Annotated in this window: 53 protein-coding genes, 1 pseudogene and 2 riboswitches (2 of these 56 only partly in view); of the genes and pseudogenes, 16 read left to right on the top strand and 38 right to left on the bottom strand. The window is 54.9% G+C overall.

The features are described from left to right. From Q3F21_RS03165 to Q3F21_RS03190, 6 genes are all read right to left on the bottom strand, one after another. A protein-coding gene (locus tag Q3F21_RS03165) for a sulfite oxidase-like oxidoreductase (protein WP_340250016.1) crosses the window boundary here: on the bottom strand, positions 1-407 show its 5' portion. The gene continues 256 nt to the left of window position 1, outside the view; only the first 407 of its 663 coding nucleotides appear in the window; its start codon is at positions 405-407; its stop codon lies beyond the left edge, outside the window. A 58-nt stretch (positions 408-465) separates the two neighbouring features. After that, complete coding sequence (locus Q3F21_RS03170) at positions 466-1,383, bottom strand: ABC transporter permease (protein WP_340250017.1); 918 nt, start codon at positions 1,381-1,383, stop codon at positions 466-468. After that, positions 1,370-2,440 (bottom strand): ABC transporter permease, encoded by a 1,071-nt coding sequence (locus Q3F21_RS03175; RefSeq protein WP_340250018.1) that lies wholly within the window; start codon positions 2,438-2,440, stop codon positions 1,370-1,372. Before Q3F21_RS03175 ends, Q3F21_RS03170 begins: the two co-directional genes overlap by 14 nt. Continuing rightward, entirely contained in the window at positions 2,415-3,944 is a 1,530-nt protein-coding gene (locus Q3F21_RS03180; protein ID WP_340250019.1) for an ABC transporter ATP-binding protein, read from the bottom strand. Before Q3F21_RS03180 ends, Q3F21_RS03175 begins: the two co-directional genes overlap by 26 nt. A gap of 83 nt (positions 3,945-4,027) precedes the next feature. Then, positions 4,028-5,059, bottom strand: a complete 1,032-nt coding sequence (locus Q3F21_RS03185) for a BMP family lipoprotein (RefSeq protein ID WP_340250020.1) — start codon at positions 5,057-5,059, stop codon at positions 4,028-4,030. 205 nt (positions 5,060-5,264) lie between these two features. Next, positions 5,265-5,379: riboswitch (SAM riboswitch) on the bottom strand. Between the two features lie 89 nt (positions 5,380-5,468). Continuing rightward, entirely contained in the window at positions 5,469-6,941 is a 1,473-nt protein-coding gene (locus tag Q3F21_RS03190; protein WP_340250021.1) for a methyl-accepting chemotaxis protein, read from the bottom strand. Between the two features lie 298 nt (positions 6,942-7,239). Between Q3F21_RS03190 and Q3F21_RS03195 the strand changes: the two genes are divergently transcribed. After that, a complete protein-coding gene (locus Q3F21_RS03195; RefSeq protein WP_340250022.1) occupies positions 7,240-7,686 on the top strand; it encodes a DUF3298 and DUF4163 domain-containing protein in 447 nt (148 codons plus the stop codon). Between the two features lie 108 nt (positions 7,687-7,794). On the opposite strand, the gene Q3F21_RS03200 is transcribed toward Q3F21_RS03195, so the two are convergent. Next, positions 7,795-9,234, bottom strand: a complete 1,440-nt coding sequence (locus tag Q3F21_RS03200) for an NAD(P)/FAD-dependent oxidoreductase (protein WP_340250090.1) — start codon at positions 9,232-9,234, stop codon at positions 7,795-7,797. A 53-nt stretch (positions 9,235-9,287) separates the two neighbouring features. Next, positions 9,288-9,387: riboswitch (purine riboswitch) on the bottom strand. A 200-nt stretch (positions 9,388-9,587) separates the two neighbouring features. On the opposite strand from Q3F21_RS03200, the gene Q3F21_RS03205 reads away from it, so the two are divergent. Continuing rightward, positions 9,588-9,719: a hypothetical protein gene (locus tag Q3F21_RS03205; protein ID WP_340250023.1), complete on the top strand. Its 132-nt coding sequence runs from the start codon at positions 9,588-9,590 to the stop codon at positions 9,717-9,719. 205 nt (positions 9,720-9,924) lie between these two features. On the opposite strand, the gene Q3F21_RS03210 is transcribed toward Q3F21_RS03205, so the two are convergent. Next, on the bottom strand, positions 9,925-11,352 hold the full coding sequence (locus tag Q3F21_RS03210) for an amino acid carrier protein (RefSeq protein ID WP_340250024.1): 1,428 nt from the start codon (positions 11,350-11,352) through the stop codon (positions 9,925-9,927). Between the two features lie 195 nt (positions 11,353-11,547). On the opposite strand from Q3F21_RS03210, the gene Q3F21_RS03215 reads away from it, so the two are divergent. The 3 genes from Q3F21_RS03215 to Q3F21_RS03225 all read left to right on the top strand — a co-directional run bounded on the left by Q3F21_RS03215 (position 11,548) and on the right by Q3F21_RS03225 (position 14,545). Further along, a complete protein-coding gene (locus Q3F21_RS03215) occupies positions 11,548-12,726 on the top strand; it encodes an amino acid deaminase/aldolase (RefSeq protein WP_340250025.1) in 1,179 nt (392 codons plus the stop codon). Further along, positions 12,723-14,057, top strand: coding sequence for a D-arabinono-1,4-lactone oxidase (locus Q3F21_RS03220; RefSeq protein WP_340250026.1), 1,335 nt, complete (start codon positions 12,723-12,725; stop codon positions 14,055-14,057). The genes Q3F21_RS03215 and Q3F21_RS03220 overlap by 4 nt, the downstream gene beginning before the upstream one ends. 101 nt (positions 14,058-14,158) lie before the next feature. Further along, positions 14,159-14,545, top strand: a complete 387-nt coding sequence (locus tag Q3F21_RS03225) for an OsmC family protein (RefSeq protein WP_340250027.1) — start codon at positions 14,159-14,161, stop codon at positions 14,543-14,545. Positions 14,546-14,664: 119 nt separating this feature from the next. Here Q3F21_RS03225 and Q3F21_RS03230 read toward each other — a convergent pair whose 3' ends face one another. Beyond that, a complete protein-coding gene (locus Q3F21_RS03230) occupies positions 14,665-16,008 on the bottom strand; it encodes a nucleobase:cation symporter-2 family protein (protein WP_340250028.1) in 1,344 nt (447 codons plus the stop codon). A gap of 225 nt (positions 16,009-16,233) precedes the next feature. Here Q3F21_RS03230 and Q3F21_RS03235 point away from each other — a divergent pair, with 225 nt between their 5' ends. Continuing rightward, complete coding sequence (locus Q3F21_RS03235; RefSeq protein WP_340250029.1) at positions 16,234-17,208, top strand: Rieske 2Fe-2S domain-containing protein; 975 nt, start codon at positions 16,234-16,236, stop codon at positions 17,206-17,208. A 593-nt stretch (positions 17,209-17,801) separates the two neighbouring features. Here Q3F21_RS03235 and Q3F21_RS03240 read toward each other — a convergent pair. The 7 genes from Q3F21_RS03240 to Q3F21_RS03270 all read right to left on the bottom strand — a co-directional run bounded on the left by Q3F21_RS03240 (position 17,802) and on the right by Q3F21_RS03270 (position 25,767). Beyond that, positions 17,802-18,743 carry an aminopeptidase gene (locus Q3F21_RS03240; RefSeq protein WP_340250030.1) on the bottom strand — a complete coding sequence of 314 codons (942 nt, stop codon included), beginning with the start codon at positions 18,741-18,743 and terminating at the stop codon, positions 17,802-17,804. 17 nt (positions 18,744-18,760) lie between these two features. Continuing rightward, positions 18,761-19,438, bottom strand: coding sequence for an AroM family protein (locus Q3F21_RS03245; protein WP_340250031.1), 678 nt, complete (start codon positions 19,436-19,438; stop codon positions 18,761-18,763). A gap of 55 nt (positions 19,439-19,493) precedes the next feature. After that, entirely contained in the window at positions 19,494-20,426 is a 933-nt protein-coding gene (locus Q3F21_RS03250) for a DUF1177 domain-containing protein (protein WP_340250032.1), read from the bottom strand. A gap of 39 nt (positions 20,427-20,465) precedes the next feature. Then, entirely contained in the window at positions 20,466-21,521 is a 1,056-nt protein-coding gene (locus Q3F21_RS03255) for a DUF917 domain-containing protein (RefSeq protein ID WP_340250033.1), read from the bottom strand. Between the two features lie 11 nt (positions 21,522-21,532). Continuing rightward, positions 21,533-23,146 (bottom strand): OPT/YSL family transporter, encoded by a 1,614-nt coding sequence (locus Q3F21_RS03260; RefSeq protein WP_340250034.1) that lies wholly within the window; start codon positions 23,144-23,146, stop codon positions 21,533-21,535. Positions 23,147-23,165: 19 nt separating this feature from the next. Then, on the bottom strand, positions 23,166-23,915 hold the full coding sequence (locus Q3F21_RS03265) for an IclR family transcriptional regulator (RefSeq protein WP_340250035.1): 750 nt from the start codon (positions 23,913-23,915) through the stop codon (positions 23,166-23,168). A 298-nt stretch (positions 23,916-24,213) separates the two neighbouring features. After that, positions 24,214-25,767: a PucR family transcriptional regulator gene (locus tag Q3F21_RS03270; protein WP_340250036.1), complete on the bottom strand. Its 1,554-nt coding sequence runs from the start codon at positions 25,765-25,767 to the stop codon at positions 24,214-24,216. Positions 25,768-26,065: 298 nt separating this feature from the next. On the opposite strand from Q3F21_RS03270, the gene Q3F21_RS03275 reads away from it, so the two are divergent. Together Q3F21_RS03275 and Q3F21_RS03280 are read left to right on the top strand one after the other, a co-directional pair. After that, positions 26,066-27,337, top strand: a complete 1,272-nt coding sequence (locus Q3F21_RS03275; RefSeq protein WP_425341206.1) for a haloacid dehalogenase-like hydrolase — start codon at positions 26,066-26,068, stop codon at positions 27,335-27,337. A 621-nt stretch (positions 27,338-27,958) separates the two neighbouring features. Continuing rightward, on the top strand, positions 27,959-28,261 hold the full coding sequence (locus tag Q3F21_RS03280; protein WP_340250038.1) for a hypothetical protein: 303 nt from the start codon (positions 27,959-27,961) through the stop codon (positions 28,259-28,261). Between the two features lie 556 nt (positions 28,262-28,817). On the opposite strand, the gene mdh is transcribed toward Q3F21_RS03280, so the two are convergent. From mdh to eutL, 15 genes are all read right to left on the bottom strand, one after another. After that, positions 28,818-29,756 (bottom strand): malate dehydrogenase, encoded by a 939-nt coding sequence (gene mdh / locus Q3F21_RS03285; protein ID WP_340250039.1) that lies wholly within the window; start codon positions 29,754-29,756, stop codon positions 28,818-28,820. Positions 29,757-29,835: 79 nt separating this feature from the next. Continuing rightward, entirely contained in the window at positions 29,836-30,849 is a 1,014-nt protein-coding gene (eutC, locus tag Q3F21_RS03290; protein WP_340250040.1) for an ethanolamine ammonia-lyase subunit EutC, read from the bottom strand. Positions 30,850-30,868: 19 nt separating this feature from the next. Then, entirely contained in the window at positions 30,869-32,230 is a 1,362-nt protein-coding gene (locus Q3F21_RS03295; protein ID WP_340250041.1) for an ethanolamine ammonia-lyase subunit EutB, read from the bottom strand. Between the two features lie 2 nt (positions 32,231-32,232). Beyond that, positions 32,233-33,705, bottom strand: coding sequence for an ethanolamine ammonia-lyase reactivating factor EutA (locus Q3F21_RS03300; protein WP_340250042.1), 1,473 nt, complete (start codon positions 33,703-33,705; stop codon positions 32,233-32,235). A gap of 167 nt (positions 33,706-33,872) precedes the next feature. Continuing rightward, positions 33,873-34,463 (bottom strand): ANTAR domain-containing response regulator, encoded by a 591-nt coding sequence (locus Q3F21_RS03305; RefSeq protein ID WP_340250043.1) that lies wholly within the window; start codon positions 34,461-34,463, stop codon positions 33,873-33,875. After that, a complete protein-coding gene (locus tag Q3F21_RS03310; protein ID WP_340250044.1) occupies positions 34,435-35,898 on the bottom strand; it encodes a sensor histidine kinase in 1,464 nt (487 codons plus the stop codon). Before Q3F21_RS03310 ends, Q3F21_RS03305 begins: the two co-directional genes overlap by 29 nt. Before the next feature lie 95 nt (positions 35,899-35,993). Further along, positions 35,994-36,437, bottom strand: coding sequence for a EutP/PduV family microcompartment system protein (locus Q3F21_RS03315; RefSeq protein WP_340250045.1), 444 nt, complete (start codon positions 36,435-36,437; stop codon positions 35,994-35,996). Beyond that, the gene (gene eutS / locus Q3F21_RS03320) at positions 36,434-36,775 is read right to left on the bottom strand and encodes an ethanolamine utilization microcompartment protein EutS (RefSeq protein ID WP_003388593.1); all 342 of its coding nucleotides are present in this window, start codon (positions 36,773-36,775) and stop codon (positions 36,434-36,436) included. The genes Q3F21_RS03315 and eutS overlap by 4 nt, the downstream gene beginning before the upstream one ends. A gap of 3 nt (positions 36,776-36,778) precedes the next feature. Further along, positions 36,779-37,066: a EutN/CcmL family microcompartment protein gene (locus Q3F21_RS03325; RefSeq protein WP_340250046.1), complete on the bottom strand. Its 288-nt coding sequence runs from the start codon at positions 37,064-37,066 to the stop codon at positions 36,779-36,781. Positions 37,067-37,070: 4 nt separating this feature from the next. After that, positions 37,071-37,889 carry a hypothetical protein gene (locus Q3F21_RS03330; protein WP_340250047.1) on the bottom strand — a complete coding sequence of 273 codons (819 nt, stop codon included), beginning with the start codon at positions 37,887-37,889 and terminating at the stop codon, positions 37,071-37,073. Between the two features lie 6 nt (positions 37,890-37,895). After that, the gene (pduL, locus tag Q3F21_RS03335) at positions 37,896-38,675 is read right to left on the bottom strand and encodes a phosphate propanoyltransferase (RefSeq protein ID WP_340250048.1); all 780 of its coding nucleotides are present in this window, start codon (positions 38,673-38,675) and stop codon (positions 37,896-37,898) included. Between the two features lie 6 nt (positions 38,676-38,681). Next, positions 38,682-38,969 (bottom strand): ethanolamine utilization microcompartment protein EutM, encoded by a 288-nt coding sequence (eutM, locus tag Q3F21_RS03340; protein WP_003388597.1) that lies wholly within the window; start codon positions 38,967-38,969, stop codon positions 38,682-38,684. Between the two features lie 62 nt (positions 38,970-39,031). Then, positions 39,032-40,525, bottom strand: coding sequence for an acetaldehyde dehydrogenase (acetylating) (locus Q3F21_RS03345; protein ID WP_340250049.1), 1,494 nt, complete (start codon positions 40,523-40,525; stop codon positions 39,032-39,034). Next, on the bottom strand, positions 40,522-41,025 hold the full coding sequence (locus Q3F21_RS03350; protein ID WP_340250050.1) for a BMC domain-containing protein: 504 nt from the start codon (positions 41,023-41,025) through the stop codon (positions 40,522-40,524). Before Q3F21_RS03350 ends, Q3F21_RS03345 begins: the two co-directional genes overlap by 4 nt. Before the next feature lie 17 nt (positions 41,026-41,042). Beyond that, complete coding sequence (eutL, locus tag Q3F21_RS03355; protein WP_340250051.1) at positions 41,043-41,693, bottom strand: ethanolamine utilization microcompartment protein EutL; 651 nt, start codon at positions 41,691-41,693, stop codon at positions 41,043-41,045. A 513-nt stretch (positions 41,694-42,206) separates the two neighbouring features. Here eutL and Q3F21_RS03360 point away from each other — a divergent pair. The 3 genes from Q3F21_RS03360 to Q3F21_RS03370 all read left to right on the top strand — a co-directional run bounded on the left by Q3F21_RS03360 (position 42,207) and on the right by Q3F21_RS03370 (position 45,141). Then, positions 42,207-42,773, top strand: a complete 567-nt coding sequence (locus Q3F21_RS03360) for a sigma-70 family RNA polymerase sigma factor (protein WP_340250052.1) — start codon at positions 42,207-42,209, stop codon at positions 42,771-42,773. A gap of 2 nt (positions 42,774-42,775) precedes the next feature. Beyond that, positions 42,776-43,528, top strand: coding sequence for an anti-sigma factor domain-containing protein (locus Q3F21_RS03365; RefSeq protein WP_340250053.1), 753 nt, complete (start codon positions 42,776-42,778; stop codon positions 43,526-43,528). 98 nt (positions 43,529-43,626) lie between these two features. Next, positions 43,627-45,141, top strand: a complete 1,515-nt coding sequence (locus tag Q3F21_RS03370; RefSeq protein WP_340250054.1) for a stalk domain-containing protein — start codon at positions 43,627-43,629, stop codon at positions 45,139-45,141. 80 nt (positions 45,142-45,221) lie between these two features. Here the strand turns inward: Q3F21_RS03370 and Q3F21_RS03375 are convergent, their stop codons facing one another. Continuing rightward, entirely contained in the window at positions 45,222-46,130 is a 909-nt protein-coding gene (locus Q3F21_RS03375) for a LysR family transcriptional regulator (RefSeq protein WP_340250055.1), read from the bottom strand. A gap of 210 nt (positions 46,131-46,340) precedes the next feature. Between Q3F21_RS03375 and Q3F21_RS03380 the strand changes: the two genes are divergently transcribed. Next, the gene (locus Q3F21_RS03380; protein WP_340250056.1) at positions 46,341-47,408 is read left to right on the top strand and encodes a YeiH family protein; all 1,068 of its coding nucleotides are present in this window, start codon (positions 46,341-46,343) and stop codon (positions 47,406-47,408) included. Positions 47,409-47,627: 219 nt separating this feature from the next. Further along, positions 47,628-48,414: pseudogene (locus Q3F21_RS27385) on the top strand (malate dehydrogenase). A 56-nt stretch (positions 48,415-48,470) separates the two neighbouring features. Here the strand turns inward: Q3F21_RS27385 and Q3F21_RS03395 are convergent. Both Q3F21_RS03395 and Q3F21_RS03400 read right to left on the bottom strand, forming a co-directional pair. Beyond that, positions 48,471-48,806 (bottom strand): PepSY domain-containing protein, encoded by a 336-nt coding sequence (locus Q3F21_RS03395; RefSeq protein WP_340250059.1) that lies wholly within the window; start codon positions 48,804-48,806, stop codon positions 48,471-48,473. A 59-nt stretch (positions 48,807-48,865) separates the two neighbouring features. Continuing rightward, the gene (locus tag Q3F21_RS03400; protein WP_340250060.1) at positions 48,866-49,945 is read right to left on the bottom strand and encodes a Gfo/Idh/MocA family protein; all 1,080 of its coding nucleotides are present in this window, start codon (positions 49,943-49,945) and stop codon (positions 48,866-48,868) included. 112 nt (positions 49,946-50,057) lie between these two features. On the opposite strand from Q3F21_RS03400, the gene Q3F21_RS03405 reads away from it, so the two are divergent. Further along, complete coding sequence (locus Q3F21_RS03405; protein ID WP_340250061.1) at positions 50,058-50,756, top strand: ABC transporter ATP-binding protein; 699 nt, start codon at positions 50,058-50,060, stop codon at positions 50,754-50,756. 6 nt (positions 50,757-50,762) lie between these two features. After that, positions 50,763-51,965 (top strand): ABC transporter permease, encoded by a 1,203-nt coding sequence (locus tag Q3F21_RS03410; RefSeq protein WP_340250062.1) that lies wholly within the window; start codon positions 50,763-50,765, stop codon positions 51,963-51,965. Here Q3F21_RS03410 and Q3F21_RS03415 read toward each other — a convergent pair. Continuing rightward, the gene (locus tag Q3F21_RS03415) at positions 51,962-52,867 is read right to left on the bottom strand and encodes a LysR family transcriptional regulator (protein WP_340250063.1); all 906 of its coding nucleotides are present in this window, start codon (positions 52,865-52,867) and stop codon (positions 51,962-51,964) included. The genes Q3F21_RS03410 and Q3F21_RS03415 overlap by 4 nt on opposite strands. A gap of 189 nt (positions 52,868-53,056) precedes the next feature. On the opposite strand from Q3F21_RS03415, the gene Q3F21_RS03420 reads away from it, so the two are divergent. Next, entirely contained in the window at positions 53,057-54,334 is a 1,278-nt protein-coding gene (locus Q3F21_RS03420; protein ID WP_340250064.1) for a Glu/Leu/Phe/Val family dehydrogenase, read from the top strand. Positions 54,335-54,437: 103 nt separating this feature from the next. Here Q3F21_RS03420 and Q3F21_RS03425 read toward each other — a convergent pair whose 3' ends face one another. The 3 genes from Q3F21_RS03425 to Q3F21_RS03435 form a co-directional block, all read right to left on the bottom strand. Further along, positions 54,438-55,934, bottom strand: coding sequence for a DEAD/DEAH box helicase (locus tag Q3F21_RS03425; protein ID WP_340250065.1), 1,497 nt, complete (start codon positions 55,932-55,934; stop codon positions 54,438-54,440). Between the two features lie 117 nt (positions 55,935-56,051). Next, on the bottom strand, positions 56,052-56,249 hold the full coding sequence (gene cspD / locus Q3F21_RS03430) for a cold-shock protein CspD (protein WP_003388620.1): 198 nt from the start codon (positions 56,247-56,249) through the stop codon (positions 56,052-56,054). A 201-nt stretch (positions 56,250-56,450) separates the two neighbouring features. Continuing rightward, positions 56,451-56,855: the 3' portion of a transporter substrate-binding domain-containing protein gene (locus Q3F21_RS03435; protein WP_425341207.1), read on the bottom strand. It continues 378 nt past the right edge of the window; 405 of the gene's 783 nt are visible here — the last part of the coding sequence; its start codon lies beyond the right edge, outside the window; the stop codon is at positions 56,451-56,453.

Below are 56,855 nucleotides of genomic sequence, written 5' to 3' on the forward strand. Positions count from 1 at the left end.
ACGTCATTCCGATCCAGATCGGACAAAGCCAGGTTGGCCGTATATCCGTGGTCGCCGTGCAGCATGACGTACTCGCCCTTCGGCACGATGCCCGCAGCTTTCAAAAAGTCGCAAAACCGGACGCCTTCAAATCGGTTGTCAAAGCGGGACCACCGGGTCACGCAATGAATGTCGCACGTCAGTACACTTTGCCGCATGGCCCGGATTTCCTCGTATCCAAGCGTCACTTCCCGCTCCACTTCCCCAAACACCCGAAGCGTCCATGTCTGCAGATCGTAGACCGGAACCTCCCCTTCGTGCAGGATCGGAAATCTCTCCGTCAGCACCTGACCCGGCGGCAGCCTTATTGCCAAAGCAGGGTCTACGGCCGGCACCTTCATCCGTTTAATTCGATCTGCCTTGTTCATCCGAGCCTCTCCCCTTTATGTCGTAGATGAAAATGTTCATACTCCGCTCCGCTATCAGCTATCGCGTGCTTTGCTGGCTGGAATTAGCCGACGAAGCGCCCTTGTCCTTCAGGAAAAACATCGCCGCGATCGTCAGAGCATACGGCAGCATGGCGGTAAACTGCGTCGGCAGCGAAAAGCCTTGCAGACGAATACTCAAGGCGTCCATCAAGCCAAACAGGAAGCTGGAGGCGACGATGCCGAGCGGATGGGCTTGCCCCAGCATCATCGCCACCAGTGCGATAAAGCCGCGCCCTGCCGTCATGCCTTCCGTAAACATCGTAACCTGTCCGAGCGACAGCTGGGCTCCCGCCATCCCGCACAGCACGCCGCACATGACGATGGCCAGCACCTGCAGACGAGTCGCTTTCAGCCCCAGGCTTCGGGCTGCGGTCGTGTTCATGCCGACAGCCAGCACGCGAAAGCCGGTAACGGTCCGGGTGAAGAAAAGATGCAGCAGAACCGCAGCCAAAAAGGCGAGGTAAACCAGCGGAGAATGCCCGGAAAATATATCACCCATCACGGGAATATCCTTGATCAGCGGGATTTGCCACTGCGGCAGCCCAGCCATGTCCTTGTCGTAAAAAGCGCCTTTTACATCAAAGATGGCGCGCAGGGCAAACGTGGTCAGCCCCAGCCCGAGGAAGTTGATCGCGACACCGACGACGATCTCATTGGCCCGCAGGCCGATCGTCATATACGCAAACAACAGCGAAAACAGTACGGTCACGAGAGCCGCAAACAGCAAAGCCAGCAGCAGGCTCCCGGTAAAGTGGTTGCCGACGATGGCGGAAAATGCGCCAACCAGGATCAGCCCCTCCAGACCGACGTTGAAGATACCGACGCGCGAGCAGAGCGCCCCGCCCAGAGCGGCAAGCAAAATCGGCGTCACCATGCGGATGGTGGAACTGACGAGGGACCAGTCAAACAGCTCCATGAGATTCCCTCCTCTTGTTGTTGCGATTTTTCCACCAGTCATAACTGAATTTAGCTGATATAAACAAAATTAAAACTGCTTGAATCACACTGGCCAGCTCCAACGGCACATCCGTATTCCGTTCCACGCCCATGGCACCGGTCTGCAGTGCCGCGAGCAGCAAGGAAGTAAACACGACGCCAATCGGGTGGGAATTCGCCAGCAAGGTCGCCATCAGCCCGGTCCAGGCGAAGTTCGGGAGCGTCAGGGCGCCTTCCACATACCGATAGTGCGAGCCCAATACCTCGACAGTTCCGGCCAATCCGGCCAGTCCGCCACTGAAAAACATGCCTGTGAGCATGACCCGTACTCTGTTCACCCCGCCATACCGGGAAAAGAACGGGTTTTGCCCGAGCATTTTCACCTCGTACCCGAACGGGGTAAAGCGGATGACGAAAAAGATCAAAAGAGCGGCGGCCAAGGCAAACAGAAAGCCGGCATGGACGCTCATCCCGGCGAACAGCTTGGGCAGCCAGACGCTTTTTTCCAGCATCGGGGTCTGGGCCATGGCAGCCGATCCGGTTTTGTCCTGGAACGGCTCGCTGACGAGGTAGCCAGCAAACAAGACGGCCACATAGTTCAGCAGCAGAGAGGAAATCAGCAATTGAATCCGGAAGCGCGCCTCCAAATACCCGGCAAAAAGCGACCACAGCCCGCCGGCAAGCACGCCGGCGAGAAGGGCGGCAACCATTTTGACGAATCCCGGCGCAGGTAAATACAGCGCCACCAATGTCGCGCTGATCGCTCCCGTCACCATCTGCCCCTCGGCCCCCAGGTTAAAAACCCCGGCTCGGAAAGCGAGCGACAAGCCCAATCCGATCAGCATGATCGGCGTGGCCCGGGCCAGAGTGGAAGTAAGGAAATAAAAGCTGCCAAACGCTCCTTTCCACATCTCTTGATACGTACCGATAATCGACTCGCCCACAGCGGCGATGACAAGCGCGCCTGTCAACAGGCCGATGATCACTGCCAGCAGCGGCTGAACCAACGATTTACATAGCTGCTTGACTGCTGCCATATACGCTTCCTCCTGCCATCAACACGCTGATTTTCTCCTCCGTCGCTTCCGAACGCATCAGCTCCCCGGCGATCCTCCCTTTGTACATCACCAGAATCCGGTCGGACAGCGCCAAAATTTCCGTCAATTCAGACGAGACGAGCAGAATGCCGTCTCCGTTGTTTCGCTTTTCCAGCAGAGCCTGATGGATGTATTCCATCGCTCCGATGTCAACGCCGCGGGTAGGCTCGGCCGCGATCAGCAGCGGTGTATTCTGTCCCAGTTCCCTGGCGACGATCAGCTTTTGCAGATTGCCTCCGGAAAGATTTCCTGCCTGCTCTTTCAAATGAAGCGAGCCTGTCTTGATCGCGAACCGCTCGACCCACTCTTCCACGACACGGCGGAATTTGCTTCGCAAAACGATGCCGCGGCGGGTGTACGCCGGCTTTCGCTGATAGCCCATCAGCGCGTTTTCCTCGACGCTTTCCAGTTTTGCTGTTCCCCACAGGTAGCGGTCTTCGGGAATGTGGGCCAATCCCGCCTCGCGAATCGCCGCCACCGACTGGCCGGTCACGTCCTTTTCTCCCAGGTAGATCTTCCCTTCCGCGACGGTCCGAAGCCCGGTCAATGCCTCCAAAAGCTCCGATTGCCCGTTGCCGGAAACCCCGGCGATCCCGACGATCTCCCCATGATGAACGGTAAACGTCACATTGTCCACAACCGTTTGCTTTTCCCGGACGCTCAGGCCTTGCACCCCCAAAAGCGGCTTTCCTTCCAGACTGACCCGGTCGCTGAGCTGCTGCAGCTCGCGGCCGACCATCAGGCGAGCGAGATCGTCGGCATTGGTCTCGCTTCGGGAAACCGTACCGGTCACGCGCCCTCCGCGCAGGACTGTGATGCGATCCGCTGCCTCCATGACCTCCTGGAGCTTGTGCGTGATCAAAATGACGCTTTTGCCGCTTTCGGCCAAATGGCGGATCGTCTGCAGCAGTTCCTTTACCTCCAGCGGCGTGAGCACCGCCGTCGGCTCGTCCAGCACGATAATATCCGCGCCCTGATACAGCACCTTGAGGATTTCCACACGCTGCTGCTCCCCTACGGAGCAGCTGGATACCTTGGCGTTCTCGTCGATCGGTATCCGGTAGCGTTCGCTGAGCGAGCGGACGGCACTTGCCGCTTCCTTTCGCTGAAACAGCCCGTTGCGCTTCGGCTCGTAGCCGATCACGATATTTTCCGCAACGGTGAAGTCGGCAAACAGCATGAAGTGCTGGTGAACCATGCCAATCCCGTGGCGGATCGCGTCTTCCGGTCCGCGAAAGACGACCGGCTTGCCATTTACTGCGATTTCTCCTGCAGTGGGCTGCTCCATTCCGTACAGCATTCGCATCAGCGTCGTTTTTCCTGCCCCGTTTTCTCCGACGATCGCATGGACTTCCCCTTCTTTCAACGTAAACGAGACGTTGTCATTGGCGGTAAAATTGCCGTAACGCTTGGTCATGCCCCGCATTTCCAGTCGGTTCGCCACTTTCTTCCCTCCCTCTTTTTTCCTCCCAGTAGAGCAGGAAACCGACTACGCTCGGGTAGCCGGTTTTCGAATCAGCGCTTTCGTTATTGTTTCAGCGGGTCCGTAACGGTCCTCGTCCCTGCAACGATCTCATCCTTGATCGCTTTCACTTTGCTGACGACCTCTTCTCCAATGAACGCGTTCAGCGGCGTTTTGCTGTCGTGTGTTACGTAGGTTACGCCGACGCCGTTCTCTTTCAGTCCGTAGGCGACTACGCCCGGCTTCAGGCTGCCGTCCACAAAGGCCTTCACCGTTTCGTACACGGCGGAGTCCGTTCCCTTCGGCTGAGACAGGACGATGTGCTCAGGATCGATGCTGGTGCGGTCAACGTCCTGGCCGGAGGTGTAGAAGCCTTTTTCCTTAGCTGCCTCAAACACCCCAAGATCTCCTACAGCTGCTGCGCCATAGATAAAGTCCGCCCCTTTTGAAGCCTGCAGCAGCGCCAGTTCCTTCGCTTTTGCCGGGTCGCTGAAGCTGCCGACGTAGTTGATCTGCACTTCCGCGTTCGGATTGGTTGCCTTCAGACCTTCCTGGAAACCGACTGTCCATTTCTTCAGGATCGGAATGTCCATCGCCGCGACGATCCCCACCTTGCTGCTTTTGGTTGCCAGGCCGGCAGCCGCTCCGACCAGGTAAGCAGCCTCTTGCTCGCGGAACATCACGCTGCGGACGTTGGGCAAATCGACTTGCGTATCGATGATGGCAAAGGTGCGGTCAGGATTTTCTGTCGCTACCTTTTTCAGCGCATCCTCCGCTTCAAAGGAAGACGTGATGATCAAATCGTATTGTTCTGCCACTGCCACACGGATATTCTCCTCGATGGCTCCGTGGTCTGTGGACTCAATCGTCTTGACGTCCACTCCGAATTCCTGAGCGGCTTTTTTCGCTCCATCGTCCATCTGCTGGAAGAACGGGTTTACCCCGATTTTCTCCGGAAGCACCAGCGCGATCCGCTTTTTCGCCGTCTCCTGTCCGCCTGTCTGGGCTTGTCCCTTGTCTTCGGGAGCGCTGCTGCTTGTCGAGCACCCGGCAGTCAGTAAAGCAAATGTCGTTACTGCCAAAAGCAATTTTTTCATGGTGTCCTCTCTCCTATCGCAATTCCGAACAGTAATATTCGTTTTTGTAATAATTACTTGATGAAAAAAGCATTTAACTTAGTAAATAACCCTTTAAACACGAATCATATTATATTTAAAAATCATAATGTTCGTCAAAAACCCCCCTTTGAACAAAGAAAAAACTCTTCCCGGAGGAAGAGTTTGCCGTATATCGCCAACCTCTTCCTCATCTCTCAGAACCCAAACAGGTTCTGTAGGAATTGGCACCTTTCTGTGCACGTGTGCACAGTGGTTGCCGGGCTTCATCGGGCCAGTCCCTCCGCCGCTCTTGATAAGGTAAGGTGAAACTATTTAATTGATAATGAATTCATTCTAGCAGATCAAATGAAAAAAGCAATTGTTTTTTCTGTAATTTCAAACATTGCGATTATCGCTGAAACGATTTCTGCAGCTTCGTGGACAAGGCGTTCAGCTCGCCCAGCTCCTCGGTGATCTCCCGCACCTTTTGATGCTGGTTTTCTGCCGTAGCAAACAATTCCTCCAGGTTGGCGACAGACTCCTCGGTAACAGCCGTAATCGTAGACATCTCGGCCGCCACTTCCCCGGAGCGCATTTTCACGCGATCCATGCTCGTGCGGACATGCTCAACCGCCTCCAGGAACGCTTCCATGCCTGCCCGGACTGTCTCGATGGAGGCGACTGTCTCCACCGCCAGCTCCTGTCCTTTTGCTACCGACACTTCGCCTGTGCTCATGTGCTTCACGGCATTTTCGCTCTCATGATGCAGCGACTGCAATATTTCGGCGATCTCCTGCGTGGCTGTCGCGCTTTGCTCAGCCAGCTTGCGCACCTCGTCCGCCACCACAGCGAAGCCTCGCCCATGCTCTCCCGCCCGCGCCGATTCGATCGCCGCATTCAGTGCGAGAAGGTTCGTCTGCGTGGCGATTTGGTTGATCGTCTGGACGATTTCCTCGACCTTGTTGGCCTGCTTGTTCAGCTGGCGGATCGTCGCAGACGCCACATTGACCGCCTGGACGATTTGCTCCATCTGCCGGGAAAGCTCGTTCATCATGCCGATGCTGCCTGCCAGACGGCGGCTGTTTTGATCCGCTTCTACCTTCATGACACTAGCTTGTTCGTTGACAGTGACAATTTCCTGGTCGATCGACTGCACTTCTTCCTCGATCTTCACAGTGGAATTGGCCTGAGACTCCATTCCGGTCGCCACTTCCTTAAAGGCGATCATCATTTCATCCGTGTTGCGTCTGGTCGTCTCGGCATGCTCATGGACATGCACGGAGGTACGCTCCACTTGCTCCGTTACCATTTTGATATTCTGCAGCAATTCTTCAAGGCGCTGCTCCTTGTCTTCGGCTTCCCTTCTCGCGCTGTCCGCTTTTGCCAGCGACGCTTGTCCAGCCAGACAGAGATAGGTGAGTCCCGCGATCATCAGGACGAAAGCGACGATACGCAGCAGCAGATTGACTTCGGAAAAATCGCCGTCAAACAGCTGGTAAGAGCCGGTGTAAAACCCGATTAACGTCGCGGCAATCTGCATCGCGCCAGCCGATACGATCAGCTTCCAGTCGAGATAGGCCGCCAAAAAGCCGAGCACGATGAACGCGAGAAAAGAGATCTCTTGAAGCGGGGTATAGTGGTCAAATGCGATAGAATAATAGAGGAATCCAATTCCGACCAAATACCGGATCAAGTAGCTGTCCTTGCGAATGAAGTACAGCGGCGAAACGATCAGCGTTGCCAGCAATCCAGCGGAGGTGACCTTCCAGAAATTCACGTCCATCTGGTACGCGATCCAACCGGCGATCCAGAGATGATTCCATAAAATAAAAATCATAAAGCCTTCCTTGTTCGTCAAGGTGTTGCGAACCAACTGAAACATATGTACCCCCTCGTGCCTGTCGTACTTGCATAATACTCTTGATGCCATTATAGACTGAGAAAAGACCCAGCGACTACGAATAATGTTAAAAAGTGTGAAAAAAGTTCCATCATTCGTCTGGTACCAAAGATGCATCCCTCGTCTTTTTCGATTCACTGCGCTGACCAATAGAGCGGCTCCCGAATAGGCTGATGACTGGAACTGGCCGGCCTCGCCAATCGCAAAGCCGAACAGCAGATCAAACGCTGCCTTGTTCCACATCGTTCAGGACCTGATACGCGAGCAAAAGAAGGTGCAAGTGGCAGGGCAAACAGAGATGCTAGGGAACTACGAGATCAAGAGCAATGAGCGCGGCATTTTCAGCGTGACGCTGAGCAACTACGCCTACACGGCCCCGATGGCTCATGGCATGACCTTTGTAAAATCCCTTACGGCAGATGTCCAGACAGGGAAGATATACCCGCTTCGCGATTTGTTTAAACCTGGCAGCGCCTACGTTCGCGTTCTCTCGGAAAACATCAGGCAGCAGATCAGGCGGCGGCAAATCCCGACCTTGGGCCCATTCGGCTCGATCAAGCCGGATCAGGACTACTACCTTGCCGACAAAGCGCTGGTTGTCTATTTTCAGCTGTATGAAATTGTCCCGTACTACGTTGGATTTCCGATGTTCCCGATCCCCGTCTCCGATCTGGAGTCGGTTGCAAGCGAGCAAGGGCCGCTTGCCATCATGGCCACCAATTCCTGACCGCCTGCTCTGCATGCCCCCGCCGTCTCCGCGATTTGCAAAAAAGCAGGTGCCCCGCTGTCTGCCTGAGACTTTGGAGCACCTGCTGTTTCATTTTATATGACCGCATTACTGCAACGTCTTTTTGATGATATTGCGCGCGATCCATACACCCGCTGCCCCGGCCTGTGCCAGTCCGCGGGTAATGCCCGCACCGTCGCCGCCGCAGTACAGTCCTTTGATTTCCGTCTCGAACTCCTCGTTCAGCTTGGGACGGGCCGAGTAGAATTTCGCCTCCACGCCGTAGAACAGCGTGTGCTCGGAAGCGATTCCCGGCGTTACCTTGTCCAGCGCCTCCACCATTTCGATCAGGCTTTTCATCGTATTGTACGGCAGAACCAGGCCCAAATCTCCGGGAACGGCTTCCTTGAGCGTCGGCTCCAGAAAACCTTCGCGGATGCGGGACTCGGTGGAACGGCGCCCGCGCAAAATGTCTCCGTACTTCTGGACGATGACGCCGCCATTGGAGAGATCGTTGGCCCGTTTGCAAATTTCGCGCGCGTATTCATTCGGCTTGTCAAACGGCTCGGTAAATTTGTGCGAGACGAGCAGGGCAAAGTTGGTATTCTGCGAGCCCAGCGCAGGGTCCTTGTAAGAGTGGCCGTTTGCCGCCATGACGCCGCTGTGGTTTTCCACGACCACGTGGCCGGACGGATTGCTGCAGAAAGTGCGGACTCTTGTGCCGACCGAGGTGTTGAAGATGAACTTCCCTTCATACAGATGCTCATTGATCTCCCGCATCACGACGTCGGAGGTCTCGACGCGCACCCCGACATCTACCTGGTTGTTGTACATCTTCAGACGGCGCTTTTTCAAAATCCCTGTGAGCCAGGCGGAACCGTCGCGGCCCGGTCCGATCATCACGTTGTCGCTGAAGTATTCCTCGCCGTTTTTCAGCACCACGCCTTGCATGCGGTGACCGTCGGCTTCCTTCACCGTCAGGATGTCTTCTACCTCGGTCTTGAACATCATGTCGATGCGCTCTTTCAAGTATTCAAAGATGGACTTGAGAATCTCCAGGTTTTGCTCCGTGCCCAGGTGGCGCACCTCGGCCCGCAGCAGCTTCAGTCCTGCCGCGTATCCGCGCTGCTCGATGCTTTTGATCGTTTCGGTCGTCGGGTCGGTAATCGTCGTCGTCGCTCCGTGCTTCAGGTTGATGGCATCCACGTATTTGATCAAATCCAGCACCTGGGATGGAGCCAAGTAGTCGGTCATCCAGCCGCCGAATTCGGTGGTGATGTTAAATTTGCCGTCGCTGTACGCACCGGCTCCGCCAAACCCGGCAGTGATCGAACAGGCCGGCAGACAGCCCGCGAAATCCTTCTTCCCTGCCGGCGGTGGGCAAAGCTTGATTTTCTCCTCCAGAATCGGACAGCGGCGCGAGTAAATATCATGGCCTTTATCGATCAACAGGACTTTTGCTTTTGGCGCTTTCAGCGTCAGCTCATAAGCGGCGAAGATTCCCGCTGGTCCGGCGCCTACTACAATGACATCGTATTTGTTGTTCATATTATTCATGTTCATATCCTCCTCGCAATAAAAAAACCCAACACGCGAACGGGTATAGCGATACACCCATTCGTAGTTAGGAATTTACGGTTCCTTGTAGAGACCCTCAAACCTTATTTCTGAGGATATACGAATCTGTCGGATTTTCATTTTTCAACATTTGTATTCGCAACAATTTGCATGATATCGCAGATGATGAATCATGTCAATCAGTTGGATGATTTTTATTCGTCTTTTTTTGATTTTGGGCGGAAATACAGTAAGAGATCAGTCGTCTGACAACGTAAACACGAACATTAAATCCGAATATTCGTGGTTTGAAAAAAACTGTCGTTCCGGCTTTGGTGGAGGAGATGAAACAGGAGAAAAACGCTCCAGGTTCGGTGGGACACCTGCTGGGGGTTAGACTGGCCGACTTCATTCCAAAAGTGGAACCGCGTCCAAAAGCAGCTTATTCAGGGGGGCATCTCAGAGTTGGACGCTAAAGGCATGTTCCACTTTTGGAATGAAGTCTGGGTTGGCGTCCCAAAGACCTTTCGCGTTTTTCTCCTGTTTCATCTCTACAGCTGTTGGTTTTTTACTGGCCGTTTTTAGCTAATCCAGGAAGATTGCCAATACCCACATTCATATATGAAAAAAGAGTGGTCCCCTGTTTAAAGGACCACTCCTGCCCATCGCTTTCAACCAATGTTATGACACTGCTTTTTTCTCGCGCGCTTCCTCTGGCCAGCACTCGACCTTCGCGAGGCCTGGGATGGCGCTTGCGTGGAATACCGGGTTCTTGCCTGCTTTCTTTTGTTTCGCATAATCCTTCAGGGCGGCAAATGCGACTTTTCCCAGCACGGCGACGGCAAACAGGTTGAGGAGTGCCATCAAGGCCATGAAGAGGTCGGCGAGATCCCAGACAATGCTGATTTTGGCTACCGATCCGAACATTACCATGCCCACTACCAGCAGGCGGTAAATCGTCAGCCACTTCTTGTCCGACTTGATAAATTCGATGTTGGTTTCGCCGTAGTAGTAGTTGCCCACCACCGAGCTGAATGCAAACAGGAAGACGATCAGGGCGACAAACGAGCTTGCCCAGCCGCCTACGTGCGAGCTGAGCGCGGCCTGGGTGAGGGCGATTCCGTCCAGCCCTTCTGTCGTATACATGCCGGAGAGCAGAACGATAAACGCGGTAGCGCTGCAAACGAGCAAGGTGTCGACAAAAACGCCCAGGGCCTGAATGAGCCCTTGCTTGACCGGGTGGGTTACATCTGCTGTAGCCGCGGCATTGGCTGCACTCCCCATCCCCGCTTCGTTGGAAAACAGTCCGCGCTTGATTCCCTGCATGATCGCGGCCCCGAGACCGCCTCCCACCACCTGCTCCATGCCAAATGCCGACTTGACGATCAGCGCCAGCACGCCAGGCAGCTGTCCGATGTTGGTCACAACGACGAAGAGCGCAACCAGCACATAGGCCCCAGCCATGAAGGGAACGAGGAATTCGGCTACCTTCGCAACCCGCTTGACACCGCCGAAAATGATAATGCCAGTTACTACAGAAAGGATGACTCCCATCAGCGTGCGGTTAACGCCATAGGCTGTCTGAAACGCCTGCGTGATCGTATTGGCCTGCACGGCGTTAAACACAAAACCGAAACAGAGCGTGATCAGGATGGCGAACAGCACGCCCATCCAGCGCTTTTTCAACCCTTGCTCCATGTAGTAGGCCGGGCCGCCGCGAAAGCCGCTCGCGTCCTTCACCTTGTAGATTTGAGCCAATGTGCTTTCCACGAACGCGGAAGCAGAACCGATCAGGGCGATCAGCCACATCCAGAAAACAGCCCCAGGCCCCCCGACAGAGATCGCCATGGCTACACCGGCCAGGTTTCCGGTCCCGACCCGCGACGCGGTACTGATGCAAAAAGCCTGGAAGGAGGAAATGCTGCCTTTTTTCTTTCCTGTCCCCTTCGCTCCTTCGCCCAGAAGCCGGAACATTTCTCCTGCCATTCGAAATTGTACGAATTTTGATTGAAAAGTAAAATAAATACCTAAGATGATAAGCACAGCGATGAGAATTTTCGACCACAGGAAATCATTGAAAACTGCTACGAGATTCTCCAAAAAAGCCATAAATGCACGAGCACCCCCAGTTGTCTATATATCGATAAATTATACGTCAGTTAGTTTATCACAAAATGTTCAAAAAGAAGTGTGCCAAATTTTCTATTTTGTGCTTATCGAGTAAAATACAAATAATTCAGGAATAAACGGAATATTTGTACTATGATGAGTGAAAGCAGCGTATTGCGGGAGGGTGGCTGTTCCATGCGCGATTACCGCTACTATCAATCCATATTTACAGGAATCCCCAAGCCTTTGGCCTTTGTCGACCTGGATCTCCTTGGGATCAATGCCCAGCAGATTCGCTTGCGAAGTCAGGGAAAATCGATTCGCATTGCCAGCAAATCGATTCGCAGCGTCGCGCTTCTGAAGCATTTGCTGGAGCTTGACGACTGCTTTCAGGGGATCATGTGCTATTCGGCGCCGGAGGCCCTCCATTTGACCAACCACGGTCTGGATGACCTGCTGCTCGGATACCCGGTATGGGAGCCGGTCTGGCTGGAGAAGCTGGCTGGCGCCGTCCGGGACGGACATACGATTACATTCATGGTGGATGCGGTCGAGCATGTCGACCACCTGGAAAAGTTCGCTCGTCAAATGAGGGTACGGCTGCCTGTATGTCTCGACGCCGACATGTCCACCGACATCCTCGGACTCCACTTCGGCGTCTGGCGTTCATCTGTGCGGTCAATCGAACAGGCTCTCTACGTCCTGCGCCGCATCGCCGCCTCCGATCACCTGCACGTAGCGGGCTTGATGGGCTACGAAGCCCAGATTGCCGGCGTGGGCGACCGCGTCCCGAAAAGCCTTTTCAAAAACATCCTGGTGCGGATGCTCAAGCATGTATCCAGACGCGAGATTCGCGACCGACGCGCCTTGCTCCTGGAAATCGTCCGGCAGATGGGGATATCCCTCCGCTTTTTTAACGGCGGCGGAACCGGAAGCCTGCATTGGACAGGAAAAGAGGCCGCGATTACCGAGGTAACGGCTGGTTCCGGCTTCTTTGCTCCCGCCCTTTTCGACAACTACATCGATTTTCGCTCCCAGCCGGCGGTCGGCTACGCTGTCGAGATCGTTCGCAAGCCTGTACCCGGTGTTTTCACCTGCGCCGGAGGCGGTTTCGTCGCCTCGGGTGCAGCCGGGAGGGACAAACTGCCCAAGCCTTACTTGCCGAAAGGTGCTTCTCTTTTGCCAAACGAAGGGGCTGGCGAGGTGCAGACACCGGTTCGCTACCGGGGAAATGAGACTTTGAAGCTGGGCGATCCGATCTTCTTCCGCCATGCCAAGGCCGGCGAGCTTTGCGAGCACTTTTCCCGGCTCTACTGCGTGTCGGATGGGCGTATCCTGAAAGAAGTGACGACCTACAGGGGGGATGGCTTATGACAGTCGTGAGCAAAGCGGGAATGCAGTGGAAAAACTGGGCGGGCACCGTGAAGAGCCGACCAAGCCGGATCGTTTTCCCGGAAAGCGTGGATGATGTGGTCGGCATTGTAAAGCAATGCGTCGAGCAAGGGCTGCGAATCCGCGCAGTCGGTTCCGGCCACTCTTTTACCCGTCTGGTCCAGACTGACGAATGCCTGATATCGCTTGACCGGCTGCAAGGGCTGGCCAGCGTAGATCCAGAGAAAGGAATCGTCGAGGTTTGGGCGGGCACCAAGCTCAAAGCGCTTGGCGACCAGCTTTGCAGCCACGGGCTTTCCCAAGAAAACCTGGGCGACATCAATGCCCAATCCATCGCCGGAGCGGTCAGCACAGGCACCCATGGCACCGGCATCCGCTTTGGCAGTCTGTCCACGCAGGTCGTCGGCCTTACGATCGTGACCGCTGCGGGCGAGGTGCTGAATTGCTCGACAGAAAGCCACCCCTCCCTGTTTCCGGCCTTGCAGGTGTCCCTCGGTCTGCTCGGGGTGATCGTCAAGGTACGCCTTCGCGTCATCCCGCTGCTGAAGCTTCGATACGAAAGCATGCGCCTTTCCGTCGAAACCTGTCTGGACCAACTGGACACTTGGCGGACGGAAAACCGCCATTTTGAGTTTTTTCTGTTCCCCTACTCCCGGCTCGTCCAGGCCAAACGCATGAATGAAACCGCTGAGCCCCCCAGTCCTCATCTTCGCTGGAATCATTTCAAGCAGCTCGTATTGGAAAACGGCTTTTTCTGGCTCCTCTCCGAAAGCTGCCGCCTGTTCCCTTCCCTGTGCCCATCCGTCAGTCGGCTTTCCGCCAAAGCGGTTCCTTCCGTCTCGGGAGCCGGTCTCAGTCACCGCCTTTTTGCCACCCCTCGCCTCGTGCGTTTTCACGAGATGGAGTACAGCGTTCCCGCCGATCGGATGAAAGAAGTCGTCGAAGAGATTCAGGAAGCGATCGAGCGGCACCGCTTTGCCGTCCATTTCCCCATCGAGTGCCGCTACGTAAAAAAGGACGATATCTGGCTCAGTCCTGCCTATGAGCGAGACTCCGCCTACATCGCCGTCCACATGTACAAAGGCATGCCTTATCAAGCCTACTTTTCCTGCATCGAAGAAATCTTTTGGAAACACGAAGGCCGCCCTCACTGGGGAAAAATGCACGGGATGGACATTGCCGGGTTGCACAAGGCCTACCCGCGCTTGGGCGACTTTTTGGCAGTCAGAGAAAAATGGGACCCGCATAACCTGTTTGCCAATGACTATCTGGCACAACTTTTCGGAATCGCGCCGGACTCTCCTCAGAGGTAGTCCGTCTATTGCTGCCATTTGCGCTTTTTTTGTTCAGGCGAGGCTGCTGTTTCTTTATAATGGGGGGGCAAGACAGATTATGCGAGGAGGTTTGCCGCTTTATGGAATTCACAGCGAAGGAAAATGGCTTTGTCGCCAAGCTCTCTTATGGAGATCTTCACGTATCCGGTGACGAGCAGTACGGGTTTCGCCCGTTTCAACTGCTTGTTTCCTCCATTGCCGTCTGCAGCGGGGGCGTGTTGCGCAAGGTGTTGGAAAAGATGAGGATGCCCTGCAGCGACATGAAGGTGACAGCAGACGTGGTGCGAAACGAGGAGCAGGCAAACCGGGTGGAGAAAATCCATCTGCACTTTGTCATCTCGGGCGGACAGCTGCAGGCGGACAAGGTTAAGAAAGCGGTTGAGCTTGCCAGGAAAAATTGTCCGATGGTGCAATCGGTTGAAGGGAGCATTGTGGTTACCGAGTCGTTTGAAATTGTATCTTCTTAAAGATAAAGAGCTTGGGGCGGGCTTTGGGGGAGGAGATGAAACAGACGAAAAAATCAGGGTGCCCGCTTTCTGGGGCACCCTTCTCGTGTTCGTCTTTCTTTGTCTTTGCAAAGATTTTTTTATGATCGGCTCTCAGCCGGTACTCCTTTTTTTGCCCAGCCCTTTTCCGGGATGAGCTGGTTCAGGATTAAGGTCGCAAGCGCACCTACCGTAATGTTGGAGGAGAGGATGTAGTTGACGAAGTCAGGGGCGCCCTGGAGGGCATCCTTGGGCAGGACTGTGACAGCGATGGTCAGCAGAATCGGCAGACCGATGACCATCATGTTGCGCTCGTCGATGGTGATATGCTGGATGACCTTTAAACCGTTGGTCACAATCGCTACGCAGACGATGCCGAAGATGCCGTTGATGACTGGCTCGGGGATGCAGGTAATAGCCGCGGACAGCTTCGGCACCAATCCGAGCGCGATAAGGATGAGGCCTCCCGCCATGATTGCCATGCGGCTCGCCACTCCCGTTACGGCGAGCAGTCCGGCATTGGAGGAATACCCGGTCATCGGCGTTCCGCCAAACAACGCGCCTACAAAGCAGCCCAGGCCCTCGCCGAGAGAAGCGCGGTTTAGCCGCTCTTCCGTCAGCTCCTTGCCCGTGACAGAAGAAACGACAAACCAGGTTCCCGTCGTTTCGATCATGATGATCAGATAAACGAACACCATGGTAAGGATCGCACTGATGTCAAACACAGGGGCTCCGTACGGGAAAAACTTCGGCAAAGAAAGCCACGCGGCGCTTTTGACCGGACTGAAGTCAACGCCTCCGAAGAACGCTGCCGTTACCGTCCCGACAAAGATCGCGATCAATACGGATACGAGGCGGAAAAACGTGCCTGCCTTCCCTGCCTTCTGTCCCAGCAGCATACAGGCGACCAATACCGCCGCCGATACAGCAGCGATCAGGCTGTTTATGCCGATGCTTCCGGGCGCATGGTAAATATTCCCCATGGCGGTGGGCATCAGCGCGATTCCGACGATGACTATCACTGTCCCGCCTACCAACGGGGGAATGAACCGGCGAACGGCTTTTGCAAACCACTTCAGCGGATAGCCGACAAACGCCATGAGCAGCGCTCCCGGGATGATGCTTCCGATCATCGCTCCCATGCCCAATTTGCTGCCGATCGCCGCCAAAGCGCCAATCGGCACGTAAGAAGGGCCCTGGACAACCGGCAGTCGAATTCCGAATCCGGTCTGGATCAGCGTGCCGATACCGGTAGCCAAAAAGCACATTTGGATAAAAAAGGACGTGCTGGAAGTATCCAATGTTAAAAGTCCTGCAATGATAATCGGGGCAATGTACAGGTCCATGGCCAATACATGCTGCAAGCCGAGCAAAAAAGCTTTTCCCACACTAATCTTGTCATCGACGCCCACGACAAGGCGAACGTCTTCGCGCTGCTGCTCCACCTTTATGCCTCCCTATGTCCTTCAGCTATAAACGAATGTTATACGCCAGATTATAGGGCAATCGATTTATTTTGTACATAAAAATCGAATGACTTCTCTATATAAAAAAATATTGTTCGTGTTTTTGTTGACTCCCTTTGTCTGCAACGGCTAAAATGATGAAGAAAATGTCCGCAAAATAAATGAATGCTGCACGGAAGTTGAGAAGGAAGGGTGTCCATTACAATGGTTCAAGATACTGTACTGAGAAACGACTGGATCGTCGCTTGCCGTTCCACGGATTTGCAGGATCAGCCGATGCAGGTCGTGATCATGGGCGAGCGAATTGTCCTGTTTCGCAATGACGAAGGTGTACATGCATTCAAGGATTTATGCATCCACCGCGGCGCGGCCCTTTCCTTGGGCTGTGTCCGCGACGGCAAGCTCGTCTGTCCTTATCACGGCTGGGAATATACAGCCACGGGGGCCTGTGTCAAGATTCCCCAGCTTCCCGAGGATCAAGCCATCCCCGTAAAGGCCCGTGCACTGTCCTACGGATGTACGGAGCGGTACGGCTTTATCTGGGTCAACCTGGGGAACCATCAGCCTGAGATGTTCCCGCTGCCGGAGTTTGGCGAGCCCGGTTTTCGCAATGTCGTCTGGGGGCCCCAGAGCGTCAACGCGAAACCGCCGCGCGTCGTGGAAAACTTCCTCGATGTGGGACATCTGGCTGTCGTTCACGAAGGGTATTTGGGGGTGGCTGAACGCAGGGAGATCGGCGATTACCGCGTCCACCGGAATGAAACATCCATCTACTCCGATGAAATCGCCGTCTTTCAGCCTGACCCGGATGGGAGCGGGCAGGCCAAGCACGTGTACTACACGTATGAAATCCTTCGTCCGCTATCCGTGAAATTTACCAAACGCGACCGGGAAACGGGGCATCTGATGTCGATTCTTCTGACTGTCGCACCGACGGATGAAGGGAAGACGGTTGCTTACGGCGTCCTTTCCTTTAACTACGAAACGGGTACTGCCGACGAGGAAATCGTTGAGTTTCAAAACATGATTTTTGCCCAGGACAAGCCGATTGTGGAAAATCAAAAGCCGGAGGATTTGCCGCTTGATTTGCAGATGGAGTTGTCCCTCAAGTGCGACCGGGTGAGTATCGCGTATCGGCAGTATTTGCAGGAGTTGGGCGTGACATTGGGGACTGCGTAAGAAGTCATACGCTCGGGATAGGCTGTGATTTCAGACGACTGGTTGCGATTTTCTGTCGAATTTCGATTGCTATGATCAGGGGTGGAATATTTCTTCTGTCCTCTTTTTTAGCTATAAGGGTTAGTCGATTAGATGAGGATCTGGCCGATCTTTTTTGATTACTAGAGTTCGGGCTTTGGTGGAGGAGATGAAACAGAAGAAAAACGCTCCAGGCTCGGTGGGACACTGCGTGGGGGATTCACTGTCCGGCTCCCTTCCAAAAGCGGGACCGCGTCCAAAAGCAGATGGTTCGAGGATGCATCTTCGAGGTTGGACGCGAAGAGCGTGTCCCGCTTTTGGAAGGGAGCCTGGGATGTGTCCCAAAGGCCTTCGCTTTTTTTCTTCTGTTTCATCTCTACAGCTTTTGTTTTTACCGATCGTTCTGTAAGTATTTTAAAGAAGAAAGACTGTGGCTTCCGGCAAACTTTCGCTCGTAAAGCCAATTCGCAAAAAAGGATCGAACCGCTTCGCAAGCGCTGTTCGATCCTTTTTTCTCTCTACTGCTGCTATCGCTATTTTTGTAGTGAAATTCGCTTCAATAGACGCTTATACGCTTATACCAGCAGCTTGCCGTCCTTCATGATCAACTCATCATCGGCGTATACATCCGGCGATTTTACGACCAGGTCGATGTGGACACCGGCGGCGATTGTTCCGCCGAAGGTGTTGTTGCTGCCGAAGGCGACGTGGATGGTGCCGTACACTTTTTCGTCTTCCAGCACGACGCCGGTGATCCGGGCTTTGTCGTTGGTGCCGATGCCGAATTCGCCCAGCAGGCGGCCGTCACCGTCGCCGAGGATTTGCAGCAGGCGGTCAGCCGCGGCTCCCTCGGCCTGGACGATGCGGCCTTCTTTAACGGTCAGGTGGAGCGGGCTGTCGATTTTGCCGATTCCGGCGATGGAGCCGTCCACGACGATCTGGCCATCGGCAGTTCCTTCCACCGGGGCGATGTAGGCTTCGCCGGACGGGAGGTTGCCCGACTCACCCGGATTGACGTAGACGCCTGTGCTCGGAACGCCGTTTCGGCCGTTGATCGAGAAAGTCAACGCTTTGCCTTCCTTTTCGATGCGGATCGTGTTTGCCTTGGTCAACAGGTCGGTCACCTTTTCGGTCAATGCTTTTACCTGGGAGTAGTCGGCAGTGATCGCTCCCTCCAGGAACATGTCCTCGGTGATGGCAGGCATGGTGGCCAGTCGCGTGCCGTTTGCGGCCGCTTCCTTCCGGGCCTTGGTATGTGTGAGCGAATGCCGGGTTACGCAGACGACCACATCGGAGCGTTTCATCGCTTCGCTGATGGCTGCCGGCGGCTCCTGGCCGGATTTTTCGCGTTGATTCATGACGACGAACATCGCTTCGGCGCCGAGCTGCCGGCCCGCTTCCCACAGCGCTTCGCCCAGCTCCCGCTTGGCGTCGTCGGCTACCACCAAAAAGGATTCTCCGGCCTTGAGCGCCATGCAATTGGTCAAGATTCCCTTACTGATTTCGATCAGCTTCATCTTTCGTTCAACCCTTCCTAGATCATTTCAGACACCAGTTTCGCCATGATCGCATTGGACAAAATGACCGGCAATCCGGTCAGCTCGGAGACCAGCTCGCGGGCTTCCTCTGTGTATCCCATGCAGTCCAGGAGCACGATGTCCGCCTTCTCTTTTAATTCTGCGCAAGCCTCCCGGAAGCTTTTTGCATCATTTTTATACGGCGATGCCGCGGCAAAGACGGGGAACAATCCGTGCGGATGATATTTTTCCTTTAATGCTTCCTTTTGCTCCACGAGCGGTACGAGTACGCCGAGGCGGCTTCTCTTTACCATCGCGGCCACCGTCGGAGGAATGACATGATCCGGTTCGATCAGGAACGCTTTTTTGGCGGACAGGCCCGGGAATACACCTGTACACAGGAGTAACATTGTCTGAATGCCGCTGTTCTCCATCTCCTCGATCTTCCGCTGCAGGATCGGCTGGATTTTTTCGCGCGACATGACCGCCGCATCTCCATTCGCCATCCGGGAAGTCAACACGTATTCGCCCGGTCCGGGAGACAGGCGTTCTTCCACTTCTTGCTTCGTCATCCCGTCCAATACTCCTGCCTGGATCAGTTCGGCTCTTCCTGCGAGATACTTCTCTACGATTGGGGCAACATCCGGGCGCGGCGCTTGCCCGATCGTAATCATGCCAATGCGTTTCACGGTCATCCTCTCCTTTTTCCGGCTGTGAAAAAAAGCAAGGGGAAAGCTCCCCTCGCCTTACTTATTTGCCCAATGTCTGCAGCACTTTCATGGAGCCGTACAGCGATGTGATCCGGGCAAATTCATCGGTGTCGTAAAAACGGCAAGTACCGTTGGTGTATTCTTTTGCCACCTCGACAGCGTATTTCACCGCGAGCGCGATGTCCACCTCGTGGCTGGCCCCGGTTCCGCAGCCTGGGACAGCGGACTGGGCCGTAACGGCCAGCCCGACTACAGGGGCATCGGTCGCTACACATGGCTGCAAAATGCTGTTGATGTGGTAGAGATCGTTTCCATATGGAGTAATATCCTGCATCGTGATCGGGAAGGTAACCGGCAGCTGCCCGGTCGTCATCTCCATAATCCGCAGCAGATCGTCGCTGATGCGCAGGATGTAGCCTTCTTTTACCGTTGCCGAGATCGCGATTCCTTTGTGGTTGATGACTTTGTTTCCTTTGGTTGTATCAATAGAGAGGATCGCTTCCATCTCAGGCGTAACCTCATGCTTGTTCATGGTCAGAATGTCGACGGGCGAATCCATGAAATCGACTGGCTCATGCGGACGGGTAGGCGCGTTTGGGCAAATATGAGTGGTAATGACCACGTCGCCTTTCAGCACATCCCCCTGCTTTTGCATTTCCGCCAGCTTGAGCGCACTCGCTACAGCCGCGACAGCGCCGTCCGCGTCGGATACGAGACCGATACGGCTCGGGCGGGCGCCGATCCCGCCAAGACGTCCGATGATTCCGAAGGTTGGAGCCGTCCCGCCCCTGGATTTCCCTTCCTTGCCGGGAATGACGATCTTCACGAAGTCTGTGCTGCCTTTTTGCCCGGAAACGGTCTCAACGGTTACGTGCACATCGGCATAATCGGCAAACAGGCCTTTGATTGTTTCTCCACTTACATAGGCACTGTCCATTGTTTCAAATACGGTAATGGTTTGTTTCAACGACATGAAAGATCCCTCCGTCTTGGTTGTGATGAAGCGTTTCGCTTACAGATAGGAGACTATTTCTTTGCCGATCACATTTTCAATCGGCTTGAGCAGACCCTCATTGCGCATCGTGGAGCTGAGGATCAGCTTTTCGGCAGGCACGTGAATCACCGCTACCTGCTGCCCTTTCTCTATCGCCGCCGTAACGATCGGGCGCGCTGTCCGGGCATCCAGCGTCATGATCAGGTCGGGGAATGTCCCCAGCCGCTTGCCGTCTTGCTCCAGCGTCATATACTCGTTCCAGAACGTCATCTCCGTGCTGCCGACCGTGACCCGGCCAACGTCAAAGCCGCCTGTCGTCTCCAGCGAGAACTCGCGCACTTCCCCTTCGATGACGACACGGCCGCCCAGTGCGGCGCATACCGCTTCAATCGCCGCCTCCCCTTTGCTGCCGAGAAGCGCCTCGCCCACCTTGATCGCCTGGGTGATACCGCCGGGCGCGCCGTTTGCTCTGGCATAAGCGACGGTCACCGGATTCCGGGCAACGGCCACCAGACCGCCCGCCTCCACGGACACCTTCCTGATCATCGAGGCTGCTTTTTCAATGGAAGAAGAAATGCTCATCTCTACGTAGCGCTCGCCCTTTCCGCCGGCAGCGGCCTGATGGGAGACGTAATCCGGCAGCTCATGCAGGTTCAGCGACCCCATCGTTCCCGTCGGATGCGCCCGGCCGTTGCACGGCAAGTCGACGATAGGCAGACCGGTGACTGCCGCCTGGAACCAGCCGTTTACGCTGGTGCCTGCTCCGTTTTCGTTTGTATGAATCCCTTTCAGCGGTGTTTTGACCTTCTCCGACAAAAGCTCCAGTGCCCGAACATAGTGGATCGGCTTGAGGAATTTGTCCTTGGCTGCGGGAGCTCCGACCAGCGAAACGGTGACGAGCAAGTCGTCGTCAGCCATTTCGTCATCGGAAACCAGCACAGGCTGCCCTACTTCCAGAGCAAGCCGCCCGATTTGCAGCCCCTCTTCGATCCAGCCTCCACCACCTCCGCCGAGTACGGCTCCACCATACACGGCAGCTTCCATCATGCGTTCGTCCAACAGGATTTTCGTCATGGCACACCCTCCTATTTTTGACTGAATTTGAACATGGAGCTAAAGAAGCTGTAGATCGCATCGCCGGCGATGAAGCCAGCCGCGAGAATGCTCATCGAGCTTTCCGCTTCCTGGCCTTTCAGCTTCAGCACGATGATCCGGATCAGAATCCCGGCAAGAACCGCCCAACCGGCACCCGGATTCAGGATGAGCAGACCCGTTGCAAACAGGACGCCGAGCTGACGGCTAGGGCCGCCTACAAACTGCATGATCGCGCCCGGAATCGCCCAGAGGAGGAGCTGTTTCGCGACCTCCGCGGACGCCCCCGCTTCGATCGTTTTCACGTAGACGGCATCCACTGGCGGGACAAGCCCACTGGCAAAGAAGCCTTTGTAGGTGAACATGACGGTGATCAAAGCAACGCCAAACGCAATCATGCCCGTGATGTACTGCTGTTTGCGGCCGTGCAATTCGAACTCCTTGTCCTGACCGTTGCCGCGCAAAATATAGCCTGTCTTGAGGTCGTAGCCCATATCGGCAAAGGCGGGACCCGTCGCTGCGCTAAATCCGACCAGCAGGGCAAGCGCTACCGGCGGAAATCCTACCAGAAGCCCGATAATCAAGGTGATCAACGCCACCGCAAACGCAGGGAACCAGCCGGAGTGCATCGCGGCAATCCCAACGATCAGCTCGTGCAAATAAGCGGCAAAAGCGGCGAAGATCAAAAAGCCGATAAACATGCCCGTCGACATTTCTGTCATCAGTCCACCCGTAATCGCGAGCACCAGGGAAATGATCAAATACGCTACAAAACCGGCTCCGAGTACACGGGTCGTCTCCTTGTCGCTGCGCGTATACGTTTCCGCAGCTGCTTCGCCGCCATTGGCACCTTCTGTTTTCTTGCGCTTCAAAATAATCATCGTTACCTGTATCAGTGCGACGACGCCGGCACCGATCATGAAGCCGTGCGGGATAAACATCTGGTTTACATCTGCCCCGAACAGCGGTACCGAGTACTGGCGGAGCAACAGCCCGATCCCGAACATGGAAAGCGCCCAGATGTTTCCGATGAAGGCAACGCCAAACGCCGACATCGAGATACCGAGCCAGGAGCCGAGCAAACCGCCCGCCGCCCCGACACCGAGCAGAGCTGCGCGCTTGCCGCCTTTATCCCCGGCGATGATGGCTTCCGCAGTAGCTACGCCCGCCGGCCATGTACCAGACGCAGGGAAGACGCGAGAGTCAAACAATTTATAGAGAAGAGCAGCATCGACAAACATCGCCAGAGCCGCACCGATGAGCATCGGCATGATCAATTCGGTCTTTCCCATCACAAACGGAATGCCGATAGGAATCAGCAGGCTGTTGGCCGCACCAAATGTCGCGGAAGAAATCGAGGTTTGCACCAGATTTTGGCGATGAATCGACTTGTACTTGGAAAAGATGGTGATCGGCAGACGTGCGATCAGCATGGCGATAAGCGCACCGATAATGGCCGTATTTGGAGTAATTCCGAGCGAGGCCACCAGCTGCATCCCGATGACCGCCCCAATAACAGCAGTAACAATATTCAGAATCAACGCAAAAGGTTCAAAAATGGAAGGGTGTTTTTCCTTTTCACTCTTTCCGTTGTTCATGTTGTTCATGCAAATCCCCTCCTTTGTGCTAGAAAATGCGCTGCAGCATAGCCTGCACCTCTTGTTGCGCAGCTTGCAGCTCCCTCAAGGCTTCCGGCACTTTCTCCGCCGGCATGCGGTAATCCGGCCCCGCAATCGTCAGCGATGCCACAACCTGCCTGTCCCCAGAAAACAGCGGCACCGCGATGCCAAACACCGTATCCGTATACTCGCCTACAGAGTAAGCCCATCCGTCTTCCCTGATCCGTGCCAGGTCCTGCAACAGCGCTTCCTTGTCTTGAATTGTATGGCCTGTCCTCGGCCGCAGTCCCTTTTCGATGATGGCTGATTGGGTGCTTGCCGGCAAGTAAGCCATAATCACTTTGTTGGAGGCGCCGGCGTACAAAAGCGTCCTGCTGCCGATAGACATCGCGTACTTCACCTGCTGCCTGCTTTCCGCGATCTCCAGACAGATGCCCTCCAAGCCGTCCAGCCAGGTCAAGAAAACGGATTCATTCGTTGCTTCGGCAACCCGTTTCATTACCGGGTAAATCAGTTCCGTTATATCCAGATTGTCCCGGAGAGTGGAAGCGTACTCCAAAAAGCTAAACCCCAGTTCGTACTTCTTTGTTTTTGGTTCCTGTTTGACAAAGCCGTATCGTTCAAACGTAGCCAACATCCTGTATACAACGGTATGGCTGATATTCATTTCTTTGGCCAGTTCACGAACTCCCCATTGCGGTTTTTCCCGGGTAAAGTGCTTGAGTAATTCCAGAGCGTTATCCAGTGTTTTTAGCATGCATGCCACCTATCGTCTCAAGGTTTTCATAAAGATAGAATGCGACTGGTTGCGGTCAAATTGCTTACCCTGAAGAAAGCGGTTACGACTTTTTTGTTTCTAATAGCGAACCACCGGTTCTCTCCTAGTCCGAAAAAAAACACAGGGAGCGACATTGCCGACGTTGCGATCACAGAAGAAATTCCACCTCCGTTGTCAAACAATTTTTTATTATTAAGTTAATTGCAACTATAACAAAAATGGGTCTTTTCCCCCTATGGGAGACGACCCAAAAGAAAGCGATTATTTTTTGGCAGCTTCACAAACCCTCAGGATTCGCAGGCAAATCTCTCATTTTCCAAACCCTCATCACCAGATCGAGACGGAACCGGGTTTCCGCATCGTGCAGATCGACTCCGAGGATTTCCTGTATTCTCTCTAATCGATACAAGACGGAATTGCGGTGGATGAACAGCTCTTCTCCCACCTTTTTCGTTTGTCCGCCTGTTCGCAAAAAGGAATCAAGCGTTGTCAGCAGCTCTGTCCCGTATTCGGCGTCGTATGTGGCAAGCGGCTCGATGAACATGCGCGACAGAGTTGCAAGCGATGGGTGGTCGGCCGTATCCTTGAGCAAATCCTCTACCAAAATGTCCTCGAAGTGGACGACCGACTGTCCGAAACGGACGAGGCCGCCTATCCGCATGGCCCGTTTTGCTTCGCGGTAGCTGTAGCGGAGCTCCTTCAAAAGCTCGCGTGAATAGCCGATTCCGCATAGCCAGCCGCCCTTCCCATCTTTCCCGCTCCCCCAGCCGGACAATTCCTGGAGATAGCGCACGGCTTCAGCCCTCTGCTCGGAAACTCCCTGTTTGTCGGTATAGCAGATCACGGCGATCTGGTCATTGATCAGCACGCCCTTTCTGGCGCTTTTGTCCCCCTGATTGATCTCTTCCAGCAGGGCGAGCAAAGCTTCTTCTTTCTGGGGATTCGCTTTTCCTGTTTCGGCTGGCTTGAGAACCATGACGTACAAATAGCCGCCGTGCGGAATTCCCACCTGCTTGGCCCGATGGCGGAGCAGTTCTTCCTCGCCGGCAGTGCCGGACAACAGTTCGACAAGAAACGATTCCTGCTCGCGCTCCCGCTGAATTTGCAGGGATTGCCGGATCGTGAATTCGATCCCCAAAACGGTCACCGCCTGATCGAGACAATGCTGCGCAAATCGGTCTTCCTCTGCTACGTTCCGGGAGATCGCCAGGTAGCCGACCACTCCGTTGTTCACGTGGATGCTCCGCGTTTCCGCGATCTGCTCCTGGATAAAGTGGGCGGTGCTGCTTTCCACTTCTCCCTGCTGATTTAGCACGGCTGCTTCGCAATCGAGCAATTGTCCGATCATCACCACCAGCTCGGAGGTACGCCTATTCAACACCAGCTGAGTAAACTGCTGGCTGACCTCTTGCACATTCCGCATCACAGCGACCTGCCGGTTCAAAATACTTTCCATGACGGAATGGGTCAAATCGATATAAGGAATCTCGGCCGGGATATCGATCAAAGGAATCCGATACAGATCGCTCTTTCGCAATGCCTCCGCGGGAATTTCCTGCAAAAACCGCTTGGTCTTGATGGCGACAGCCGCTCCCCCCACCCGGTGCATCTCCTCCAGCAGACGGCTGAGCTGAAACGGTTCTTCCCGGAGGGCATAGCCGGTTGTAATAATCAGCTCGTGAGGCCGCAGCCAGCCTGTCAGATCGGGAATCTCCATGCTGTCCACGTAATAGATTTCATTTTTCAGGCCCTCGATGCCCGCTATGATTTTGGCCCCTTGAAATGCGGGCAACTGCATCAACTGTTCTACGGTAAACGGATCTTTTGCCACATGCTTCTGCTCCCTTTTTAGGCTCTTGCTACCATGATACCCTTTTTTGGAGCGCAATGAAAAAAGGTAAATGAGAATGGAGAATGTCATTGAAATCAGGCGAGTAATTATGTATTCTTTATAAAAGTCTATATTTTCTGACGATGTTGGTCGTTTACCTGTGGAAGCGTTTGTCCACGGGTAAGCGGCTTATTTTTTTGAGGAGGTGGAGAGCCAAAGAAGCGAACCTGCCGTATTGCATTTTCCGACATTTGAGCTGAGAGGATGAGGACGAATGTTGTTCACACACAGTAAAAGCATGAGACGGGGTTTCTTTGCGCTGTTGCTCTGTTTCTCCCTGGTATGCGTACAAGCCCCTGCATGGGCCGTAAAGGAACCGGTCCAACAAGCACAATCGCTGGACAGGGGGAAGTGGGCGCCGGCAACCTACCAGGCTGTACAGGATCTGATTGACAAGCACGGTGTGAAAAGCCCTTCCTATAACCCGGCGAAAAAGCCTTACGCCGTATTTGACTGGGACAATACGAGCATCATGCACGATACCGAAGAAGCCTTGTTTGTCTATCAAATCAATCACCTTGCCTTTAAAATGACGCCTGAGGAGTTTGCCAAGATTATCCGCACGGATGTACCTGCAGGTCCCTTCTCCGACGAGTACAAAAACGACGACGGCCAGCCGGTGACGCTGGATGACATCGCCGCCGATTTGGAAGCCGACTATACCTTCCTCTACAACCAGTACAAAGGCTTGAAAGGGACCAAATCGCTGGAGGAAGTCAAGGCGACCGAGCAGTTTGCCGATTTTCGCGCCAAGCTCTATTTTCTCTATGAAGCGATCAATGGAACGCACGGCAGCAGTATCGGCTATCCGTGGGTCCTGTACTTGTTTGCCAACATGACTGCCCTAGACGTGCATGCATTGGCCGAAGCCTCGAACGATGCCAGTCTCGGGATGGCGATCGAAAAAGTTTCCTGGTCAAGTCCGAAAGCGCTTCCAGGTAAAGCGGGAGTGATCACGGTGTCCCATACCACCGGACTGCGCTTGACCTCTGAGGTCGCCAATCTGATGAACACCTTCCGCTCCAACGGCATCGACGTGTACGTCGTCTCCGCTTCCCTGGAGGAGGTCGTGCGGGTATTTGCCACCTTGCCCAAATACGGGTACAACCTCCCTGCCGAAAACGTCATCGGCATGCGTTTGCAGGTGGAAAACGGGAAGTTCAAGCCCGTGTACGAGAAAAACTATCCTTTCACCGTTCATCATGGGAAAACAGAAGTGATCGAGTCGGTGCTGGTCAAAAAATACGGGCATGGTCCGATCTTTATCGCTGGCGACAGTATCGGGGACTATGAAATGATGACGGAGCTTGACAGCGTAAAGCTGGTGCTGATCGTGAACCGGGTCAAGGGGGGAACGATTGGACAAGCTGCCGCCAAGGCTGCGGCGCAAATGGGCAAGAACAATCCGGCCTTTGTTCTGCAGGGGCGCGATGAAAATACGGGGATGTGGATTCCTTCGGAGTCTACGGTCAAGCTGGGGAAAAAGGAAGCGCAATTGCTGGCGGATTAAGGCGTTTCTGGAATGCGGGGCTATGTATGCTTTTGGCTGCATGCATGGCTCCCGCTTTTTTGTTTGCCGTTCGCAAGAACGTTATTTTGTTTGTTTCGGTTGAACGGGCTTTTGGTGCAGGAGATGAAAAAGGAGAAAACGGCTACAGGTTCGGTGGGACACTGCATGCGGGGATTCACTGTCCGGTTCCATTCCAAAAGCGGAACCGCGTCCAAAAGTAGCTGTTTCAAGGAAGTTTCTCAGGGTTGGACGCTAAAAGCGTGTTCCGCTTTTGGAATGAAGCCTGGGTGGTGTCCCAAAAACCTTCGCCGTTTTCTCCTTTTTCATCTCTGCAGCTGTTGGTTTCCATCAAAAAACCGTAAAAAAAGCCGTTCGGGCATATACCCGAATGGCTTTGCGAGAACCTCGCTTGCAAGGAGAGCTTTCGTTTATGGCGAAAAAATCCCTTTTCAGCTTACTGACAAAGCATGCCATGAGCCTTAAGACAACCTGAAATCTCCCGCACGCTTTTTAGCCCGATGAAAGCAGTTCTGCTCGCCAGAGAAGCCTGTTTCCAGTCGGAGCGACTAGCGGAGTCCGGCCCAGCGGAGCAGGGATCCCGAGGAAACAGAATCGCAACCTATGAATCCTCTTCGGAGCTGCGCGCCGTTTTGCGATTCCCTCGGGATCACTGCGGAGCGGACAGTCCACGCTTCCTTGCGGGACGCAGACCGGAGCGGAGACTGGAAACAGGCTTCTCTCCACCACAGCCGCTTTTCTTTGTTGGTGGTTGGACAGGCTTTGGGGGAGGAGATGAAAAAGGAGAAAACCGCTCATGGTTCGGTGGGACACTGCGTGGGGGCTGGACTGTCCGGCTCCATTCCAAAAGCGGAACCGCGTCCAAAAGCAGTCTACTCAAGGCAGCGTCTCAGAGTTGGACGCTAAAAGCGTGTTCCGCTTTTGGAATGAAGCCTGGGAGGTGTCCCAAAGACCTTCGCCGTTTTCTCCTTTTTCATCTCTACAGCTGTTGGTTTCCATCAAAAAACTGTAAAAAAGCCGTTCGGGCATACACCCGAACGGCTTTGCGAGAACACTTGCTTGCAAGGAGGGCTTTCGTTTATGGCGAAAGAACCCTTGTTAGCCTACTTCCAATACTCTCCATGAGTCTTAGACAACCTGAAGTATCCCGCACGCTTTTTAAAGCTGGAAGAAGCAGTTCTGCTCGCCAGAGAAGCCTGTTTCCAGTCGGAGCGACTAGCGAAGTCCGACCCAGCGGAGCAGTGAGCCCGAGGAAACAGAAGCGCAACCTATGAATTCACTCCGGAGCTGCGCGCCGTTTTGCGATTCCCTCGGGATCACTGCGGAGCGGACAGTTTCCGCTCCCTTGCGGACGTAGACCGGAGCGGAGACTGGAAACAGGCTTCTCTCCCCCACAGCCGCTTTAAGAGCAGGCCGACTAACCAAGCAGTTTCTTTTAGATCTCCAAGCCTCAGCCTTTCGCTTAATTCAGCGCAGCCATCACATTCCGCACAGAAGCTACCGACTTGTCCAGTGCCGCTTTTTCATCGGCTGTCAGGTCCAGCTCGATGACTTTTTCGATTCCGTTGCCGCCGAGCAGGGTAGGCACGCCGAGATACAGGTCGTTGTAGCCGTATTCACCCTGCAGATAAGCAATGGACGGAAGGATGCGTTTCTTGTCTTTCAAAATGGCCTCGGCCATTTGCACGATAGATGCGGCTGGAGCGTAGTACGCCGAGCCGTTGCCGAGCAGTGCGACGATCTCGCCGCCGCCTTTGCGGGTTCTTTCCACGATCGCCTCCAAACGGTCTGCAGGGATCAGCTTGTCGAGCGGAATGCCGCCTGCGTAGGAATAACGGAGCAGTGGAACCATATCGTCTCCGTGTCCACCCAGTACGAACCCGGTCACGTCTTCCACCGACACGTTCAGCTCCATCGCCACGAAGGTGCGGAAGCGCGCGGTATCAAGTACGCCGGATTGGCCGATAACGCGGTTTTTCGGGAAGCCGGACGTTTTGTAGAAGGTATAGGTCATCGCATCTACCGGATTGGACAAAATGATGACAGTCGATTGCGGCGCGTGTTCTTTTACCTGTTCCGCCACGGAGCTCATGATGGCCGCATTGGTGTTGACCAGATCGTCACGGGACATGCCCGGTTTGCGGGCGATTCCCGCAGTGATGATGACCAGATCGGACCCGGCGATATCCTTATAGTCGGAGGTCCCGGTAATCGCGGCATCGAAGCCCAGAACAGGCGAGGATTCCATCATGTCCAGCGCTTTCCCCTTTGTCGGGTTTTCCAACTGCGGGATGTCGACCAATACGATATCACCGAGTTCCTTTTGCGCCAAAATAAACGCGGTCGTGGCTCCGGTAAAACCGCTGCCGATCACGGCGATCTTTTTCCTTTTGAATGTCATCTCAAACGTCTCCTCTTATTCAGTTTGCCGTTCAAAGCTGATCGTTCATTTTCTTTGTTCATTTTTCATTGTCCACTAGCTACAAAACCAGCTTCACGCCGCTCGCCTTCTGCTCCAGCATTTTGCTCAAAATCGTCCCGATATGGGCCCCGGCCTCTACCGGTGACGTGCCCTGACGGTGGATGTTGGAAATCACGGTGCGCTCGGACTCGACCATCCCTTTGCGCGGGCGATAGCACATGTAGGCGCTCATGGAGTTGGCCGTGACCAATCCGGGACGTTCCCCGATCAGCATCACGAGTACTTCCGGCTGCAAAATCTCGCCGATGTGGTCCATGCTGGCCACGCGTCCGCCTTTTACAAAGAAAGGCGTCCCCCAGCTAAGACCGTAGCTTTGCAGCGAATCGTAGAGGGACGGCAGCACATCTCGCAGGTTGGCGTCGACAGCGCTGGCGCTCAGGCCGTCGGAGACGACGATTTGCACCTGCGGCTTCTTCTGGCAGCGCTCCTCCAGCAGCCGTACACCTTCTTCATTGATGATCCGCCCCATGTCGGGACGCTTCAAGTAGTTTTCCGTATTATCGTATTTCGTCTCCACCGTAAACAAGGAAAACTCGTTGAGCGTCTGTTCGTTAACCTCTCCGTACACCGCATCCACCGCAGCGGCGTGATCGCGGCGCAGCTGGAGCATCGTTTTGGTCAATGGCCTAACGCCTGCTCTCCATACCCCGATCCGGGCCGGTGTGCTGGCCAGCAGCTCCTGCATACCTTCCTCGTACTTCGGATTTGGCACCTGGGAGGTTCGTTCAGGCTCCGCTGACGCTTTGGGTGCAGCGCCTTCACCGGAATGCGTTTGGGAAAAGTCTGCGGAGGATGCTGCCGAAGCTGGCGAAGCCGCTCCTGTTCCCGCCGGCCGGTCGGCCGTTTGCCATCTGCCGGCTTCCTGAGCCGGCGTTTGCTCTCCTGCCGCCGCAAGCGCTGCCTGCTTTGCCTCCGAGGATTGCGACTTCGTGCTGCCCGCTCCCATCTCGCCCAGCTTCTTTTCCAATTGCTCAAGAACCTTGTCGACTAAAAAGTCTAGCTGTCGTTCCATCCGTCCTCACCTCCATTCCTTACATAAAAATCGTCGGATCGCCTGCAATCGGGGTCAGCTTGCCATTTTCCATGATGCCCATTTTTTCCAGCCACTTTTCAAATTCCGGGGCCGGCCGCAGACCGAGCACCTCGCGGAAAGCCGCGATATCGTGAAAGCTGGTCGACTGGTAGTTGAGCATGACGTCGTCGGCCATGGCCACGCCGATCACGAAGTTGACGCCAGCTGCCGCGAGCAGAATGCCGAGATTGTCCATGTCGTTCTGGTCTACTTTCATATGGTTCGTATAGCAGACGTCGCAGCCCATCGGCAAGCCGTGCAGTTTGCCCATGTAGTGGTCTTCCAGACCGGCGCGGATCACCTGCTTGCTGTCGTAGAGGTATTCCGGTCCGATGAAGCCTACGACTGTATTTACGATAAACGGATTGTACTTCCGGGCCAAACCGTAGCAGCGGGCCTCCATCGTCACCTGGTCGATGTCAAAATGCGCCTCCGAGGAAAGCTCTGAGCCCTGCCCGGTCTCAAAATACCAAAAGTTCGGCCCTGTCGACGTGCCTTCTTTTCGCATCAGATCATCGGCCTCATTGAGCAAAGCGACGTCGATCCCGAAAGCACGGTTGCCCTTTTCCGATCCGGCCAGGCTCTGGAACATCAGGTCGGCCGGAGCCCCCTGGCGGATCGCCCGCATCTGCGTCGTGACGTGAGCCAATACGCAGTTTTGAGTCGGGATGCTCCACTTGGTCATGACTTCCTTGGTCATCTCCAGGATGTCCTTCACGCTGTCGGATGTATCGATAACCGGGTTGATGCCGATCACCGCATCGCCGATCCCGTAGCTGAGGCCCTCGTACAAAGCGGCCTTGATTCCCTGCACGTTGTCGGAAGGATGGTTCGGCTGGACCCGGGCAGCCAGTACGCCTGGTTGACCGATGGCGATATTGCAGTGCGTGATATTTTTGATCTTGGCCGCTGCCGTGATCAGGTCCAGATTGGACATCAACTTGGCGGTGGCGGCGATCATTTCGCTCGTCAGTCCGCGGCTGATCCGTTTGATTTCGCTGTCCCCTGTCTGATGGCTCAGGATGTATTCGCGCAGCTCGGCAACGCTCCAGTTTTTAATTTCACTATAAATTTTTTCATTGATGCCTTCCTCAATCACCCGGGACACTTCGTCTTCCTCGGGCGGAAGCAGCGGATTGTTGCGGATATCGGCCAGCGTGAGATCAGCCAGCACCTGCTTGGCCGCCACCCGCTCCCGGGAGTCCTGGGCGGCGATTCCCGCCAGCTGGTCACCCGACTTTTCTTCGTTTGCTTTTGCGAAAATCTCTTTTAAATTGCGAAACTGGTAGGTTTGCCCCAGAACAGTTGTCTTTGTATTCATTGTTACACCCCTTTTTGCGGCGCTTCATCAAATGCCAGCGTTTTGACGATGACCGGGATGATGCTTCCCGAGATCGGCTCTCCCAAGTCGATGTAATCCCCGTACTCGACCCGCACCTGATCGATGCAGATGATTTCCGGCTGGCCCTTGCACCTGAGCGCCAGCGCCTGGCCCAAGGCCTTGGCCATATCCGTCTCGCACACCACGATCATGGTCCGGCTCTCCGCGAATTTCTGCCTGTACTGCTGGGACAGCTCTTCTGCAATCGTCTGAAGCAGGGAGTACGAGCAATACGTGATGCCGGAAATGGCGAGAGCGAACGGACTTCCCGTCGTCTTTTCAAACAAGCGCAGAGCCAGATCGTACACATCCGAGACTTCCCGGCGAAGCTGCTGCGGGTCACTCAGATGCCTCTCGGTCAATTCCAGCTTGACGATCGGCACGTTCCGGATCGGCAGCAGCTCCGCTTTGATATGAACAGTCGAACCGCTGATCTCCGTGCTTTGCATGCCTGCCCCAATGACCGTGGCCCGCACCGTTTGTTCCGGGTCGATCCACTGCATCGGGTACGCCCCCGCTTCCCTTTCCTGCCGCAGGGCCCAGGCGAGCATCGGGCCGAAATCGCCATATCGGCTGACATCGGAAATCGTCTCCGGTTTGGGTGCCGACATCAGCTGGCCCACACCGCCGGAGATTGAAAGCTCGTCGACAGACACGTTTTCCTTCAAAGGCTGGCCCAGCACAAGCAGCCCGGAAACCTGCCGTTCCCGCCCGCTCAAATAGTCGAGCATGCCTCTGGCCATCTGTATGGAAAAGTCCTTGATCCGCTCGTACGTCAGCACTTCTCCGACAGTGATTGACAGGCCTTTGGCATTCAGCCATGCCTGGATGTTTGGAGAGACGTATTGCACCTCTCCTTGCGGGCTCAGACGCAGCAAGCGTCCGCCTACGTGAAACGTCACCGTAGCAATCGCCTTCCCGCGGTGAAAACAAGCGGCATTCGCCGTGCCTCCCCCGATGTCGACGTTGACAATCGTTCCCTGGATAGCTACCGAACGCCTTTCCGCGCCCGAACCTTTCCCCGCCAGCACGCCTTCCAGATCGGCCCCTGCCGTCGCCACCACGAAGTCTCCTGATCTTTCCGCGAGCAAGTGCAAAATGTGCTGCGCGTTTTTCTTGCTGGCAGTTTCTCCGGTGATGATGACGGCACCCGACTTGATGTCGCCGAGACTGATTTTCGCCTGCTCGTATTCCTTTTGCAAAATCGCTCCGATCGCGTCCGCGTCGATCTCGTCAAAACCGTGCAGGGGGGTCGTGTGAACCTTGCTCGCATATAGCAGCTGGCGTTCCACGATTTGATAACGCGGAAGGGAGAATGTACTCGACATCCTCCCGAGCCGCAGCCGGCTGACGATCATCTTGGTCGTGCTCGTCCCCACATCTATACCCACGCTTTGGATCCATTGTTCATCCATCATGAACCTCCTTGAAGCAGTGGCATTCTAAACGAAAAGGCGCCTGAAAACCGCCGGATCGCGTCATGGAACCGGCTGATTGTCAAAGCGCCTTTGCTTTCCTATTCATTTGCGGATAACTCCGGGTTTTGAAGTTCGGAAAATGTTCCGACTCCCCCCTGTGTCTTCTACACGGAAGCGGAGTAGACCTGTTCTCCCGCGAGAATTTCCTCCGCCAGCTTCACCAGGGGCATGCGCCGTTGCATGCTGACTTTCTGCATCCACTTGTAGGCGACATCCTCTTCCAGGGCGTGTTGGGTCATGATCATCCCTTTTGCCTTCTCGATCTTCTTGCGGTCCTCCATCTTTTGCTGGATGTCCTTGATGTCTTTTTTGAGAGAGACTACCTTCTCTTTCTGGCTCAGGGCGATCTCGACGGCAGGGATCAGGTCGTCTTCAGACACCGGCTTTACCAAATAGGCGGTTACGCCAGCCTTGCGGGCATCCTGCACCAGCTCCCTCTGGCTGTACGCGGTAAGAAGAAGAATGGAACAATCAGAAAAGGAGCGAATGATGTTGCTAGCTTTGATGCCGTTCAAGACCGGCATTTTCACATCCATAATGATCAAATCCGGCTTGTGGCGGTGGGCCTGAGCTACGGCCTCTTCGCCGTTTTTCGCTTCGGCCACTACCAGATACCCTTCCGCCTCCAGCATCTCGCGCAAGTCCATGCGGATAATCGGTTCGTCATCAACCACCATAATTTTCGGCTGTGTCATCCTGTTCATCTCCCTTATGCAGCGGATAGAGGATCGTCACCTCTGTTCCATTGCCCGTGTTCCTGAAATGAATCGTTCCCTCCAGGTCTTCCTTGACCAGAGTGTCCACGATCTTCAGCCCCAGATGCCCTTTTTTCAACAGCTGCTCCGTATCGTCCATGCCGACACCGTTATCGGTTACGGACAGGCTGACAAAATCGTCCTTGGGAACAAGCGAGACAGTGATGGTTCCTTCCTGCCGATCCCGAAAGCCGTGGATCATGCAGTTCTGTATCAGCTCCGTCACGATCAGGGCGAAGGAGGTCGCCTTGCTGGACGGCAAACATACGGATTCGCCCGTAATGGTTACTTGTATGCTCTGCTCTGAACGTCTCATGGATGAGACGATTATTTTCGATATTTTGGTCAAAATGTCTTTGAAATCGATCAGCTCCAGCCCGTCCTGGGCCAGATATTCATGAATGATGGCAATGCTGTTGATCCGGTTGATGCTCTCCCGGTACACCTTTTCAATTTCTTGCGATTGCGAGCGGCGCATTTGCAGCCGCAGCAGACTGGATATCGTCTGCAAGTTGTTTTTCACCCGGTGGTGAATTTCCTTGATCACAGCCGATTTGATCATCAGCTGCTTTTCTTTTTCGCGGATGTCGGATATGTCTCGCAGGAGCACAATCCCTCCCCTGTCGTCTGGCTTGCGGGCAACCGAAACCGCTTTCAGCAACAGAAAGGTTTTTCCTCGCGACAGCTCTTTCTGGATAAAGCCACCGCTCCTGACGAAGCTTTCCGGAGAAAGCAGCCAGGAAAAGATGCGTTCTACACTTTCCCCTTTTTCCGGCTGGGGATACCCGATCGAAGCGAGCAGCTCATGCGCCCGCCGATTGGCGTAGGAAATATTTCCCTGGTAATCAAACAGGATCATGCCCTCGTGCAAAAGCGAGGAGATCGGCATCTCCGGTTCGGCAAACTGCATCAGCGTTTCGCTGAGATGCTCAGTCGTCTCTCTCAAAAGCTCGACGCTGCGCTCTTGCTCTACTTGCTTGGAGATATCCTGTTCGGTGATGAGCGTCCCGATCGTCTCTCCCTGTGCATTGCAGATCGGGGTGACGCTCTGCCTCATCACGACCTGCTCCTGGGAAACCCCGCGCGAGCCGATCACCGGTTTGCCGGTAGTCAGACAGTACATCACAGCCGGCTCATTGATCGCGGTGGCCAATTGCCCGACGACCGAGCCTTTGTACAGCGATTTTGCCGTACGAGGGGATGCCTCGGCCACTACCAGTGCAGAGCTTCGGTCTGCCGTCAAACAGTCGATAAACATGTCCGCCTGGTACAAGTCCGAAAAAATTTGCAGCTTGTCAGCCAAATCCTCCAAAACCCGAATGTCCTCGTCTCGCAGCGTTGTTTGCGATTGGCAAAGCTCTCGTAACATTTGCATCTGATCCCTCTTTACCGTCCGATAGTACGCATCATAATTCGATGAAATGAAATCTATTAAATTTTCTCACATAACATCTCGGACGAAAAGGAAAACTAGCGAGTTTCCAACCTTTTCAAATGCTCCATCAGCTCGGGAATGCCTTCCTTCGTATACGCGGAAGTGGGAAAAATGACGGCATTTCCGATGGACTGACGGAGAAACGCTTCCGCCCGGGCCACGTTGGCAGCGGGATGATCGATTTTCGTGATGACGCCGATGCACGGCTGAGGAAAGCCGGATGCAAAACCCGGCGGAAAGTAGTTTCTCTCACGCGTCGCGTCCTGTACCATCAGGATCGCACCCGCCTCCAGGGACGTCGCCATCAGCGTCCGGTAGTACATCGGATTTTCGCTGTACTCCCCAGGCGTGTCGATCAGCCAGTCGCGAAACTCCAGCGCTTGCGTTTTCCTGGCAGGCTGCTCGTCGTTGAACAGCGCTTTGACCAGAGAAGACTTGCCCGCCTCGATCGCACCGATGATCATGACCCGCTTTTTCATGACTTCGTCACCAGCGCAGGGGTAAAGCGCAGTTTTTCGCTCAGTACGCGATTGACGGCGTCTACCGCCATTTCCACCGCAGAGACGTCGCCAACGACGATCAGCGAGCCGGTAAAGCGGTCAAGAAAGCCGAGCTCCACATTGGCTGCCTTGGTGGCGATGTCGGCCGCGATAATCGCGGTCTCCGTCGGAGTGAGGGTCAAAATGCCGATGGCACCCGCTTCGTTGATACCGAGCTTGGTGTACAGCATTTTGTCTGGATTGGCGATCACGTGGGCCAGCGTTACCTGTTTCCCCGGCACAAATTCCTGGATGACGCGCGAACGTTCCTGTTCCATACCCTATCCCTCCCCTTCGGTCGCTCCCGGCACCTCAAACGAATCGACGATGCCCACAATGGCGGCGTCGATCGGTACGCTGTTGGAGCCAAACAGGATGCGGGCAGGCGTGCCTCTGGAGACAATCACCTGCTCGCCGATTCCTGCTCCGATCCGGTCTGCGGCAATCACGGTTTGGCCGTTGTCCCGCCCGTTCCAATCGACGGGCTGAACGACCATCAGCTTCAGATTTTCCATCCCGCTTTCTTTTTGGGTGGCCCATACGCTGCCGATCACTTTTCCCAAAAACATGCGATCACCCTTTTCCCAGATAGGAGACTGTTACCCCGCGTTCTCTCAGACTGTCGTAGGCCAGGGGAGAAACAATCGATCCCTGCTTGACGTACAGAGTGGTGTTGCGGAGCTGCGGCTGCGAGCGAATCCAGTCAGCCGTCAGCAAGCGTCCCGAAAAAACCGCTTCTGTCTCGTCCAACGCTGTCAGTACTGGCTGGCCCGGGGCCGCTTCCTCTTTTTTCTTTCCTGCGTTCAGCTTGGCGATGACTTTGTCGGCCAGCCGCTTTTGCTCGGCAAACTCCACGCCGAGCTCCTTCATCTCCTGCACGTGGCGGTGAAACAGCTTTTCGTACGCAGGCGGCAATGTTAGCGTAGCCAGCGTGCGGCGGTCCGCCCGCTTGATTCCGGGAACATCGGAGCCGACTAGCACGAACTTGCCCGTCACCAGCGCCGAGAAAACCAGCTCGGCCTTGATCGTTCCCTTCAGACCGGTCGCCACTCGGGCGGCGTTGTCCAAATCAATTTCCGGAATGACGATCCCCGCGTATTCCTTGGGGACTTCGAGCGGGATCGGCGCGTATTCATCCGCCGTCAAAATCTTCCCGGCTCCGCCGCACTCGATCTTGTGCATGCCCAGCCAGCTGGAGGTCTCTCCGTCCAAAAAGAGAATGTCGTGGCAAATGCCGTGATTTTTCAGTTGAATAAAATGATCCGCAAACGCTTCGTGCGCCTGGCTGTCGCAAAAGACGTACAGGACGCGCGGAGCCGGCGGCTTCTTCTCCTGGTTCATCGATTGCAGGATTTCCTTGGTGATGGATGCCACCATTTCCCTGATATCCATGGTGTATTACCTCCCTTGACGGGTGTAGAGCTGGCCGTTCTTGCCGATGACCTTTACCCGGTCGCCCGTTTTCAGGTTGGCTGCGTTGCCTTCGTCGAGATCGACGTGAAAATCAAGCGCAAAGCGCGGATTCACGCGAACCACCACATCCGGATAGATGATCGGACGCTCGCCAGTCGTCTCCAGAATCAGCGAATCGCCATCCTGTACCTGATACTCCTGCGCCTCGGCCTCGGACATGTGCACGTGCCGCTTGGCTACGATCACGCCTTTTTCCAGAATCCGCGAGCCTTTGGCCGTCACCAGCACCAGGCCGGGTGTCCCCTCGATGTCGCCTGACATTCGTACAGGTGCGTGAACGCCTAATTGAAAACCATCCGTGCGGGAGATTTCCACCTGGGTCGCGCCCCGGGCCGGTCCCAGAATGCGGACCCCGTGAATGGAGCCTTTGGGTCCGACGATCGTGACCGTTTCCTGGCAGGCAAACTGGCCGGGCTGCGACAGCTCGCGAAGAGGGGTCAGCTGATAACCGGGACCAAAGAGCGCCTCCACATCTTCCGGCGACAAATGCACATGCCGGTTGGATACACCGACCGGGATATAGCGCTCCGGCTGACTTTGGACGGCAGGCTGCAGATGTTCTTCAGACGATTTCACTTCAATCCCTCTTCCCTTTAAAAAATCGGCCGCTGCCGGGGTTAATTTGTCCCCTTTCTCCAGGAGAAAGGGGTTGGGAATACCGCTTTTATGCATTGCTCGCAAGGATGTTTCTGTAATGACCGCCATACGGCATTACCCTTCGAGCTTCGGCAGAATCAGTTCAATGTCGCCGTGCGGACGCGGGATGACGTGAACGGATACGAGTTCGCCTACTTTTTCTGCTGCTGCCGCGCCTGCGTCAGTGGATGCCTTTACTGCGCCTACATCGCCGCGGACCATAACGGTTACCAGACCGCCGCCGACATGCACCTTGCCGATGAGCTTCACGTTCGCTGCTTTCACCATTGCGTCCGCAGCTTCCACTGCCCCTACCAGCCCTTTTGTTTCCACCATGCCCAATGCTGCCATTTCTCCTGCCATTTTCTATTCCTCCTTAGATAATGTCTTTACATTTTTATGGGTATTGATTTTGTTCACTTTGATTATGCCTTTGCGGTCATTTCCGCCAGCACCGACTTGATGATGTCTTTGATCTCATCCCGGCTCAGGCCGACGTTGAGAGACGATACCGCCTCCAGAGCCGCTGCTTCCGTCGCGGATGTTGCCGCTGCAGGCTGGGACGGGGGCATCTCGCGGATGCCAAAGGCGACGCGCTTGACGTTGAGCAAATGCTGCGGCCCGATGTTGTCGGACGTGATGTTGTTCCCAAACGAACCGCATCCGAGCGTCAGCGACGGCTGGATTCCGGTCGTCGCGCCGATGCCGCCAAAGGTGGTGCCGGTATTGACCGCAATCCGAGATGCCGGCTGGGCGAGGCCAAATGCCGTGATGACGGCTTCATCCTGCGCGTGAATCCCCAGCGTATGGCCGAGTCCGCCCAAATCCAGCAGCTCCCGGCAGCGCTTCGCCCCTTCTTTCCAATCCTGGACCGTATAGAACCCGAGGATCGGAGAGAGCTTTTCCACCGACAGCGGGAACGCCTTGCCCACCTGTGTTTCTTCCCCGATCAGCACGCGGGTGCCCGTCGGGATGGAGATTCCCGCCAGCTCCGCGATGGCTTGCGGGGAGCGGCCCACGACCTTGGCGTTGAGCGAGCCGTTGATCATGATTACCGCAGCCACTTTTTCCTTCTCCTGCTCATTCAGGAAATAGGCTCCTTCCCGCTGCAGCGCCGTCACTACCTGGCGCTTGATCGACTCGTCCACGACCAGTGCCTGCTCGGAGGCGCAGATCGTGCCGTAGTCAAACGTCTTGCTCTGCACGATGTGTTTCGCTGCTGCAGCCACGTCTGCCGTATGGTGAATGTAGACCGGCACATTTCCGGGGCCGACGCCAAAGGCGGGCTTGCCCGAGCTGTAGGCCGCTTTCACCATCGCCGTACCGCCCGTAGCCAGAATGACGTCGGTCAGCTTGTGCTTGATCAGTTCATTCGTCGCCTGCAGGGTCGGTTTGGTAATGCAGTGGATCAGCCCTTCCGGCGCGCCTGCGCGGACAGCCGCTTCCGCCATCAGCCGTGCCGCTTCCAGCGTGCACTTGGCCGCGGACGGATGCGGACTGAAAATGATGGCATTCCGCGCTTTGAGCGCGATCATCGATTTGAAGATCACCGTCGAGGTCGGATTGGTCGAAGGGACGATTCCCGCCACGATTCCCACGGGCTGGGCCACTTCCCAGACCTTGTTCTCTTCGTCCTTTCGAATGATCCCTACGGTTTTCCGGTCCTTGATCGCTTCGTAGACACGCTGTGCGGCAAACAGGTTTTTCATCCGTTTGTCCGGCACATTTCCAAAGCCGGTCTCTTCCACGGCCATTTTGGCCAATCGCTCCGCCGCTTCCTCGCCCGCTTTGGACATCGCGGCGACGATCGCATCCACCTGCTCTTGGCTGTAGGTCTCAAGCTTGGCCTGGGCTTCTTTTGCCGCTGCGAGGAAGGTACGTACCTCCTGAACGGAGTACAAGTCAGCATCCAGCATCATTTGTCATCTTCACCTCCATCTTTCCGCTTCGCATCCAGATGGCGAATCAGGTCTTCTTTTTTCGCCGCGTTGATCTCTTGCTGAGAAAGCGGGAAGTCCGCATAGGTGCGGGCCAGCTTCCTCAAATCGTTGATCGACATGGCGTGGAGCTCCGAAGCTTCTGTAACGTCTGCCGCCGATTGCCCGGAAGCAGCTTGCGTTGCTGTTTCCTTTTGTCCAAACAGCTTTTTAATCATCTGCGGCACAGACTCGTCCGGACGCGGTATGACGTGGGAGTGCAGCAGGCGTCCAACCCGCTTTGCTGCATCCGAACCCGCGTCGACTGCGGCCTGAACCGACGAGACATCGCCGATGACGTAGACGGTGACAATTCCGGCATCTGCACCTTCGTAGGTAACCACCTGGACATCCGCCGCTTTGGCCGCGGCATCTGCGGCCGCTACCAGCGCCGGAAAGCCCAGCGTCTCGATCATGCCGAGCGCATATGCATGAGCACGCATTTACATTTCCTCCCGCTTTAACGTTTTACTGGCCTGGAAGCGACACTTCGCACCGCTTCGGCAAACGCCTGAGCTGCGGCGCTGCAGGCCGACTGGCTGCCGGTCAGGAGCGCTCCCCCGAAGTTGGTTTCCGTCGGCGGGCCGAAGAATTGCGTAAGCTCCACGTCCGCCGCCTTGAGCGCGGCGTCGATGCCGTACATGGCTTCGAGGGGCGGCGCGATCAGATAGGCCAGCGGTTCGCCCTCGGGGATGCCCGCTACCTGCGACAGATAGCTCCCTGTTCGCGACACGACGTGAGCGTAGTAAGCGTGCGATCCTTCCTCGTTGAGCGAATAAAAGCAAGCCCCGCTCTCCATGAAAGCAATCGCGGCGTCGAGTCCGCTTTCGACCTCGGAGGGAGTAGCGCCTCCGATCACGCCGATAAACTCTCCTGACAAGGGTCCGGATGCATGAGCCGAGCCCGCGTAAAACGAACGGGCGTAGACCACTTCGACTGCCGCCTTTTTCGTCGCCTCGTCGATGGCTGTGTAGCCCACGTCGTCGATTGTCGCTGTGAGAAGCCCCAAGCTTCTGATGTGCGGAGCTACATTCAGCTTCTCGGCCAGCCGCGGATCTACGTTGGGGATCAAGCGAACGGCCAATGGCGTCGCTCTGATCGGTTTGTCCATGACTGTCACGCTCCTTTCCGGCAAAGGCACCGACCCTTTGCCAAAAAACGCAAAAAAGGTGCCGAAACACATGGGCGTAACCCTCGTGTTCTTGGCACCTTTGCCTTTGATTGTTCACTTGTCGTAAAAAAGAAAGAAGTGGGGAAATTCTGTTTACTTCCCGTGTCTTCACTTTATTATAGCCCACCTGAAAATGCAAGCGTTTTCTTCGGTTTTTCCTGTGATTTCCGGTATCTGCGGAACGATTGGGCACTCGTCTTGGCTTCGTTTTCCCGTTTTATCGTTTTACGTTTTATCGTTTTTCTCATTTTCGCAGCTTTTTCTTTTCTGACAGCGAGGTCCCTGCTGTTTCAGAAGACCGAACTTTACTGCTACTTACAGACCGCTTGTCTCTTTGGAGAGCAGCGGTCTTTTTTTGCTAAAAAAATGGCGCCTTGCCCAAACCGCAGGGGGAGTTTCGACGTTTCCTTAGAAATGGAGTAGAGATCAGGGAAAAAGAGGTGGGCCTGTCTCATGCAGAAGATGAGTGATGCTGACTTGATGCGACTGGTGATGCAAAAACACCGTCCCGCACTAGAAGAACTGTACGACCGCTACATCAAGCTGGTCTACTCCTTTGCCCTGAAGTCCACAAAAGACGAGCAGCAGGCAAAGGGAATTGTACAGGCGGTGTTCACCCGCTTGTGGACTACAGAAAAAGGCTACGACGAGAGCAAAGGGCAGTTCGTAAACTGGCTGCTGACCATCACGCGCAATATTACGGTCGATCATCTCCGCCAGGAAAAGCGGAATCAGCTGGTCGTGCCCGTCGAACCGAAGCGTTGGGAGCAGATCGCCGGTCATTCGGCTGACAACCCGGCTGACATCGTGTCGCGCAAGCTTGTCAGAGAACAGGTGGAAAAGGCGTACCGCTATCTCTCCCCAAGCCAGGTCGAGCTGATTCGCTCACTGTACTGGGAAGGGTATTCACTGAGCGAGATCGCCCGCATGCGAAACGAACCGATCGGAACGATCAAAAGTCGTCTCCACCAGACGTTAAAAGTATTGCGAAACCATTTGGTCCCGGAGATGGAGGGGTAAACATGCAATCCCAAAACCGTTGTCTGTCATCCGACGTATTGGTTGCCTATATCATCGGCGAATGCTCAGAACAAGAGAAACACGAAGTAGATACACACCTGACAACATGTGCCGTCTGCCGCCAGGAAGCGAAAGAATTGCAGGAGGCGTGGGACTTGATACCTTATGAGCTGGAGGAAGTGGAAGTACCTGATGAATTGAAAAACGAGGTGATGAGCGCCATTTTCGCACCTGCAAAGAATCCTCCGAAAGCGGCGAAGGATTCCTGGTTTCACTCCCTGGGACCGCGTTTCACGGGCCTTTTACCCGCTCGCCGATGGGTCGTGGCCGGTTTGCTGCTGGCTCTGGCGGGAACACTTTGGAACAATCTGGCCTTGCGCGATCGGCTTTCGTCGCTTGAGCAGCAAACAAAGCTGCCTACCAGCGTCATTCAGGTGTACGCGCTGCAGCCGACCGAGAACAGCGGACCCGAAGCAAAGGGAAATGCCTGGCTGTTTACACAAGGAAATAGCCAGCATTTGGTGTTTCACCTCCAGGGACTCCCCGCCACCAAAGGGACGGAGACGTATCAGGTCTGGCTGATTCACGAAGGAAAGCGGAGAAGTGCGGGCGTGTTCCACGTCGATCCTGCGGGAACCGGTATTTTGACGTACCAAATGAGTGAACAGCAGCTTCCTTTTGATGCGATCGGCATCACGCTGGAGCCTGACGCGGACGGCGAGCAGCCGCGAGGAAAAAAAGTATTGGGGACGTAGAGCCTGTGCGTCAAACCGTTCGGCTCTCCTCATCGTTTCCTTTCATGAAAAGAACATGCCCATGCAAGCAAAAAAGGGGCTTGAGGAGGGATATTTTTATGAGAAAAATGACGTCTGCAGTGTTGGCAGGCATATTGGTTGCCGGGTTTATAGGACTTTCTTCTTCCCAGCTTGCCGTTTCCGCTGCAAGCTCTGCTGGCACGATGAAGGTTCTGTTCAATGGGAAAGAGCTTCGACTCGCTGAGGCTCCCGTCGTGTCCAACAACCGCCTGCTGGTCCCGGCAGAATCTCTCGGAGAGGCGCTCGGAGCGACAGTAGCGTACGACCAGGCTGGGAAAGCCGTCACGTTTACAAAAGGGGCGAATACGTACCGGCTCCCGTTTAACAGCAAGATTGCCACGATGAACGGTGTATCTGTCAGCTCGGATACGGCGGCTATTCTGGTCAACGGCAAGCCTTACGTGCCCATTCGATTCCTGTCCGAGCATCTGGGGGTAGACGTGGATTACGATCCGACTGCACGTACCGTTTCGCTCAAAGCAAGCGACGCTCCATCGTTCCAGATCCTCTCCCCGGCTCCCCATGACATCCTCTACACCAGCCAGGTCGAGGTCTCTGTCGCAGCGTTCGGCCATCATTTATCTGACTTCCGTCAAAACATGCAAGCGAAAGCAGGAGAAGGGCATATTCACATTTGGCTGGATACCGATCCCTCCGATCCCAAGCTGGCCTATAAAATGATCGACGGAAAACCCGCCGTCTTTGACAATGTACAGCCTGGCACGCACAAATTGACCGTTCAGCTCGTCGGGAACGACCATAAGCCGATCCAGCCGGAAGTGAAAGAAGAGATTACATTTGCCACCACTGCTGTTCCTGCCCTGTCTGTGAACGGCCCCAAAGAAGGAGAGGCAATCTCCGGCGACAGGGTACTCGTGCAAACGGCCGTCAGCGGCTTTTCTCTATCGGATTTCCGTATGAAAGGCAGCGTAGCCGCGAGTGAGGGACATATTCACCTCTGGCTCGATACGGACGTCTCCAACCCAAAGCTGGCCGTGAAGCAAGTAAATGGCGATCCTGTCACTTTTGATAACGTCAAACCCGGAAAGCACACCCTTACTGTCCAACTCGTGGGGGCCGATCACAAGCCGATCCAGCCGGAAGTCAAGCAGGTGGTTCATTTTACGACAACGGGCAAGTCTGGGGTCGGGACCGCATCCAAGTCGGTAGTGTCAAACAACCATGACGCTGCGTCAGAAGGTTCAGCACAGGCTGCGCCACAAGGGACTGACCATGCCTCCCACAAAGCATCCGCACCTGCCTCCGGCCAAAATGCACAGCCTGCTCAGTCTCAGTCCCAGGCCAAATCGTTTCAGGTCGACATCAAAAACTTCGCTTTCAAGCCGGAAACCTTGAACATTCCGGCCGGCACCACCGTTACCTTTACCAACCACGACGACGTCGGCCATACGGTTACTGCCAAGGACGGCTCCTTTGACAGCGGCACGATTGGAAAGGGAAAAACGTATTCCATGACGTTTGCCAAAGCAGGGGTTTATGCCATCTATTGCAAGCCGCACAACTTTATGGTCGACACGATCACAGTGAAATAAGGGTTGTTTACGCCGAAAAAAAGGATTCCCTACAAAACCCGCTCCGATCAATTACGCCGGAGCGGGCTTTTATATAGCAACTATCGCTTCAGCTCCAGAGAATTGGGCAAAACCTCGTTTTTCCGCAGCAAATCGAGAAAGATGTCGAGTGCTTTCGTACGAAACAGATTCGCTTGCGTCACCAGGGAAAATTTCCGCGTGATCGGCGTTTCGGGAAGCTTCACCATGCACAGCGTCCCCAAGGTAAGCTCTTTGCGAATCGCCCAGGAGGAAAGCAGGCTGACGCCCATTCCCGCCTCTACCGACTCCTTGATGATTTGGGTGCTGCCAAATTCCATCAGGTTTACCGGGGATAAATCCAGTCTGGCAAACATCTTCTCTGCCGCTTCTCTGGTTCCTGAGCCCTCTTCCCGTACAATCCACGTTTCTTCCTCCAGCTCCCGGACCGTCACTTTTTCTTTTTTGGCCAGCCTGTGATCGGACGAGACGATGATCTGCATCTCGTCATCGGCAAACGGCTCAATGCTCAGTTTTTCATGCCGGTACTCTCCTTCGACGATGCCCGCATCCAGCTGGCGTCTGGCGATGAGGTCGACAATTTCCTTTGTATTGTGGATCGTGATCGTCGGCTTGATCTTGGGATAGCGGTCGCGCAGGCGTGCGACCACGTGGGGAAGCACGTATTCACCAAACGTATAGCTCGACCCGATGATCAAATTGCCGCTTGGCGTATTCATCAGATCGTCGACCAAATCGCGCATGCGGGTATGGAGCCCGAGAATTTCCTTGGCATGGTGATAAACGATTTCACCCGCTTTGTTCAGGCGAACGTACTTATTGCTTCGCTCCAGCAAGCGAGTGCCGAATTCGCGTTCCAGCGCTTGAATATGCTGGCTGACTGCCGGCTGCGTCATATGGAGCTGCTCTGCGGCGCGGGAAAAATTCTCTTTTTCCGCCACTGTTACAAAAACAAGCAACTGCTGATCCATCCTGACCCCCACCCGTTTTTGTGTGTCTTTGCCAATTATACTACTTTACTTATCATCATTATCATAATGATTTATTTTTCTTATTTATTCCTTTGCCGTATGCTGGAGTTGGTTATGAAACGCTTCGGAGGAAGCCGGCTCTTTGCGTGAAGTGTGGTGCGAGGATTTTTGCCTTTTCCTTCTGTACAAAAAAGTTACGGAGATGATGCAATGTCTACTCAATTGAAAAACAGCATGCCCACCGACAAAGGCGCCGCTCTGGCGAAGGGAAAGCCCGCCAAGGCAAAAAAAGCGCCAGCAGCCTGGCTCTGGCTGGCGGGAGTGGGATTTACCTTTATCGTAGCTCTGCTGGGATACGGCCTTGCACAGGTTCCCGGCTTTAACCGCGTAGGCCAACTAGCCTGCGCGATCCTGATCGCGGTCGCTTACCGCCAAATCTGGGGCTACCCCGAAGCGATTCGGCCCGGTATTCAATTTTCCGCGAAACGACTGCTGCGCCTCGCCATTATTCTGTACGGTCTGAAGCTGAATATCGATGTAGTCATGACCGATGGCTTGGGATTGCTGCTTTATGATGCGGGAGTTATCGTATTTTCCATCTTCCTGACCCTCCTGATCGCCAAATGGCTGAAAGCGGACACCTCTTTGTCGCTCATGCTCGGAGTGGGTACCGGTGTATGCGGTGCGGCAGCGATTGCGGCGGTCTCGCCGATTATCAAGGCAAAGGATGAGGATACGGCGATCGGTGTAGGAATTATCGCACTCGTCGGCACCATATTTGCTATCGCCTATACCATCTTGAGGCCGATTCTGCCTTTGTCTCCGATCGAATACGGCACCTGGTCAGGGGTCAGCCTGCATGAGATTGCACACGTCGCGCTTGCAGCGGCTCCAGCCGGTCAGGACGGTCTGGCGATCGGGCTTTTGGCCAAACTGGGTCGAGTCCTCCTGCTCGTTCCGCTCTGTTTTATCCTTATGTACTGGATGAAACGGACCGGCAAGGTAGATGGAAACACCAAGATCGAGTTTCCATGGTTCCTGATTGGGTTTATCGCGATGAGTGTCTTTGGCAGCTATATACTGGGCAAGCAGATTCCTGTTTCAGACGGCTTTAACAGTGGAATCGCCAGCCTCACTACGTTTGTTTTGACGATGGCCATGGTCGGCCTCGGTCTCAATGTCAACCTGCGCGATCTGCGGACCAAAGCATCCCGGCCGCTAATCGCCATGGCGATTACGTCGGTTTTGCTTTCCGCATTGACGTTTGTACTCGTGTAGTCGTGAATGACTCCTATTGAGGGAGGGGGCACGCATGGGAGCTTTGCTCGTGCCGGTCAGTATCATGTTTGCCTTCTTCGAACGGCCTTTGCTTTCATCTACAAAGGAGTGGAGCACTGCATCCTGAAGTACGATGAAGCGCACCTCTAGGATCGCTATCCCGATTATAAGAAGCGCCACGAACACATTCAGTCCAAAAACTGATGGGATATGGAACAGATGAGACGTCCAAAAATTACAATTGTAGGGGCAGGAAACGCAGGAGCAACCCTGGCGCATCTGACCCTCTTGAAAAAGCTGGGCAACGTCGTACTGGTAGACATCGCCGATGGCATTCCACAGGGAAAGGCTTTGGATTTGCAAGAAGCGGCCCCCGTGGAATCGATCAGCGGCCGCATCGTGGGTTCCAATCTCCCCTGACGCTATCCTCCTCTTGGTCACCAATCCCTCCTACGTAATGGCCCAAGTAGCGCTTCATTCCAGCGGTTTCCCGCCTGAGAGAGTGCTAGGCTTGGGAGGCGTTTTGGACTCGGCCCGTTTCCGTACCTTCATTGCCGAAGCTCTGGGCGTCTCCTATCGCGACGTCACAGCGCTAGTGCTGGGGGGACACGGAGACGAAATGGTGCCGCTTGCCCGCTTTTCCCATATCGGAGGCATTCCGCTCGACACCTGGCTGGACAGCGAGACCCTGGAGCAGCTGATCCACCGCACGCGCTTTGGCGGCGGCGAGATCGTCAATCTGCTGAAAACAGGCAGCGCCTACTACGCGCCAGGTTCCTCCATCGTCTCGATGATGGAAGCGATCCTGCTGGACGAAAAGCGGGTCATGCCTGCATCCGCTTATGTAAACGGCGAATACGGCGTACAGGGCCTCTTCCTGGGCGTACCCGTCATCCTTGGCGCCAAGGGTGTGGAAAAAATCATCGAGCTCCCGCTGACCCCGGCAGAGCATGAGGACTTGATGAAATCCGCCGTAGGCGTAAGCAGAATCCTGACACAGTTGTAAGAAAAAAACAAAAAGACGGCTTGCTGCGATCCCCCCGCAAAAGCCGTCTTTTTCCGTCACACGTCTTCTCTTTCCACTTTGCGCACTTTCCCTGTCACCGCATCGATTTCCACTTCATACGGCTGGTTTTGCTCGTTGATCACGATGACCTCATAAACGAGCACGCCGTCTTCCGTTTCCAGCTCCACATGGACGACTCGTCCCTTTACCTGCTGCAACGCAATCGTCTTGGCCTGGTCTACGCTGATAAGCTGCTGCGCCGGGGACAGATTCGCCGGCTGGTCAATACGGCCGGAGTCGTTGGCCGCATAGGCTGGTTGGCCTGCTGCGACAATCATTCCGCACAACCCCAACACGCTCAGCATCGTCTTGATGGTCGCTGTCTTCTTCATGTTTCCTCCCCCCTTTCCGTCCAGATGTTACGCACATAGTTTGTCCCCGGCCCGAACCCTTATTCCTTACATTCCCTTTCCTTCCCCATCTCCCCAGGACGCCACATCCAGTCTATCCGCTGTACCTCCCCTGTCTCCAGCGACCGTTGAATAGCCGTCATCACCCGAAGCACCTGGACGCTCTCCTCGGGCGTGATGATCTGCGGTCTTTCCCCGTTTTTGACGCAGTCCACAAAATACTGCAGTTGATTGACAAAAGGATCGCCCGCCTTGACATCGACGGGTTGCCTGCCTCCCTCGCCATACCAGGCAAGATGGCCCTCCCTTTTCCCCGAAACTCTGTCAGACGTATTGGAATAGTCGAGCGTTCCCAGCGGACCATTCACCCTCATCGTTACCGTAAACGGGAAATCCTTTCCCATCAGGTGCGAGCCTTCGACGACGGCTTTGCTTCCGCTTGCAAACAGCAAATTCGTCGCTACGTGATCCCAGGCCCCGTTTTCGCTTTGCTTGCCGACAGCGTACACCGAAGCGACAGGCCCGAGCAGGTGGATCAAGTAGTCGATATCGTGCAGATGGAGGTCATATAAAGCTCCGCCGCTCTTCTTCGCGTCCCGGAACCACGCGCTCCAGTCAGGGGGCTGCGACAGGCGGTTGGCGTAGACCATCTCCGGCCGACCGAGCTTTCCCTCATCGATCCACTGCTTGATCGCGATGTATTCCGGCCAAAAGCGCAATACCTGCGCGACCATAAAGGCTACATTTGCCTGCCGGACTTCCTCCAGCATTCGCTCAGCCGCGCCGAGCGTGAGAGCGATCGGCTTCTCGCACAAAACATGCTTGCCGGCCCGGGCTGCCTGTATGGCATGCTGCTCGTGCAAATGCGTTGGCAGACAGATGTCCACCACGTCGATTTCTTCCTGCTCCAGCATGGCCTCCAGAGAGGGGTAATGGCGGCAGGCGTATTCCTCTGCCAGCTGTTCTCCCGCTTCCCGGTTCCGCCCTGCGATTGCAGCCACTCGGGCTCCCCTGACTTTCCGGTAAGCGCTCAAATGCGTCTTTCCAATGTTGCCGGCTCCGACCAAGCCTACCTTTACGATTCTGCCTTCCTTTTCCGGAATCCGTTCAAATGCTGCCATGGCTTGTCCCCCCTTTTTTTTCGAAATTCCGCTTGTCCCTGTCATTCGTGTTATGATAAAGAGAGCATTATCCGTAAATTGGAAAAAAGTATGGTCCTTGAGGTGAAACCAAATGCTTGAGTTGGAGAGAGTTACTGGGGGCTACTCGACGGGAAAGCCCGCCATTCACGATATTTCCTTTACCGTCCAGTCGGGGGAAATCGTCGGATTGATCGGCCTGAACGGGGCAGGGAAAAGCACCATTTTGAAGCACGTCCTCGGATTCTTGCAGCCGTCTTCCGGGACGATCGCCTTTTCCACAGACCGGCCGCTGCTCGCTTACGTGCCGGAAACGCCGGAACTGTACGAGGAGCTGACCCTGTGGGAACACCTTCAGTTCATGGCAAAAGCGTACGGGCTGGATGAACAGCAGTTTCAGGAACGGGCCGAACGGCTGCTGCGGCTATTCAGACTGGAGAGCAGGGCTCACCATTTTCCCGGCTCCTTTTCCAAGGGCATGCGGCAAAAAGTGATGATCCTCTGCGCCTTTCTCGTCAAGCCGGACGTTCTCGTGGTGGATGAGCCGTTCGTCGGCCTGGACCCGCTCGCTACCGAAACACTGCTGAACCAGCTGACCGAAATCAAGCGGGAAGGCACAGCCATTTTGCTGTCGACGCATGTGCTCAGCCTTGCTGAAACGTATGTAGACCGCTTCGTCATCGTCCACGGCGGAAGCATGTCGCTGCACGGGACTCTTGCGCAGATGCGCCAGCAGGCCGGGCTGCCGGATGCCACGCTTGAGCAGTTGTTTTTGTCAGCGGTGCGGGGGTGAGCTGCGATGACATTTGATCAGCTCTTCGCGTCAAGGCTGCAGGCGGCCTGGCAAACGGGCCAACGGTACGCCAAACAGGCTGTAGCCGGGAGCAATTCACTCGGCCTGGTCGTGCTTTATTTTCTTGCCGCTTTCCTGTATATGAGGCTTGCCGAATCGTTGACCAGCACGATATGGAGCCAGCTGGCGGCCTCCCTGATGACCGCTGTTTTTGCGGCTCCGGCCTCCATTCGGACTTTTTTGCGAAAGGCCGATCTGGCGATGCTGGCTCCTTCTTCGTATCCGATGAAACAGTATGTGCGCTCCGCCTTCATCTACAGTCTGCTGGTGCAAGCTGCCGGCATGCTGCTTTTGGCCGTTATCGTCTATCCGGTGTATACCAGGACCGCCTCGTCCCCCGGCTCATGGGTGATGCTGGCCGGATGCCTCGTCCTGCTGAAAGCGTGGAGCAGCGATCTGTATTGGCGGTACGTGCGGCTGGAGCGCGAGTCGCTTTTGCTCCTGCTGGCCCGCTGGTTGATCGCCGCCTTTTTTCTGTACGGCTTCTGGACGGGCGCTTGGCTGTATATCGGAGCCGCGCTGCTTTTTATGGTGATCCTGACCGCCGTAGCGATGAGCATGAGCTCCCGATACCACCTGCCCTGGCTCCTTTTGATCGACAAGGAAAACAAACGCGTCGACCTGTATTACACCATCCTGAACATGTTCATCGACGTGCCCCACAAGCGGAAAAAGGTTCGCCCGAGGACGTGGGCCATCCGCCTCTTTGACCGGTTGACTGGAGGAGATGGCAATGCGTATCTGTACGTGCTCATCCGTCACGTCATCCGAACGGGTGAGACTTTTGCGATCTACCTGCGCCTGGCCGTTTTGACGCTGGCCTTGCTAGCATGGGCAAAGGCCCCTCTCCTGTTGTACGGGATCTGCCTGCTCGGTTTGGCTGCAGCCGGCAAACAGGTGACGCAGCATATCCGTACGGTCGTGCACCCTCCGTCCATCCGCCTTTTGCCCATCACGCCAAAGCAGCGGCAGCGGGCTTCTGTCCGGCTTTGCCTTGCCATGCTGGGACTGATGGCAGCCGGGATGACCGTCATTATTTTGAGCAAGGCGGCACCGCTTCCGGACAAAATGGCTCTGGCCGCGATCTGCATGATATGGACGTATTTGTTGACGAAGTTTTTTTTCCGTCGAAAGAAGACCGCGCTCTAGCTGTCAAACCCTTCCAAAACACTGAAGAACTGCTTGAGAAAATCGCAGAACAGCTTCTCCGTGGGCGGCAATTCCCGGTCAACCGGAACAATGACGCCCACGGTGCGGGTCACGGTCGGCTCGGTCACCGGAATCATGACAGTATTGCGGGGCCGATTGTCCGTGAGCGTGATTTCAGGCAGCAGCGTGACGCCCAAGCCTGCCGCCACCAGCCCCTTGATCGCGTCAATATCCTCTCCCTCGAACGAGATGGTCGGCCGGAAACCGAGCTGACCGCACGCCTGCACGACCAGCTCACGCAAAATGAACCCCTCCGGAAACAAGACAAATCCTTCCTCGCGCAGCTGACTGAGCTGCAGCCTGGCTTCCCCCGCCAACCGGTGGTGGGAAGGAAGCAGCGCAACGATTTTCTCCAGAAACAACGTATGGCCGATCACCTGCTTTTCATCCTTGGGAACCGGTCCGAGGAGAGCCAGATCGATCTCCCCTTTGATCACGGCATCGATCAAATACCGGTACGAACCTTGACGCAGGTGAAACTGCACATGCGGATGCTGTTCGCGAAAAGCCGATATCACCGTGGGCAATGTGTAGGCGGCCAGGCTGCTGGGAAACCCGATGCGGATCGTGCCGCGCTCCGGGTCCAAAAATTCCTCGATCTCCCGCTTTGCTTTGTCAATCACCTTCATCGCCTGCTCCATATGCTCCAGAAACACCTTTCCGATCGGGGTCAGCCGTACGTTGCGTCCGTCGCGGATAAACAGATTGACGCCCAATTCCGCCTCCAGATTGACGATCTGCCTGCTGACCGCTGATTGTGCGATATGGAGGGCATGGGAGGCTTCCGTCACATGCTCCCGTTTGGCTACCTCGATAAAATACTGAATCTGCCTCAGCTCCACAGTTCTCCCCCCTCTATTTATATTCATCTCATTTCGGCATTAATCTCATCTATATTCTATATTGTTTCGATTAATCCTTACAGATAAAATACTTTTGTATTCCGTTCATCATTTTTTGGAGTTTTTCCGACTACTATTACTGCTCTATTTAAAATTGTTTAAAAATAAAGAAAAAAGAGGGAGAGAACTATGGCGATCATCCAGGAGGTTCAACAATCGGTGGGAGAAGTCCTGAATCCGTATGAAATTGTGCAGACGCAAATTGAAACCGCGGCATCCCTGCTCGGATTGGAGCGCGGCGTGGTAGAAATACTGAAAAAACCGAAACGGGTATTGTACGTTTCGTTCCCGGTCAAGCTGGACGACGGCAGCATCCGGGTATTTGAAGGCTTTCGTTCCCAGCACAGCGACGCGATCGGGCCGACAAAAGGGGGTATCCGCTTTCACCCGGATGTTACCCTTGATGAAGTAAAGGCGCTTTCGATGTGGATGACGTTCAAATGCGGCGTCGTCAGCCTGCCCTATGGCGGCGGCAAAGGCGGAGTGATTTGCGATCCCCATCAGTTCAGCAAAGCGGAGATCGAACGGATCAGCCGCGGCTTTATGGAGGCGATCGCGGACATCGTCGGTCCGGAAAAAGACATCCCTGCCCCGGACGTTTATACCAACCCGCAAATTATGGGCTGGATGATGGACACGTACAGCCGCATCAAGGGCTCCTACAGCCCCGGGGTGATTACCGGCAAGCCCCTGATCATCGGCGGATCGAAAGGACGCAGCGAGGCGACAGCGCGCGGCTGTGTGTACACCATCGAAGAAGCGATGAAAGACATGGGCAAATCGCTGCAAGGCGCGACCGTCGCCATCCAAGGCTTTGGCAATGCCGGGCGCATCGCGGCCGACCTGCTGTCCGGGCTTGGCTGCAAGATCGTGGCTGTCAGCGATTCCAAGGGCGCCCTCTATGACCCGGCCGGACTGGATCTGGCCCAGGTGGAGAAGCTGAAGGACTCGTCCACCATTTTGGATTACGACTCCCGCTGCCACCTTCAGCAGCCAGAGGCGCTGCTGGAGCTGGACGTAGACATTTTGGTCCCTGCTGCCCTGGAAAACGTGATCACGCTTAAAAATGCCCATAAAGTCAAAGCTCGCATCATCGCAGAGGCGGCCAACGGCCCGACTACGCCCGAAGCGGACAAAGTGCTGCACCAAAACGGCGTATTGGTCATCCCCGACATTCTGGCCAATGCAGGCGGCGTGACCGTCTCGTACTTTGAGTGGGTGCAAAACCTGATGAATTACTACTGGAGCGAAGCAGAGGTAAACCAGAAGCTGCGCGACGTCATGACCCAGTCGTACTGGGCCGTTCACTCGATCGCACAGGAGTACAAAACGGATTTCCGCACAGCCGCTTACATGATCTCTCTCAAACGCATCGCAGAAGCGATGAGGGCAAGAGGCTGGGTGTAGAGCCCTGCGCATTCCGGATAAAATAATCAAAGCCGCCCGGCATCAGCGCTTGGCGGCTCTTTTTTTGGCCTAGAGTCGGCGCAGAGGTTGCTCTGGCGCTACTCTAGTCTCTGTTGCGGTCACGGTCACGATCCCAATCTCTTCTGTTTCTGTTGTGTTGGGCCGGTCTTCCTTTTCCATGCCCCGCTCGCGAGAAGCCTCCTCCGCCTCCTCCGCTTCGCTTGGCTCCGGTACGCGGGCCTCTGCCTCTGGACTGATCCATCGCTTTTCTCTTGCCTACGCGCAGAGGAGCCTCTTCTGTCAAACGGACAGGCGTGGTATCCGGTTCTTTGGTTAGCAGCTTCAATGCGGCTGCGACCAGCGTTACGGAATCGACCTCATCCAACAGCTGCTCGGCCAACGACTTGTACATGCTCAGTTCATCGCTGCCTGTCGTCTCCATCAGTTTGTCCACTGTAAGACGCTGTTGCCCCTCGATCGCTTCAGCCAGTGAAGGAACAGGCTTTCTTTCCATCTTGCGGTTGGTAGCCTTCTCGATATAACGCAGGTGGTCCGTTTCTCTCGGAGTGACCAGAGTAATCGCCAAGCCTGTTTTGCCTGCACGACCGGTTCTGCCGATACGGTGGACATAGCTCTCCGAATCCTGCGGAATGTCAAAGTTGTACACGTGAGTAACCCCGCTGATATCCAATCCGCGAGCGGCCACATCGGTAGCGACCAACACTTCGATGGTACCTTCCTTGAACTTGCGCAGCACGCTGTCGCGTTTTGCCTGATTCAAGTCGCCGTGGATGCCTTCCGCACCGTATCCGCGTTTGTTCAAGGCCTCCGCCAGCTCGTCTACCCGGCGCTTCGTCCTCCCGAAGATAATCGCCAGCTCGGGCGAATGGATGTCCAGGAGACGGCACAGGACGTCAAATTTTTGCTTCTCCGGCACTTCCATATACTGCTGTTGGATATTGGGAACGGTCAGTTCCTTCGCCTTGATGGAAATGGTGACGGGGTTTTTCATGAAATTGCGGGCAATTTCCTGGATCGGTCTCGGCATCGTAGCCGAGAAAAGCAAGGTTTGCCGCTCTTCCGGCATCTCTTGCAAGATCGCCTTGATGTCGTCGACAAAGCCCATGTTGAGCATTTCATCCGCTTCATCCAGTACGACCATTTCCACGCCGTGCAGACGAATCGTCTTGCGGTTCATATGGTCCATGAACCGGCCCGGAGTTGCCACGATAATTTCCGGGCGCTTTTTCAATGCCCTGATCTGGCGCTGGATATCCTGTCCGCCGTAGATCGGCAGAGCAGTCACTTTTTTAAGTTGGCCGATTTTGTTCAGTTCTTCTGCTACCTGAACAGCCAGTTCCCGGGTGGGAGTCAGGACTACCGCCTGGATCTGCTCCTTCTCGCTATTCACTCTTTCTACGAGCGGGATGCCGAAAGCAGCAGTTTTCCCTGTTCCAGTTTGCGCTTGTCCGATTAAATCCTGACCCTGCAGGACGGTGGGGATCGTCTCCGCCTGAATCGGTGTCGCCTCTTCAAACCCCATGTCACTCAGGGCACGGGCTACCAGATGATGGAGCCCAAACTCATAAAATGTTGCCAATGCGCGTCAATCTCCTTTACCTCAATCTAAATGTCCTACTACTTAAAATGACCGAAAAAGAGGGCCGTATTCCTGTTGATGGAATAAGCCCTCTTTCCCCGTCTATATCAGAAGGATTTACAGTTTATTTACGTTTGCAGCTTGTGGACCGCGATTGCCTTCCACGATGTCAAATTCAACGTTCTGTCCTTCTTCCAGGCTTTTGAAACCATTTCCTTGGATCGCGGAGAAGTGAACGAATACGTCGTCACCATCTTCACGCTCAATGAAACCAAAGCCTTTTTCAGCATTAAACCATTTTACTTTTCCGATCACGATTGTGGCCTCCTCATGTAAACAATTGATAAAAAGCAAGAAAACCTCCGTTTCCGCTTGAAACCTCATGAGAGGCCGCAAAATCGTTCCCGGGTATTCATGTCTTTTTAACATAGATAATATCATACCATCATTTTCGTCAATAAGCAAATATCGCTCCGCGTTGGTACGAAGCGATATTTGTATGATAGCATTATTTGGCTACTGTAGCCACTTTTTGTAAAGCTCGTCAAATTTGCCTTGAAGCTTCATTTCATCCATCCATACATCCAGGTAGCTGGCAAAGATAAAATCTCCGCGATGGATCATGTACGCTTTTTCGCTTTTGGTGAAAGGATTGTCAGTCAACGCCGCATACAAGCGCGGGTCTGCCTTCTGATAAACCATCGCTTCCAGGGTGTCCGTAATCATCACATCGTACGTGCCGTTGGCAACAAGTCCCGGGATGTCCAGGTTGTTTTGCACGACCGTCACCTTCGCGTCTGTCAGGTGCTCGCGAACAAATTTTTCGTTGGTTCCGCCTGGATTCACACCGATGCGGACAGTCGGCTTGTTGATGTCTTCGACGGTTTTGTACTTGTCTTTATCCTCTTTGCGGATCAGCGG

This window comes from Brevibacillus borstelensis, from assembly GCF_037834415.1.
Taxonomy (GTDB): domain Bacteria; phylum Bacillota; class Bacilli; order Brevibacillales; family Brevibacillaceae; genus Brevibacillus; species Brevibacillus borstelensis_A.

Bases quoted from the DNA above. Each gene is read 5' to 3' on its own strand.
- Q3F21_RS03190 (WP_340250021.1), bottom strand. From the start codon at position 6,941: ATGTTTCAGTTGGTTCGCAACACCTTGACGAACAAGGAAGGCTTTATG.
- eutM (WP_003388597.1), bottom strand. From the start codon at position 38,969: ATGGCAGGAGAAATGGCAGCATTGGGCATGGTGGAAACAAAAGGGCTG.
- Q3F21_RS03240 (WP_340250030.1), bottom strand. From the start codon at position 18,743: ATGAAGCTGATCGAAATCAGTAAGGGAATCTTGACCAATTGCATGGCG.
- Q3F21_RS03210 (WP_340250024.1), bottom strand. From the start codon at position 11,352: ATGGCTTTTTTGGAGAATCTCGTAGCAGTTTTCAATGATTTCCTGTGG.
- Q3F21_RS03255 (WP_340250033.1), bottom strand. From the start codon at position 21,521: ATGACGAAAATCCTGTTGGACGAACGCATGATGGAAGCTGCCGTGTAT.
- Q3F21_RS03280 (WP_340250038.1), top strand. From the start codon at position 27,959: ATGAATCCTCTTCGGAGCTGCGCGCCGTTTTGCGATTCCCTCGGGATC.
- Q3F21_RS03310 (WP_340250044.1), bottom strand. From the start codon at position 35,898: ATGCAAATGTTACGAGAGCTTTGCCAATCGCAAACAACGCTGCGAGAC.
- Q3F21_RS03395 (WP_340250059.1), bottom strand. From the start codon at position 48,806: ATGAAGAAGACAGCGACCATCAAGACGATGCTGAGCGTGTTGGGGTTG.
- Q3F21_RS03420 (WP_340250064.1), top strand. From the start codon at position 53,057: ATGGCGATCATCCAGGAGGTTCAACAATCGGTGGGAGAAGTCCTGAAT.
- eutS (WP_003388593.1), bottom strand. From the start codon at position 36,775: ATGGAACAGGAACGTTCGCGCGTCATCCAGGAATTTGTGCCGGGGAAA.
- eutL (WP_340250051.1), bottom strand. From the start codon at position 41,693: ATGGACAAACCGATCAGAGCGACGCCATTGGCCGTTCGCTTGATCCCC.
- Q3F21_RS03245 (WP_340250031.1), bottom strand. From the start codon at position 19,438: ATGACCGTGAAACGCATTGGCATGATTACGATCGGGCAAGCGCCGCGC.
- Q3F21_RS03295 (WP_340250041.1), bottom strand. From the start codon at position 32,230: ATGAATACAAAGACAACTGTTCTGGGGCAAACCTACCAGTTTCGCAAT.
- Q3F21_RS03225 (WP_340250027.1), top strand. From the start codon at position 14,159: ATGGAATTCACAGCGAAGGAAAATGGCTTTGTCGCCAAGCTCTCTTAT.
- Q3F21_RS03170 (WP_340250017.1), bottom strand. From the start codon at position 1,383: ATGGAGCTGTTTGACTGGTCCCTCGTCAGTTCCACCATCCGCATGGTG.
- Q3F21_RS03265 (WP_340250035.1), bottom strand. From the start codon at position 23,915: ATGCTAAAAACACTGGATAACGCTCTGGAATTACTCAAGCACTTTACC.
- Q3F21_RS03410 (WP_340250062.1), top strand. From the start codon at position 50,763: ATGACATTTGATCAGCTCTTCGCGTCAAGGCTGCAGGCGGCCTGGCAA.
- Q3F21_RS03175 (WP_340250018.1), bottom strand. From the start codon at position 2,440: ATGGCAGCAGTCAAGCAGCTATGTAAATCGTTGGTTCAGCCGCTGCTG.
- Q3F21_RS03375 (WP_340250055.1), bottom strand. From the start codon at position 46,130: ATGGATCAGCAGTTGCTTGTTTTTGTAACAGTGGCGGAAAAAGAGAAT.
- eutC (WP_340250040.1), bottom strand. From the start codon at position 30,849: ATGGAACGACAGCTAGACTTTTTAGTCGACAAGGTTCTTGAGCAATTG.
- Q3F21_RS03235 (WP_340250029.1), top strand. From the start codon at position 16,234: ATGGTTCAAGATACTGTACTGAGAAACGACTGGATCGTCGCTTGCCGT.
- Q3F21_RS03345 (WP_340250049.1), bottom strand. From the start codon at position 40,525: ATGATGCTGGATGCTGACTTGTACTCCGTTCAGGAGGTACGTACCTTC.
- Q3F21_RS03305 (WP_340250043.1), bottom strand. From the start codon at position 34,463: ATGACACAGCCGAAAATTATGGTGGTTGATGACGAACCGATTATCCGC.
- mdh (WP_340250039.1), bottom strand. From the start codon at position 29,756: ATGACATTCAAAAGGAAAAAGATCGCCGTGATCGGCAGCGGTTTTACC.
- Q3F21_RS03405 (WP_340250061.1), top strand. From the start codon at position 50,058: ATGCTTGAGTTGGAGAGAGTTACTGGGGGCTACTCGACGGGAAAGCCC.
- Q3F21_RS03325 (WP_340250046.1), bottom strand. From the start codon at position 37,066: ATGTTTTTGGGAAAAGTGATCGGCAGCGTATGGGCCACCCAAAAAGAA.
- Q3F21_RS03200 (WP_340250090.1), bottom strand. From the start codon at position 9,234: ATGAACAACAAATACGATGTCATTGTAGTAGGCGCCGGACCAGCGGGA.
- Q3F21_RS03380 (WP_340250056.1), top strand. From the start codon at position 46,341: ATGTCTACTCAATTGAAAAACAGCATGCCCACCGACAAAGGCGCCGCT.
- Q3F21_RS03400 (WP_340250060.1), bottom strand. From the start codon at position 49,945: ATGGCAGCATTTGAACGGATTCCGGAAAAGGAAGGCAGAATCGTAAAG.
- pduL (WP_340250048.1), bottom strand. From the start codon at position 38,675: ATGGCGGTCATTACAGAAACATCCTTGCGAGCAATGCATAAAAGCGGT.
- Q3F21_RS03315 (WP_340250045.1), bottom strand. From the start codon at position 36,437: ATGAAAAAGCGGGTCATGATCATCGGTGCGATCGAGGCGGGCAAGTCT.
- Q3F21_RS03215 (WP_340250025.1), top strand. From the start codon at position 11,548: ATGCGCGATTACCGCTACTATCAATCCATATTTACAGGAATCCCCAAG.
- Q3F21_RS03250 (WP_340250032.1), bottom strand. From the start codon at position 20,426: ATGTCGTTGAAACAAACCATTACCGTATTTGAAACAATGGACAGTGCC.
- Q3F21_RS03220 (WP_340250026.1), top strand. From the start codon at position 12,723: ATGACAGTCGTGAGCAAAGCGGGAATGCAGTGGAAAAACTGGGCGGGC.
- Q3F21_RS03370 (WP_340250054.1), top strand. From the start codon at position 43,627: ATGAGAAAAATGACGTCTGCAGTGTTGGCAGGCATATTGGTTGCCGGG.
- Q3F21_RS03365 (WP_340250053.1), top strand. From the start codon at position 42,776: ATGCAATCCCAAAACCGTTGTCTGTCATCCGACGTATTGGTTGCCTAT.
- Q3F21_RS03275 (WP_425341206.1), top strand. From the start codon at position 26,066: ATGAGACGGGGTTTCTTTGCGCTGTTGCTCTGTTTCTCCCTGGTATGC.
- Q3F21_RS03260 (WP_340250034.1), bottom strand. From the start codon at position 23,146: ATGAACAACATGAACAACGGAAAGAGTGAAAAGGAAAAACACCCTTCC.
- Q3F21_RS03350 (WP_340250050.1), bottom strand. From the start codon at position 41,025: ATGCGTGCTCATGCATATGCGCTCGGCATGATCGAGACGCTGGGCTTT.
- Q3F21_RS03330 (WP_340250047.1), bottom strand. From the start codon at position 37,889: ATGGATATCAGGGAAATGGTGGCATCCATCACCAAGGAAATCCTGCAA.
- Q3F21_RS03205 (WP_340250023.1), top strand. From the start codon at position 9,588: ATGAAACAGGAGAAAAACGCTCCAGGTTCGGTGGGACACCTGCTGGGG.
- Q3F21_RS03360 (WP_340250052.1), top strand. From the start codon at position 42,207: ATGCAGAAGATGAGTGATGCTGACTTGATGCGACTGGTGATGCAAAAA.
- Q3F21_RS03300 (WP_340250042.1), bottom strand. From the start codon at position 33,705: ATGGATGAACAATGGATCCAAAGCGTGGGTATAGATGTGGGGACGAGC.
- Q3F21_RS03185 (WP_340250020.1), bottom strand. From the start codon at position 5,059: ATGAAAAAATTGCTTTTGGCAGTAACGACATTTGCTTTACTGACTGCC.